The 57,671-nt window shown below is 44.3% G+C and carries 52 protein-coding genes and 1 pseudogene (1 of these 53 running past the window's edge); 21 read left to right on the top strand and 32 right to left on the bottom strand.

The features are described 5' to 3' along the window. Nucleotides 1–1,385 carry the 3' portion of a nucleobase:cation symporter-2 family protein gene (locus tag JFC07_RS07715; RefSeq protein ID WP_198328774.1) on the top strand. 49 nt of this gene lie to the left of the window's left edge, so 1,385 of the gene's 1,434 nt are visible here — the last part of the coding sequence; its start codon lies beyond the left edge, outside the window; its stop codon occupies nt 1,383–1,385. A gap of 45 nt (nt 1,386–1,430) precedes the next feature. Here JFC07_RS07715 and JFC07_RS07710 read toward each other — a convergent pair whose 3' ends face one another. Then, nucleotides 1,431–2,096 (bottom strand): TetR/AcrR family transcriptional regulator, encoded by a 666-nt coding sequence (locus tag JFC07_RS07710; RefSeq protein ID WP_068407211.1) that lies wholly within the window; start codon nt 2,094–2,096, stop codon nt 1,431–1,433. 246 nt (nt 2,097–2,342) lie between these two features. On the opposite strand from JFC07_RS07710, the gene uraD reads away from it, so the two are divergent. The 9 genes from uraD to JFC07_RS07665 all read left to right on the top strand — a co-directional run bounded on the left by uraD (nt 2,343) and on the right by JFC07_RS07665 (nt 10,087). Further along, nucleotides 2,343–2,864: a 2-oxo-4-hydroxy-4-carboxy-5-ureidoimidazoline decarboxylase gene (gene uraD / locus JFC07_RS07705; RefSeq protein WP_068407214.1), complete on the top strand. Its 522-nt coding sequence runs from the start codon at nt 2,343–2,345 to the stop codon at nt 2,862–2,864. Between the two features lie 39 nt (nt 2,865–2,903). After that, nucleotides 2,904–3,272, top strand: coding sequence for a hydroxyisourate hydrolase (gene uraH, locus JFC07_RS07700; RefSeq protein WP_068407216.1), 369 nt, complete (start codon nt 2,904–2,906; stop codon nt 3,270–3,272). A gap of 112 nt (nt 3,273–3,384) precedes the next feature. Beyond that, nucleotides 3,385–4,725 carry a urate hydroxylase PuuD gene (locus tag JFC07_RS07695; protein ID WP_191690445.1) on the top strand — a complete coding sequence of 447 codons (1,341 nt, stop codon included), beginning with the start codon at nt 3,385–3,387 and terminating at the stop codon, nt 4,723–4,725. Nucleotides 4,726–4,826: 101 nt separating this feature from the next. Beyond that, the gene (gene puuE, locus JFC07_RS07690) at nt 4,827–5,819 is read left to right on the top strand and encodes an allantoinase PuuE (RefSeq protein WP_191690443.1); all 993 of its coding nucleotides are present in this window, start codon (nt 4,827–4,829) and stop codon (nt 5,817–5,819) included. Between the two features lie 59 nt (nt 5,820–5,878). After that, nucleotides 5,879–6,433, top strand: coding sequence for an ureidoglycolate lyase (locus tag JFC07_RS07685; protein ID WP_068407225.1), 555 nt, complete (start codon nt 5,879–5,881; stop codon nt 6,431–6,433). A 130-nt stretch (nt 6,434–6,563) separates the two neighbouring features. Beyond that, nucleotides 6,564–7,400: a bifunctional allantoicase/(S)-ureidoglycine aminohydrolase gene (locus JFC07_RS07680; RefSeq protein WP_068407228.1), complete on the top strand. Its 837-nt coding sequence runs from the start codon at nt 6,564–6,566 to the stop codon at nt 7,398–7,400. 211 nt (nt 7,401–7,611) lie between these two features. After that, nucleotides 7,612–7,902: a Trp family transcriptional regulator gene (locus JFC07_RS07675; RefSeq protein WP_068407232.1), complete on the top strand. Its 291-nt coding sequence runs from the start codon at nt 7,612–7,614 to the stop codon at nt 7,900–7,902. Between the two features lie 69 nt (nt 7,903–7,971). Next, nucleotides 7,972–9,390 carry an anthranilate synthase component I family protein gene (locus JFC07_RS07670; RefSeq protein ID WP_198328773.1) on the top strand — a complete coding sequence of 473 codons (1,419 nt, stop codon included), beginning with the start codon at nt 7,972–7,974 and terminating at the stop codon, nt 9,388–9,390. A 34-nt stretch (nt 9,391–9,424) separates the two neighbouring features. Continuing rightward, nucleotides 9,425–10,087 (top strand): anthranilate synthase component II, encoded by a 663-nt coding sequence (locus JFC07_RS07665; protein ID WP_191690439.1) that lies wholly within the window; start codon nt 9,425–9,427, stop codon nt 10,085–10,087. Between the two features lie 138 nt (nt 10,088–10,225). Here JFC07_RS07665 and JFC07_RS07660 read toward each other — a convergent pair whose 3' ends face one another. The 5 genes from JFC07_RS07660 to gdhA all read right to left on the bottom strand — a co-directional run bounded on the left by JFC07_RS07660 (nt 10,226) and on the right by gdhA (nt 15,300). Further along, nucleotides 10,226–10,969: an amino acid ABC transporter ATP-binding protein gene (locus tag JFC07_RS07660; protein WP_102077631.1), complete on the bottom strand. Its 744-nt coding sequence runs from the start codon at nt 10,967–10,969 to the stop codon at nt 10,226–10,228. Between the two features lie 73 nt (nt 10,970–11,042). Next, complete coding sequence (locus JFC07_RS07655; protein WP_068407243.1) at nt 11,043–11,780, bottom strand: amino acid ABC transporter permease; 738 nt, start codon at nt 11,778–11,780, stop codon at nt 11,043–11,045. Further along, nucleotides 11,780–12,616 (bottom strand): amino acid ABC transporter substrate-binding protein, encoded by an 837-nt coding sequence (locus tag JFC07_RS07650; protein ID WP_191690437.1) that lies wholly within the window; start codon nt 12,614–12,616, stop codon nt 11,780–11,782. Before JFC07_RS07650 ends, JFC07_RS07655 begins: the two co-directional genes overlap by 1 nt. A gap of 535 nt (nt 12,617–13,151) precedes the next feature. Next, nucleotides 13,152–13,736: a PepSY domain-containing protein gene (locus JFC07_RS07645; protein WP_191690436.1), complete on the bottom strand. Its 585-nt coding sequence runs from the start codon at nt 13,734–13,736 to the stop codon at nt 13,152–13,154. 217 nt (nt 13,737–13,953) lie between these two features. Next, complete coding sequence (gene gdhA / locus JFC07_RS07640) at nt 13,954–15,300, bottom strand: NADP-specific glutamate dehydrogenase (RefSeq protein WP_191690434.1); 1,347 nt, start codon at nt 15,298–15,300, stop codon at nt 13,954–13,956. 797 nt (nt 15,301–16,097) lie between these two features. Here gdhA and JFC07_RS07635 point away from each other — a divergent pair. The 6 genes from JFC07_RS07635 (at nt 16,098) to JFC07_RS07610 (ending at nt 20,505) form a co-directional block, all read left to right on the top strand. After that, on the top strand, nt 16,098–16,460 hold the full coding sequence (locus JFC07_RS07635; RefSeq protein WP_010201036.1) for a roadblock/LC7 domain-containing protein: 363 nt from the start codon (nt 16,098–16,100) through the stop codon (nt 16,458–16,460). 284 nt (nt 16,461–16,744) lie between these two features. Beyond that, entirely contained in the window at nt 16,745–17,239 is a 495-nt protein-coding gene (locus JFC07_RS07630; protein ID WP_082894364.1) for a PAS domain-containing protein, read from the top strand. A 3-nt stretch (nt 17,240–17,242) separates the two neighbouring features. Beyond that, nucleotides 17,243–17,992, top strand: coding sequence for a PhnD/SsuA/transferrin family substrate-binding protein (locus JFC07_RS07625; protein ID WP_191690431.1), 750 nt, complete (start codon nt 17,243–17,245; stop codon nt 17,990–17,992). Nucleotides 17,993–18,178: 186 nt separating this feature from the next. Continuing rightward, nucleotides 18,179–18,805: a hypothetical protein gene (locus JFC07_RS07620; protein WP_191690429.1), complete on the top strand. Its 627-nt coding sequence runs from the start codon at nt 18,179–18,181 to the stop codon at nt 18,803–18,805. Nucleotides 18,806–18,855: 50 nt separating this feature from the next. After that, nucleotides 18,856–19,470 carry a hypothetical protein gene (locus tag JFC07_RS07615; protein ID WP_198328772.1) on the top strand — a complete coding sequence of 205 codons (615 nt, stop codon included), beginning with the start codon at nt 18,856–18,858 and terminating at the stop codon, nt 19,468–19,470. 375 nt (nt 19,471–19,845) lie between these two features. Continuing rightward, a complete protein-coding gene (locus JFC07_RS07610; RefSeq protein WP_102077624.1) occupies nt 19,846–20,505 on the top strand; it encodes a class I SAM-dependent methyltransferase in 660 nt (219 codons plus the stop codon). Nucleotides 20,506–20,616: 111 nt separating this feature from the next. Here the strand turns inward: JFC07_RS07610 and JFC07_RS07605 are convergent, their stop codons facing one another. The 6 genes from JFC07_RS07605 to JFC07_RS07580 form a co-directional block, all read right to left on the bottom strand. Continuing rightward, the gene (locus JFC07_RS07605) at nt 20,617–21,138 is read right to left on the bottom strand and encodes an HdeD family acid-resistance protein (protein WP_068407267.1); all 522 of its coding nucleotides are present in this window, start codon (nt 21,136–21,138) and stop codon (nt 20,617–20,619) included. A gap of 187 nt (nt 21,139–21,325) precedes the next feature. Then, nucleotides 21,326–22,099 (bottom strand): NTP transferase domain-containing protein, encoded by a 774-nt coding sequence (locus JFC07_RS07600; protein ID WP_198328771.1) that lies wholly within the window; start codon nt 22,097–22,099, stop codon nt 21,326–21,328. Next, entirely contained in the window at nt 22,096–23,346 is a 1,251-nt protein-coding gene (locus JFC07_RS07595; RefSeq protein ID WP_068403860.1) for an XdhC family protein, read from the bottom strand. The genes JFC07_RS07600 and JFC07_RS07595 overlap by 4 nt, the downstream gene beginning before the upstream one ends. A gap of 153 nt (nt 23,347–23,499) precedes the next feature. After that, nucleotides 23,500–25,920, bottom strand: coding sequence for a molybdopterin cofactor-binding domain-containing protein (locus tag JFC07_RS07590; RefSeq protein WP_068403862.1), 2,421 nt, complete (start codon nt 25,918–25,920; stop codon nt 23,500–23,502). Nucleotides 25,921–25,922: 2 nt separating this feature from the next. Continuing rightward, the gene (locus JFC07_RS07585) at nt 25,923–26,915 is read right to left on the bottom strand and encodes an FAD binding domain-containing protein (RefSeq protein ID WP_198328770.1); all 993 of its coding nucleotides are present in this window, start codon (nt 26,913–26,915) and stop codon (nt 25,923–25,925) included. Then, nucleotides 26,912–27,604: a 2Fe-2S iron-sulfur cluster-binding protein gene (locus tag JFC07_RS07580; protein ID WP_198328769.1), complete on the bottom strand. Its 693-nt coding sequence runs from the start codon at nt 27,602–27,604 to the stop codon at nt 26,912–26,914. The genes JFC07_RS07585 and JFC07_RS07580 overlap by 4 nt, the downstream gene beginning before the upstream one ends. 341 nt (nt 27,605–27,945) lie before the next feature. Here JFC07_RS07580 and JFC07_RS07575 point away from each other — a divergent pair, with 341 nt between their 5' ends. Both JFC07_RS07575 and JFC07_RS07570 read left to right on the top strand, forming a co-directional pair. Then, complete coding sequence (locus JFC07_RS07575) at nt 27,946–28,620, top strand: DsbA family oxidoreductase (protein ID WP_102077623.1); 675 nt, start codon at nt 27,946–27,948, stop codon at nt 28,618–28,620. A gap of 29 nt (nt 28,621–28,649) precedes the next feature. Then, a complete protein-coding gene (locus JFC07_RS07570) occupies nt 28,650–28,967 on the top strand; it encodes a DUF2164 domain-containing protein (protein ID WP_198328768.1) in 318 nt (105 codons plus the stop codon). A gap of 16 nt (nt 28,968–28,983) precedes the next feature. Here the strand turns inward: JFC07_RS07570 and JFC07_RS07565 are convergent, their stop codons facing one another. Next, on the bottom strand, nt 28,984–30,108 hold the full coding sequence (locus JFC07_RS07565) for an S-(hydroxymethyl)glutathione dehydrogenase/class III alcohol dehydrogenase (RefSeq protein ID WP_068403870.1): 1,125 nt from the start codon (nt 30,106–30,108) through the stop codon (nt 28,984–28,986). Nucleotides 30,109–30,318: 210 nt separating this feature from the next. Between JFC07_RS07565 and JFC07_RS07560 the strand changes: the two genes are divergently transcribed. Continuing rightward, nucleotides 30,319–31,197 carry a LysR family transcriptional regulator gene (locus JFC07_RS07560; protein WP_068403872.1) on the top strand — a complete coding sequence of 293 codons (879 nt, stop codon included), beginning with the start codon at nt 30,319–30,321 and terminating at the stop codon, nt 31,195–31,197. Nucleotides 31,198–31,258: 61 nt separating this feature from the next. Here the strand turns inward: JFC07_RS07560 and JFC07_RS07555 are convergent, their stop codons facing one another. The 8 genes and pseudogenes from JFC07_RS07555 to epmB all read right to left on the bottom strand — a co-directional run bounded on the left by JFC07_RS07555 (nt 31,259) and on the right by epmB (nt 40,551). Next, nucleotides 31,259–31,549 carry a DUF4031 domain-containing protein gene (locus JFC07_RS07555; RefSeq protein ID WP_198328767.1) on the bottom strand — a complete coding sequence of 97 codons (291 nt, stop codon included), beginning with the start codon at nt 31,547–31,549 and terminating at the stop codon, nt 31,259–31,261. 67 nt (nt 31,550–31,616) lie between these two features. Continuing rightward, nucleotides 31,617–33,857: a transglutaminase TgpA family protein gene (locus JFC07_RS07550; protein WP_198328766.1), complete on the bottom strand. Its 2,241-nt coding sequence runs from the start codon at nt 33,855–33,857 to the stop codon at nt 31,617–31,619. Beyond that, nucleotides 33,854–34,942 carry a hypothetical protein gene (locus JFC07_RS07545; protein WP_198328765.1) on the bottom strand — a complete coding sequence of 363 codons (1,089 nt, stop codon included), beginning with the start codon at nt 34,940–34,942 and terminating at the stop codon, nt 33,854–33,856. The genes JFC07_RS07550 and JFC07_RS07545 overlap by 4 nt, the downstream gene beginning before the upstream one ends. A gap of 35 nt (nt 34,943–34,977) precedes the next feature. Then, nucleotides 34,978–35,937 carry an AAA family ATPase gene (locus JFC07_RS07540; RefSeq protein WP_226928936.1) on the bottom strand — a complete coding sequence of 320 codons (960 nt, stop codon included), beginning with the start codon at nt 35,935–35,937 and terminating at the stop codon, nt 34,978–34,980. Nucleotides 35,938–36,021: 84 nt separating this feature from the next. Beyond that, a complete protein-coding gene (locus JFC07_RS07535; RefSeq protein WP_068403883.1) occupies nt 36,022–36,477 on the bottom strand; it encodes a c-type cytochrome in 456 nt (151 codons plus the stop codon). Between the two features lie 160 nt (nt 36,478–36,637). Continuing rightward, nucleotides 36,638–37,462 (bottom strand): annotated as a pseudogene (locus tag JFC07_RS07530) (EAL domain-containing protein). 266 nt (nt 37,463–37,728) lie between these two features. Continuing rightward, on the bottom strand, nt 37,729–39,264 hold the full coding sequence (locus JFC07_RS07525) for a cyclic-di-GMP receptor FimW-related protein (RefSeq protein WP_102077620.1): 1,536 nt from the start codon (nt 39,262–39,264) through the stop codon (nt 37,729–37,731). Nucleotides 39,265–39,543: 279 nt separating this feature from the next. Continuing rightward, nucleotides 39,544–40,551, bottom strand: coding sequence for an EF-P beta-lysylation protein EpmB (gene epmB / locus JFC07_RS07520; protein WP_068403886.1), 1,008 nt, complete (start codon nt 40,549–40,551; stop codon nt 39,544–39,546). Nucleotides 40,552–40,724: 173 nt separating this feature from the next. On the opposite strand from epmB, the gene efp reads away from it, so the two are divergent. Next, the gene (gene efp, locus JFC07_RS07515; protein ID WP_068403887.1) at nt 40,725–41,297 is read left to right on the top strand and encodes an elongation factor P; all 573 of its coding nucleotides are present in this window, start codon (nt 40,725–40,727) and stop codon (nt 41,295–41,297) included. An 83-nt stretch (nt 41,298–41,380) separates the two neighbouring features. On the opposite strand, the gene JFC07_RS07510 is transcribed toward efp, so the two are convergent. From JFC07_RS07510 to JFC07_RS07465, 10 genes are all read right to left on the bottom strand, one after another. Continuing rightward, entirely contained in the window at nt 41,381–43,195 is a 1,815-nt protein-coding gene (locus JFC07_RS07510) for a GAF domain-containing hybrid sensor histidine kinase/response regulator (protein WP_227678274.1), read from the bottom strand. A gap of 21 nt (nt 43,196–43,216) precedes the next feature. Continuing rightward, entirely contained in the window at nt 43,217–44,023 is an 807-nt protein-coding gene (locus JFC07_RS07505) for a tRNA threonylcarbamoyladenosine dehydratase (RefSeq protein WP_390625428.1), read from the bottom strand. A 160-nt stretch (nt 44,024–44,183) separates the two neighbouring features. Continuing rightward, nucleotides 44,184–45,176, bottom strand: a complete 993-nt coding sequence (locus JFC07_RS07500; protein ID WP_191690413.1) for a TatD family hydrolase — start codon at nt 45,174–45,176, stop codon at nt 44,184–44,186. A gap of 51 nt (nt 45,177–45,227) precedes the next feature. Further along, entirely contained in the window at nt 45,228–45,407 is a 180-nt protein-coding gene (locus JFC07_RS07495; protein WP_068403893.1) for a hypothetical protein, read from the bottom strand. A gap of 304 nt (nt 45,408–45,711) precedes the next feature. Continuing rightward, complete coding sequence (gspD, locus tag JFC07_RS07490; RefSeq protein ID WP_193032232.1) at nt 45,712–47,976, bottom strand: type II secretion system secretin GspD; 2,265 nt, start codon at nt 47,974–47,976, stop codon at nt 45,712–45,714. Nucleotides 47,977–48,087: 111 nt separating this feature from the next. After that, a complete protein-coding gene (locus tag JFC07_RS07485) occupies nt 48,088–49,020 on the bottom strand; it encodes a type II secretion system protein N (protein ID WP_068403897.1) in 933 nt (310 codons plus the stop codon). Next, entirely contained in the window at nt 49,021–49,845 is an 825-nt protein-coding gene (gene gspN, locus JFC07_RS07480; protein ID WP_068403900.1) for a type II secretion system protein N, read from the bottom strand. A gap of 210 nt (nt 49,846–50,055) precedes the next feature. Next, nucleotides 50,056–50,379: an H-NS histone family protein gene (locus JFC07_RS07475; RefSeq protein ID WP_068403902.1), complete on the bottom strand. Its 324-nt coding sequence runs from the start codon at nt 50,377–50,379 to the stop codon at nt 50,056–50,058. Nucleotides 50,380–50,778: 399 nt separating this feature from the next. Further along, nucleotides 50,779–51,405 carry a single-stranded DNA-binding protein gene (gene ssb / locus JFC07_RS07470; RefSeq protein WP_193031264.1) on the bottom strand — a complete coding sequence of 209 codons (627 nt, stop codon included), beginning with the start codon at nt 51,403–51,405 and terminating at the stop codon, nt 50,779–50,781. A 108-nt stretch (nt 51,406–51,513) separates the two neighbouring features. Beyond that, nucleotides 51,514–52,878, bottom strand: a complete 1,365-nt coding sequence (locus tag JFC07_RS07465; RefSeq protein WP_193031262.1) for an MFS transporter — start codon at nt 52,876–52,878, stop codon at nt 51,514–51,516. Between the two features lie 831 nt (nt 52,879–53,709). Between JFC07_RS07465 and uvrA the strand changes: the two genes are divergently transcribed. Further along, entirely contained in the window at nt 53,710–56,616 is a 2,907-nt protein-coding gene (gene uvrA, locus JFC07_RS07460) for an excinuclease ABC subunit UvrA (RefSeq protein WP_193031193.1), read from the top strand. A gap of 116 nt (nt 56,617–56,732) precedes the next feature. Here uvrA and JFC07_RS07455 read toward each other — a convergent pair whose 3' ends face one another. Next, the gene (locus JFC07_RS07455) at nt 56,733–57,629 is read right to left on the bottom strand and encodes an AbiH family protein (RefSeq protein WP_198328763.1); all 897 of its coding nucleotides are present in this window, start codon (nt 57,627–57,629) and stop codon (nt 56,733–56,735) included. Between the last annotated feature and the right edge of the window lie 42 nt (nt 57,630–57,671).

Here is a 57,671-nt window from a genome sequence, read left to right as displayed (position 1 = left end):
ACCGCCCTGCTCCTGCAAAAGCTTTCTTAGGGGCGGTACAGCACGTACTTGCCGCTTTCGTTGGTATTATCACGCCCTCTTTAATCATTGGTGGCGCTTTGGGATTGGGAGAGCACATCCCCTATCTGATTAGCATGTCACTGATGGTATCAGGGGTCGCCACCTTTATTCAGACCCGTAAAGTAGGGCCCGTCGGCTCGGGGCTGATGGCATTACAGGGCACCAGTTTTGGCTTTTTGGCTGCCGTCCTTGCCGCAGGTTTTGTGGTAAAAAATAAAGGTGGTGGCCCAGAGGAGATTTTGTCGGTCATCTTTGGCGTGTCATTCTTCGGCGCATTTGTCGAGATATGCTTAAGCCAATTCGTCACCAAACTCAAATCTTTGATGAGCCCTATCGTCACTGGCTGCGTCATTGTCACCATTGGTTTGTCTTTAACCAAAACAGGTCTGACTGATTTGGCAGGCGGGGTTGGTGCCGAAAACTTTGGTAGTATGGAAAATTTACTACTGGGCAGCGGGGTGCTGGTCAGCGTGGTGCTGATTAGTATCGTCAATAATAAAGTGATTCGCTCAAGCGCTATTTTTATCGGTTTGATGCTTGGCTTATTTGCGGCGATGTTGATGGGGCGTATTGACTTCTCTTTAGTCTCTGAAGCGCCGTTACTTACCGTCCCTATTCCTTTTAAATACGGTTTGAGCTTTGATTGGCAAGCGTTTATTCCGATTGCCTTTATGTATATCATTACCAGTATCGAAACCTCAGGCGATTTGACCGCAACTTCAATGATTTCAGGCGAACCTATTCAAGGTCCTGTCTACGAAAAGCGTATCAAAGGCGGCGTGCTAGGTGATGGGGTCAATTCGTGGATTGCCGCGGTATTTAATACCTTTCCGGTCACTACCTTTAGCCAAAATAACGGCGTCATTCAAATGACTGGTATCGCCAGCCGCTATGTGGGTTTTTATGTGGCGGCGATTTTATTTACCATGGGGCTATTCCCTATCCTTGGCGCTATCTTTACGCAGCTGCCAAAGCCTGTGGTTGGCGGCGTGACGCTATTGATGTTCGCAACCGTTGCTACTGCGGGTATCCGCATCCTATCCACAGTGAATTTTACCCACCGTAATATCTTAATTATTGCGACTTCGCTTGGTTTATCGATGGGTATCGCGTTTGTTCCTGATGTCTTTGCGCAAACGCCGCAGCTGTTCCGCAATATCTTTGGCTCGGCAGTGACCATGTCAGGTATCGTCGCTATCACGTTGGATATGATTTTGCCAAAGAACTATGGCGTCGAGTTTGATACGTCTGATCAACATATAGAAGATGGTCTAAAACCTGTGCGCGTGTTGCCGAAAAGTGAGGTTGAAGGTCAGCCGTTATAACGGCAGCGGGCTTGGTTGAATAAATGGCGCGCTATGTAAAATCCGCTATTCAAGCCCGCAACCGCGCAGAATAAAGGGTATTAAGAAGTCAGCCGCGCGCGCTTCATCTTGCTTATCATAAGCGTCTTTTTGTAGCAGACCGACGATTTCTGTTTCAAATTCTGCATAACGCTGCGTCGTTGCCCAAATCAAAATCAACAGCTGCAATGGGTCAGCGATGCCAATTCTGCCTTGCTCATGCCAAGTTTTCATCACTTGTGATTTATCAAGCGCCCACTCTTTCATGGTTGTCGACATAAAGTCATGTAAATATGGGGCGCCGCCGATGACCTCTAACGCAAACAATTTATGACGGTTTGGATGCACAAACGCTTGGTGTAATTTGGTGCGTACAAACTTCTCTATCACGGCTTTTGGGTCGCTATCGACGGTCATTGTCACCAAACCATCGTTCCATTCTTCAATAATAGAGCGCAAAACCATTTTGTAGAGGTTTTTTTTATTTTTAAAGTAGTAATGGACATTGGCTTTTGGTAGTCCTGCCCGATCAGCAATGCCCTGCATCGTAGCGCCGCGATAGCTTTGTAATACAAACTCTTCTTCTGCAGCTGCCAAAATTACTGCTTGATTTTGGGCGCGGATATCTTGCTGATTACGATGAATAGGCGCCTCAGAATCGGACGCTTGAGATGTTTGATTAGGTTGGGTCATAAGATAAACCATTGGATAGGAGGATAAATAAGTAGCCATATTGCAACATACAACAGCACTGATAAGCCAATTTTATTTTTTATTTAGCGAAAATATAGCAGGGTTTTCGCCAGCGTATAAAAATAATTTGCATAAAACAGTTGACCAAATGGTCAGGTTTAAGCAGAATGGATGTTATTAAACCACTTATCACTCAATTAAACATAAGAATAAAGAGTTTTAAATTTAAATGAAAAGGATGTCACCGTGAGCTTAACACTAGCGCAATTTAATGCCCTCTCGCCAGACGAAGCACTCTCAAAACTATTGACCTGCTGCACTAGCAGCAAATGGGCGCATGACGTAGCAGGCGCTCGCCCTTTTGCAGATATAGACGACCTACTTGCCAGTAGCGACAAGGCTTGGCAGCAAGCGCAAACCCAAGAAGCCAATTTGCTTGAGGCCTTTGATGGTCATCCACAAATCGGCAACGTTGACTCATTAAAAGAAAAATACCGCAATACGCAAGACAGCGCGGCGCATGAGCAATCTGGTGCCAATAATGCTGACATGGATGTCATTGAAGCATTGGCAAAAGGCAATCAAGAGTATCTTGCTAAATTTGGCTTTATCTTTATCGTCTTTGCGACGGGCAAAAGCGCGCAAGAAATGCTGGATTTATTACTCACACGCCTGCCAAACGACCGCGCCACTGAGCTACTAAATGCGGCTACTGAGCAAAATAAAATTACCCGTTTGCGCTTACAAAAACTACTCGGCACTGCTTAAAGCAAATGTGCTTATTTTTACTATATAAAAGGAATGATCATGTCAGGCACTCTCTCTTCCCACATTTTAGATACCCATCTTGGCAAACCTGCCGCTGATATCGCAGTCACCCTCCACCGCGTGCCTGCAAACGGTGAGACCTATCTATTGGCAACAGGTGTCACCAACGCCGATGGTCGAGTTGCCGCTGACAGCTGGAAATTTGATACTAGTATCGATATCGCTAAATATCATTTAGATGTTGGCCGTTATACCTTGACGTTTGCGACCCAAGCCTATTTTGACGCGCAAAATCTCACGGCATTTTACCCGCAAGTAGTCATCGATTTTATGATCAGTGATGGCGGTCATTACCATGTACCGCTACTGCTCAGCGCACACGGCTATAGTACCTATCGCGGTTCATAAATGAATGGCTTAATGGATTTATAGCTATCTGTTTTACCGTTTTCAATTAACGACAGAACGCTGAACCAAACATTAAATAAAAAAGTATTGCAAAGAAAAGGACAATTCGCGCATGGGTGCATATCTTCTCGACTGGGTCGCTTTATTTTTCCGCTGGTTTCACGTCATCGCTGGCGTGGCGTGGATTGGCGCCTCCTTTTACTTTGTTTGGCTAGACATGAGTTTACGTAAGCCGCCACAGTGGAAGGCTGACAAGGGTATATCCGGTGACTTATGGGCGGTACATGGCGGCGGCTTTTATGAAATAGCCAAATATAAGCTTGAACCAGAAGAGATGCCAAAAACCCTGCATTGGTTTAAATGGGAAGCTTATACCACTTGGCTTACTGGCATGGCGATGCTGGCTATCGTTTATTATTTCAATGCGACTGCCTATCTGATTGATCCCAGTAAAGTCGCTTTTGGCAGCAGTATCGGCGCGATTTCGACCAGCTTATTGTTTTTATTTGGTAGCTACTTTCTGTATGAAGTGATTGTTCGTAGCCGTCTTGGTAAAAACTCGCTGATTTTTAGCAGTATTATCTTTATATTACTAGTGATCGCTTGCTGGGGCTCTTATCAGCTATTTAGTGATCGCGCTTCATTTATCCATATCGGTGCCATTTTAGGGACGGTAATGGCGGGGAACGTCTTCTTTGGTATTATGCCTGCTCAGCGCGCGTTGGTAGATTGTGTGCGTCGCGGTGTGAAGCCCGGCAAAGAAGTGGCGGATTTGGCGCTACAAGCAAAAAACCGCTCGCTGATGAATAACTACTTTACCCTGCCGCTTATCTTTACCATGATTAGCAACCACTATCCGATGATGTATTCACATGCGCACGGTTGGTTGGTGTTAGTATTTGTCGGTATCATCACAGCAACGGTACGTCATTATTTTAATCAAAAACACTTGGGGCATCACAAGCCAAAATTCCTCTGGATTCCGGCATTAGCAACAGTATTATTGATTATTTGGATGCGTCCTGCCCCTGTTGAGCCATTACCCGCTGCTAGTGCCTCTGTTTCTACAGCAAACGCTACACCAGACACTACATCGGACACTACGCCACCAGTTACTGCTGGTTCAGCCGATAACTCGGAAATGAGTGCTGCTACCGAAACTGGCGCTGCCAATGAAGCGGCTACCGAAGTCGTACCTGTGACTGCCTCAGCAGATGATGCCATTATGGATATCGTCCACACCCGTTGTACCACTTGCCACGCGGCGCAGCCAACCCAGCAAGGATTTGCCGCACCGCCAGCGGGCATCATTTTGCAGACGCCAGCAGATATGAAAATCCATCAAGACAAAATTGTCACAGCGGTACAAACTGGCTATATGCCACTGGGCAATCTCACTCAATTGACCGATGCAGAACGCCAACAACTCGTCGCTTACGCTTCAGGGCTATAGTTATTTAATGAGACAGTTATTTAATCAGATAATTAGTTAATGAGCCGACAGTAGAAATACTCACCTTTAATTTGCTTTATTGTATTTAGGATAGTTTAAAAATGAGTCAAAAAATAACCAGTGATTTTAATCACGACACCTACCTACGTGACTTAAAAGGCTATGCAGGCAATCCGCCAAATGCCAATTGGCCGGGCGGGGCAAAAATTGCGGTACAATTTGTACTAAACATTGAAGAAGGCGCAGAAAATAGCGTTATTCATGGCGATGGTCAATCGGAGCGCTTTTTATCGGATGTACTAGGTACGCCCGAATTTAACAACCGCCACCAATCTATCGAATCCGCCTTTGAATATGGTAGCCGAGTCGGCGTTTGGCGCGTGTTAGATACCTTTAAAGAGTATGGTTTACCCATCACCACTTTTACCTGCGCCACAGCAGCTGAAAAAACGCCGCATATTATCGAGCGCGTGCTAGAAGATGGTCACGAAATCGCCAGTCACGGGCTACGCTGGATTACTTATCAATATATGTATCGCGAAACGGAACGCGAACACGTGCGCCGCGCTACCGAAATCTTCGAGCGTATGCTTGGTCGTCAGCCGCTTGGTTGGTATACCGGCCGCGATAGTCCCAACACGCGTGAGCTGGTTGCCGAACAAGGCGGTTATATCTATGATTCAGACTCTTATGCCGACGAGCTGCCCTACTGGCTCAATGTCAAAGTAGAAGATGGGCAAAAAATCGCCCGCAAGCCGCATTTGGTCATTCCTTATAGTTTAGAGACCAATGATATGCGCTTTGCTTCAAGCCCTGGTTTTACCAATGCTGAGCCTTTTTATCAATACTTAAAGGACAGCTTTGATACCTTGTATGAAGAAGGGGATAAAAATGGTAAAAACGAACCCAAAATGCTGACCATCGGTTTGCACTGCCGCATCATTGGCCGTGCGGGCCGTATCACTGCTCTCAAAAAATTCTTGCAATACATTACTAGCAAACCCGATGTCTGGATATGCCGCCGCGATGACATTGCTAAACACTGGTATGAAAACCATCCAGCTACTGACGATAACATCGCCAACTGGATGTAATCATCTGGCGCTAGCTAAACTAAATACATAAAACTGCTCATTAAACAAAAGGTGACATCATGACTACCACAATTATCGCGAGGCCTTTAACCAAGGCCGAATTTGCACCTTATGGTACGGTGATTGAACCCTATGACAAAGAAGAGCAGACCTCTGAAAACTGCTTCTTTATTAATAAAGGTTATGCGTGTCGACATCATGCGATTACGCAGGCTACGCTTGACGGCGGCGATGTTGGCTTCAGTATCTTTCGTGCCAAAAAGCGCGAACTGCCTATCGCCTTATCGGTGATGGAGTATCATCCCTTTGGGTCGCAAGCGTTTTTTTCGATGAATGGTCAAGATTATATTGTCGTCGTCGCACAAGCTGGTGAACCACCACGTTCGGCCGCTGATTTATCAGTGTTTTATGCCAAATCGCATCAAGGCGTGCAATACGATGCCAATGTCTGGCATCATCCGCTGCTGGCACTTGGTCGCGACTCAGATTTTTTGGTCATTGACCGTATCAATGGTGAGGGTAATAACTGCTACGAGCTGGCCATTGATGATTGGCAAGTGAATATTGAAGTAGCAAATGAACAAGCCGAACCAAATACACAAATCGCAGACTAAGCTGAACTATTTAAGCTATTTTTAATGCCTTGCTTAAATGAAAATAAGACTTAAACAGCCGTACTCACCCTTTATCTCTTGAAGATAGACACTAATTTAACACAGCAAAACCCCCTAAGGATTATTAATAATGCCAATTAAAAGCACCTATTACGCCCCAACTGGCGGCTTACCGCCGCAAACGCAACTGTTATCTGACCGCGCTATTTTCACCGAAGCGTATGCGATTATCCCCAAACGGGTGCTCACCGATATTGTGATTAGCTACCTGCCGTTTTGGGAAGGTATGCGCATGTGGGTGATTGCGCGTCCTTTAAGCGGTTTTGCAGAAACTTTTTCACAGTACATCGTTGAAGTCGCCCCAAACGGCGGCTCCGACAAGCCTGAGCTCGACACTAATGCCGAAGCCGTGCTGTTTGTCGTTGAAGGTGAGATGGATATTACTATCGAAGGCGTAGCCCATCATCTTGAAGCCGGTGGTTATGCTTTCTTACCACCTGCCTGTCAATGGACGCTAAAAAATAATAGTAATGAGCCTGTTAAATTTCACTGGATTCGCAAAGCCTATCAGTTTGTAGAAGGACTTGATGCGCCAGAAGCCTTTGTCACCAGCGATCATGATGTTGAAGCAATTGAGATGCCAGAAACCAATGGTGTTTGGAAAACCACGAGATTTACCGAACAGTCTGATATGCGTCACGATATGCACGTCAATATCGTTACTTTTCAACCAGGCGGCGTGATTCCGTTTGATGAAACCCATGTCATGGAACATGGTTTATATGTGCTAGAAGGTAAAGCCGTCTATCACTTAAACGGTGAATGGGTCGAAGTTGAAGCAGGTGATTTTATGTGGCTACGCGCATTTTGCCCGCAATCTTGTTACGCCGGGGGCCCTGGTCCATTTAGGTATTTACTCTATAAAGACGTAAATAGACACATGCCGTTTATACGTCCACAGCGTTAATTTATCTAAAATTATAAATGACCTAAAAGCCAGCATATCACCATGCGCTGGCTATTATTTTTATTTTCAATTTAACCTTCAACATCAAGCGTTAAACAAATAACGCTAAACGTCCAAACACGTTACTTGTTTTTCTTGTACTACTGTACTAGAATACTGAAACGAAACAATATTTTGCTTATTATCCTTTCTCTTACTAAGATTATATATTATGAGCGCCAATCCTTATCACAGTCTATTAACTCATTTGGCCAGCTGTCACGATAGTAGCGCTATCGACGAGCTATTTACTGCGCTATTGACCGATAAAGAACAACAAGAAATCGCCAATCGCATCCGTATTTTTGATTTGTTAGAGCGCGGTATCACCCAGCGTGAGATATCTGAGCAGCTCGGCGTCGGTATCGCCACTGTCTCGCGCGGTGCGAAAGCCATGCAAAGTCACGATGTGAGCGCCCTACTTAAAACTCATAGAGAAAATACGCATAAAAAAGACGCTTAATTGGGCAAAAACATAATTTCATTCTGCCTTATTTTTTTGATAAATCATTGAACTATTTTGGACATCGTTATGACCGCTTCTCTCTCAACATTCAAGCAACCTGCTGCTATCGATATTCCTAGCAAACCACAGCGTATCAAACTCACGCAGGATATAGATTTTTTTGCGCTATTTAAGCGTATTGAGCACGCTTTTGAAACTTGTTATTTGCTTGAATCATTGGGCGAGGATGGACATATGGCGCGCCACCATGCCATTGGTTTTGACCCCGTTATGACCATTGCTGCTACTGACCGTACCACCTTAGCAATTACCGATAATAAAACCGCCGAAACCACACATTATCAAACTGACAATCCTTATCAGCTATTACGCAGCATCACCCCGCAGCACGTTATTGCGCGCGACCAAAGCGGCGGACTGGTTGGCTACTTGGGTTATGACAGTGTTAATTTCTTTGAGCCAAGTCTCAACGCCAAAGCCAGTGATGATTTTGAACCCTTTAAATTTGGCGTGTATTTAGATGGTTTAACGCTTGATAAGATGACCGGTGAGATTTTCTATTTCTACTATCCAACCGCGCAGCAAGAAAATCGCATCGAGCAAATCAAAGCCTTACTTGAAGCCCCCATCCCCAATTATGAACCACCCTCAGTAGAGTTTTTGGGGGATGGCATGAGTCAAGAGGAGCATGCCAAAGCGGTGCTGCAAGTCAAAGAAGACATCATCTCTGGGCGCATCTTTCAGTGCGAAGTTGGCTTTAAATCCAAATATCGCATTTTCGGCGACAAGATGCCAATTTACGAAAAGCTACGCGCGGTTAATCCGTCACCGCATATGTATTTTATGAAATTTGCTCAGCAATGCATTATTGGTGCCTCGCCTGAGCTACTGTTTCGCCTGCGCCAAGGTGAGATGGAAACCTACCCATTAGCGGGCACTGCTAAGCGCGGCGTCGATATCGCAGAAGACCGTAAGCTTGCCCGCGCGCTACTGAATGATGCCAAAGAGATTGCCGAGCACAATATGCTGGTCGATTTGCATCGCAACGATATCGGCCGTGTGGCACAATTTGGTACGGTAAAGGTGCGTAGCCTCATGGATATCAAACGCTTCTCACACGTGCAGCACATTTCTTCTGAAATCGTCGGAATTTTGCACCCCGATGAAGATATGTTTAGCGCCCTTGCCAGCAATTTCCCCGCCGGTACTTTATCAGGGGCGCCAAAAGTGGAAGCCATTAAAGTGATTAATGAGCTTGAGCCTGATGGCCGCGGTGCTTATGGCGGCGCGCTAGGCTCCTTTAATTTTAATGGTGATTGTATTTTTGCCATTCCTATTCGCAGTCTATTTATCAATGGTGAGTCGGCTTATGCGCAAACTTGCGGCGGCAATGTTTACGACTCCAATCCTGCTGATGAATACTTAGAAATCCAGCGTAAGCTGTCAGCGATGAAAGTGGTGTTAGACAGCTTTATGACAGCGTGAATCCATTGTACTTTTGCTAAAGAGCTTATGCCTTATGAATGTTTTAATTATCGACAACTACGACTCTTTTACCTTTAACCTTTATCAATATATTGGCGAGATTTTACAAACCATGGATGGTGATAAAGACGACGCTAAACAAGCGGCAAATGTCATCGTCAAACGTAATAACGAAATTACCTTGGCTGATGTGCAGGCGATGAATCTTGACCGCATTATCATCTCACCCGGCCCTGGTGCGCCTGACGACTCGGCCTATTTTGGTATTTGCGCCGAAGTGATTGAGGTTATGGGCAAGACGACGCCGCTATTGGGCGTTTGCTTGGGCATGCAGGGCATTGCGCATGTCTTTGGCGGCGAAGTGGTACGAGCCAGCGTACCAATGCATGGCAAAGTCTCAGCCATTCGCCATGATAATGCAGGTGTCTATCAAGGCTTGCCACAAGAGATAGAAATCATGCGCTATCATTCCTTGATGGTAAAGGCAGATACGTTACCAGATTGCTTAACTGTTACCGCCGTCGTGAGTAATGATGCCCATCATGACTTAAGACTGACAGATGCAGCGGTCGCAGGTGATGAGATTATGGGACTTGCGCACACTGACTACCCGATACAAGGTGTACAATTTCACCCAGAGTCGTTTGCGACTGAGGGGGCGAAGCGTTTATTAACGAATTTTTTATTGCAGGTGTAATGCAGGGTTTTAAAAGGCTAATGTTAAAAAGCATAAAGGTGTAGTCAAAATGTCCTAAAAACGCTACGGTATTGCTTTTCACTTACTATACAATAAAAAAGACTGGCTATTTAGAAGCCAGTCTTTTTTCAAAATGAACTACTGCTCGATACGCTGCAAAAACGCTTGCGTGCGTGGATGCGTTGAATCTTCAAATAGCTGCTTGGCGCTACCCTCTTCGACTATGTGACCGTCTTCAATCAAGACCACATGGTCAGCAACATCACGCGCAAAGTTAATCTCATGGGTCACCACCACCATCGTCCAGCCTTCAGAAGCCAACTGCTTCATCGTTCCAAGCACATCTTGTACCAACTCTGGGTCAAGCGCCGAAGTTGGCTCATCAAATAGCAACAATGACGGCTCAATCGCCAGCGCACGAGCAATACCAATACGCTGCTGCTGACCACCAGACAACTGAAACGGATACAAATCTGCTTTATCCGATAAGCCGACTTTATCAAGTAACGCCAACGCTTGCTCGCGCGCTTGCGCTTTACTTTGTCCTTGTACCACCGTCGGCCCAAGCATCAAATTCTCAATGGCTGACTTATGCGGAAATAAATTATAAGACTGAAATACCATGCCTGACTTGCGTTGCAAAGCGAGTAAGGTTTTCTTTTTTGGCTTGGTGGCAAAGTCGACGGTCAAGCTGCCATCATCAAATGCAATTACCCCTTGATCAGGAATCTCTAACGCATTCAGACAGCGCAAAAACGTGGTTTTACCCGACCCTGATGGACCCAAGATGACCACTACCTTGCCTTTTTCAATGGACAAGTCGATGCCTTTGAGCACTTGATTGCTACCAAAGGCTTTGTGGATATTAGTGACTTGAATCATAGAGGTTTCCGCTTACAAATGAAAAAACGCTGATGGTAAAAAACGACAAGATGGCTATATTTTTTAGCAAAAATTATTTCGCCACATAACGATCAAGCCTGGTTTCAAGTTTGCCCTGAATAAAGGTTAAAAACAGACAAATTGCCCAATAAATAAACGCCGCTTCGGTATAAACCAGCATAAACTCATAATTACGGGCGGTAATGATTTGCGCCTGTTTAAACAGCTCCGTCACCAGTACCAATGACGCCAAAGACGTGTCTTTTACCAAACTGATAAAGGTATTGGACAATGGCGGTACCGACACCCGCAGCGCTTGCGGCAAAATCACATGGCGAAAGGTTTGTAGATAGGTTAAACCAACTGTGGAGCCCGCTTCCCATTGACCTTTTGGAATAGACAGAATCGACGCACGCACCGTTTCCGACGCATAAGCGCCAATGTTCAACGAAAAGGCGATAATCGCTGACGGAAACGGGTCGAGCTTCACGCCAACACTTGGCAAGCCATAAAAGATAATAAATAGCTGCACCAACATCGGCGTACCGCGAATGGCAGACACATAGATACGAGCAAGCCGATAAAGTATCTCATGGAACCATCCTGCACGCGGCACGATGCGAATCAAAGCTACCGTCAGCGCAATCACCATTCCAATCGCAAATGATATCAATGCCAGCGGTATCGAATAATAAATACCGCCTTTGAGCATTGGCCAAAATGAGTTGATAACGATTTGGGCGCGTGCAGCATCCATAAAGGGCAATAGTGCCAATAAATCGCTTAATACTGAGGTTATAGACGCTAGCATTATTTTTGTTGACTTATATCAGCACCGAAGAATTCTTCGCTAAGTTTGGTTAGCGTGCCGTCAGCTTTTATCTCAGCCATGGCGCCATTGAGTTTTTCGACAACTGCGTCATCACCTTTCAGCAGCACCAAGCCCGAACCCGTCTGCTCACTGGCAGGCGCAACCAATTTAATCTCAAGATTGGCGTCTGGGAATTTTTTTAGATAGTCCAATACGGCAAGGTTGTCATTCATAGTAAAGTCAGCGCGGCCTTGTTTGACCAACTGAATCGCTTGCGCCATACCATCGACGGGAACGATTTCAGCTTCATAACGCTCTGCCAGCTCACCATAATTACTGCTAAGCGATTGCGCTGAACGCAGTCCTTTTAGCGCTTCCCACGAGCTATAACGATTGTCATCAGTCGGTGCCAACACTACAGCGCCTGACCAGCTATATTCAGTCGCTTTATCATATTTCGCTAAGCGCTCAGGCGTGGTCAAACCTACCTGATTGGCAACCATGTCAAAACGTTTTGAATCCAAACCTGCTAGCATGGCATCCCACTGGGTTTCTTTAAATTCAACATCCACCCCTAGTTTATCAGCAACCGCCCGCGTTACTTCGACATCATAACCGGTCAGCTTACCGCTCTCATCATGATAGGTGAACGGCGGATACGTACCTTCAGTACCGACATTAATAGTGCCGCCATTATTGATACGTTGGAGCAAATCAGAACCACCAGTCGCCGCACTATCGGCTGCATTGGTATCAGCATCAGTAGTAGGCGACTGATTACAAGCGGCAAGTAATACCGTACTGGCGGCAAAGGCTAAAAGCGTACGACGTTTCATAAGACGTCCTTATAAAGTAGGTGAATAAGGCAAAAAGTAGCAAACCAATAAATAGGGTGAAAGCATTACAAGCAGTCTTGACTAAAAATTGTGCCTATTGGCTGTCATGCTTGGCTTTGGCTTCCCGATTTGAGGATACTGCGGCTATTTTTCAATACTATTTTTCTATTATGTTGCATCAAATAGGCTAAGTGACGGTTAATATTCATAATATTTTTAACGGCAATCCTACTTATGCAACCATGACTTGCTCATATACTAGCGCAGTTGGGTAAGAATAAACGTACAAAAACAGTGAGTATGCGTAAGATTGTTAAGCTTTACTCATTTATAAGGCTTTATATAGCGGCTTTTTAGATGAAAATCCTTGATGAAGCTACTTATTCATAATAAGGGTAAGACGAGCTTACTTTGGTTATATTCATATTAAGCGTTTATTATATTGAGTGCTCGCATAGTAAATAAGCCGTTTTCAATAAAAAAGACATCAACCCTATGACTGATGTCTTTTATACTATTTTTATCAAAATAACTGCTACTTTTTGAACTTATTGGCAAATGTTTTACCGCTGTTAGCGTCGACATTAATACTAACAATCTTGTTACCTTTTAATAGGTCAGCTTTATAATACGCCGTATGATTGGCATAATCGCGATCATTCTCAAATTCAATTTCTAATATCTTACCACCCGTTTGTTTTTCAGCGATATTAATGGCCTTCATAATATCGGTTTTTGCTTTTTTCTGAATTTGGTAAACGTTGATATCATCGCCATCAAGACGATCCGTTTCCTTTTTTACAATTTTACCTGTATTGGCATCTACTTTGATTTCATAATTGACGCTATCGGTACTGAATTCTAATTCATAGACGCCACCTTTGCCAATGGCATCGCTATCATCCTCATCAAAATCGGCACTGATTAAAATACCAGAAGCTGATTTACTGGCGATAGTAATGGCTTGCTTTAAGCTAATTTTCGCAGCTTGCGCAGCGCGTACTTCGTCTACATTACTAGCGGCACTGGCGGCTGTAGTTATGACGCCCGTCGTCAAGGCTAATGTCAGACAAGCACCCAATGTTGTTAGCTTAAAACCTTTGAGAATTTTATTCATCATATCGTCTCCTGATTCATATTTTTATTTATTACTATCGATTTTGTTTACCGTATTTTTTATTCAACTCTACCGCTTTTCTTATCATAACGCTGATGAGATAGACCTGTGCAGCAAAAAAGTATCCTAATGTATCATCATTGTTTGCAGTCAAAAAAACCGCGCCTATCCTCTTAGATAAGCGCGGTTTATAAAAAACTGCTTTCGTATTAAGACAAGTTTAGTTCAAGATACCATAAGCACATAAGGCATCAGCAACGCGTTTAAAACCAACGATATTTGCCCCTGCCATATAGTCGATATAACCGTTATCGGTCTGGTTATATTTTTCTGAAGCGTCAGCGGCGCAGTCGTGGATATTTTTCATAATGCACTTTAAGCACTCATCGACTTCTTCAAAGGTTTTATATTGACGTACAGAGTTTTGTGACATCTCAAGACCCGATACCGCGACCCCGCCTGCGTTGGCCGCTTTACCTGGTGCATAGTGGACGCGGTGCAAACGCACATAGTCAATCGCATCAGCGGTCAGTGGCATGTTAGCGCCTTCGGCAATATATTTAATGCCGTTTTCAACCATTAATTTGGCATCTTCTTCATCAACTTCGTTTTGGGTCGCTGATGGAATGGCAATATCACCTTTGATATGCCAAGGTTTTTGCTTAGCCAACCATTCACCGCCGAATACATCGACATAATCACACAACGGCTTACTTTGGGCTTTTTGCTCTTTTAGCCAGTTGATTTTTTCTTGGTCCATACCGTTTGCATCGTGCAGCGTGCCTTGTGAATCAGATACGGTCAGTACTGTTGCACCCAGCATGTGGGCTTTTTCAGCGGCGTGGAGTGAGACGTTACCGGCACCTGATACCAACACTTTTTTGCCTTTGATGTTATCGTTTTGAGCGGCAAGCATGTTTTCTAAGAAGTAAACTGCGCCATAGCCGGTCGCTTCAGTACGCATTAAGCTACCACCAAAACCCACGCCTTTACCGGTCAAGACGCCGCCGTGCTCACGCGTTAGATTCTTATACATCGCAAACATATAGCTGACTTCACGTCCACCGACGCCGATATCGCCTGCCGGTACATCGATGTCTTTACTGACATATGGATGCAGCTCACGCATAAAGGCATAGCAAAAACGGCGGATTTCGCTGTCAGACTTACCTTTAGGATCAAAATCAGCGCCACCTTTACCGCCGCCCATCGGCAATCCAGTTAAGGCGTTTTTGAAAATTTGCTCAAAACCTAAGAACTTAAGGACCGATTGGTTGACGGTAGGATGAAAGCGGATGCCGCCTTTATAAGGACCTAAGGCGTTGCTGAATTGTACACGCCAGCCGCGGTTGACCTGCACTTCACCCTTATCGTTTTCCCAATTGATACGAAAAGCGATAACACGGTCAGGCTCGACAAGACGCTCAAATATTTTGAACGTATCATATTCCGGATGGGCGTCGTATAGCGGAGCAATGGTGATTGCAACTTCTTTTACCGCCTGAATAAACTCAGGTTGATGGGCGTAACGTGCTTCGACTTTTTCGATTGCCTGACTGATACTCATATAGGTTCCTTAGGGTAAAAATGGTCATCGTGCTGATTCACGCGGGTGTTTTATCGCTTAAATACAAACGATGGGATTTAAAACACCAATGTGAGATTGAAATCGTTTCTATACGCTAGTAAATATAGAAACTGGGGGATTAGAAGCCAACTGAATGTGTCTCTAAATCGTAAACCCAGAAGCACAAACAATTTTTATCTCATAACTATATAGCATTTTTTTGCTGTATAAGTCTAGTAAATATCACCATCATCAAAATTTATAAAGGATATTTATTTCATTGGTGGTGTTCTAAAAAGTATGCTGGCTATAAAAGTCAATAAAAAATCTATGCTAAGTTTACTGATTCTATAGGGCTTTCAAGGCTTTAAAAATTGTTCAAATTTTAATCAGCATACTTTTTGACACACCACCATTTCATTATAATCTATCAATAAACCCGCCGTGAAAACTCGTTAGTCAAAAAAATGACCGTGCTTATTTGAGTCATTTTCGGCAATGCTTTTTTTTACTTGCTACTTTGACTCTATAATAAAAACATCTTAATAGAAAATAAAAACACTAAATAACTTAAACTATGCCAACTTTTATTTATTAATCGCAATGAAATTGCGATAAACGGTAGTGAAATAGTATTGAGCGGTAAAAAAAACACCGAATATTAAGGCTTCAAACGTTGTTCAGCCATATCAATGGTGATAGTAAGGATTTATAATATCGCCCGCTAGTCGAAGACTAAAATCAGCAAATCCTCAATCCCAATTATCCCCTTATTTATTCGTCACAGAGAAATCGTTATGCGTACAGACTCATTCCAGCAAATCTTGGAAGACCTAAACAGCTCATCTGCCGATGTTGAAGCATCTGCCCTTATCTCGAACGACGGTCTTATGATTGCATCGGCGCTGCCTACAGGCGTTGATGAAGACCGCGTTGGCGCGATGTCTGCTGCTTTATTATCACTAGGTGACCGCGCAGGTCGTGAATTGGCTCGTGGTAGCATCGACCGTATTATGATCCAAGGCGAAAAAGGCTATGTGATTATGACCTCATCAGGTGATGAGGCGGTATTAACCATTATGGCAAAACCAAACGCCAAACTTGGCTTGATATTCTTAGATATTAAGCGCGCCTCAGAAGCCTTGGCAAAACTTATCTAATACTTATTTTTAAAGTTCTGTCATTAAGACTTTATGGGCTATCAGCGCTATAAACTACTTGATAAACAACACTTTAAATGAAAAATCATGCCTTGTCTTATAAAAATTATTTAAGGTATTGCATACCGTTTATATTGAATAAATCTAACAGTGCGGTTTAAAACCTGAGTTTAATTGTCAGTTTGCCATATAAATTTAAGTCATACGCTTAAACCAAATATTTTTTCAATAAGGTTTACGCTTTTTAATAATTATCACAACCATGATAAATGAAGGAGATTACAATGGGTTCTCCACTCCCCGACGCCATGAAGCCTGACATGCCAGCAGAAGAAGTCACTCTGACTTACCACGACGGCACTTCGCGCACTGTTTATGACACTGGTATCGAACGCCCTTATCCTGACGGTAAATTAATCGTCTCACGTACCGACTTAAACGGCGTTTTGACGCACGTGAATGATGCCTTTGTCGAGATTAGCGGCTATGATGTCGATGAATTAATCGGTAAGCAGCATTATATTTTACGCCATCCTGATATGCCAAAAGCGGCTTATAAAGACCTATGGTCGACCGCCGACGCTGGGCAAAAATGGCATGGCTATGTGAAAAACTTATGCAAAGATGGCAGTCACTATTGGGTTTACGCGACTGTCGTACCAAACGTGCGCCGCGGCGAAACGGTTGGTTATACTTCTGTGCGCCGTAAACCATCGCGCAGCAAGATTGATGCGGCAATCGCCCAATATGCCGAAATGAAACAAAATGAGGAAGGCTAAATCATGACGACACATAATATGTTAATCGCGCCTGATTTTTCGCCGGAGCGTTTTGCAGGCTGGCACATGTTTAATACTTTGATTCAAAAGCGTGCCAATCTCAACATGCACCTAAACATCCCTACCTCGCATGCTGAGCAAGAAACCGTTATCAGTGAAGGTGATATTCAAGTTATTTATGCCAACCCTTTTGATGCGGCTACCCTTATCCGTGAGCACGGTTACCATGCGGTTGCGCGCCCTATCGGCAAATCTGATGAGATGGTCATCGCCGCGGCGGCAAATAGCGATATCAATAGCTTAGACGACATCAAAGCTGGCGCTACTATAGCAATGGCTGATAACCACGATGTAAAATTGATTGGTTTACGCCTGCTTGAAGCGGTCGATATCGAAGATAATGACCTTAACTGGTCAGTGACTGAAACATATCAGGCAGCGGCGCGCCAAGTGATTAAGGGTGACGCGCAAGCAGCGTTCTTTTTGGCAGAGATTTTCCATAGCTTTTCACGCCTAACCAAAGCGCAGCTATCAGTGTTAATCGAAAGCGATTTGGCCGATATCAGCCACGTTTTGCTGATTAAAGACGGCTTTCCGGATACTGACATTTTGATGGATGCCATTTTGAATCTGCATAACGATGATGATGGTAAAGAAGCGTTGACTGAACTTGGTATGCCGCAAGGTTTTGAAGCTATGAACGAAGAAGACGCAGAATTTATGATTGATTTGATGCAAACGTTACTTGACTAGCAGGTTCATTGGCATCTTACTGCCGTCATAGCCTATTAGGCTACAATAATGCTAAGCAACCATCGCTATGGTCTATCACGTCATAGCGATTGAGCAAAGTGGTGGCCTAATAGCATTTTTATTAATACTTTTTGAATAACTTTTTAATCGCTTTTTGCATAGTGCTATGACTAACAGGACACGCTTATGTCTGCTTTAGATCTCATCAAAGAAAGTGAAATGGCAGCACGGCGCGTCTATCGTCTTTATTCGCGTAAAATATTTATCGCACCCAACAACCGCCATTTTCACGAACAACGTATCAATGCTGCCCTACTGTTAAACGAAAAAGAACCACTACAAGGCGCGGTAGCCGATTTTTTTTATGGCTGCTGGTATGACATCCCTTATGATGTCACCAATATGTTTACCCGTCTGCAAGGGCGCATGCTGCCGCCTATCGAGCAAGGCTTTCGTGATTGTATCGATAAAAAAAGCTATATCCAAAAAAACAGTATGCTGGCAACGCGCTGGAGCGTACTGGTCTCACCATCTTTAAATGAACAGACGCAGCGCCTGCGTATCAGTAGCGATGACGCCAAAGAAATCGCTAAAGACATCACCAACGATTTGATGCTCGCGCGTGACAATCAAGACTGGGATACCATAGAGCAAATCGAAAACGAGTTTTTTGCCCATTGTATCGCGCGTCACGACCGTCTGGCATTCTCCTTGGTTTGGTTTCGCTTGGGTAAAAGCGATTGGCAATTCGATGCGCGCTGGAATGACTGTCAGCAAAAACTTGAGCAAACCAAAGACACACAAGACGCTTAACGTGCTTATTTTTCATAGCATCATCAACATTCATCTAACGAGTAGCCGCTATGTCTTCTTATTTAAACGCTGATAAAACCTATCTGACCTTGACCCCAGCTGGCATTTTTGAGGCATTTTCGCAAAGTGAACCAACGCCTGAGCAGTTATCCTTGCAAGATTTATTGTCGCATAACGAGACGCTGCTGGCCGCTGACTGGCTCGAGCGCTATTCTGATGAATGGTTAGACAGCTTTTTAGAACATGGCTGGATTGAGAAGCTGTCGCTATTTTTGCCCGCGCCAAATTTGCCGCTTGATCAATTTTTACCGTATGTGGTTTCAAGCTTGTCGGGTAAACGCCGCGCGGCGATTGGTTCTGATGAAGGGTTTTGTCTGGCACGGATTGGCTATAGCCAAGAAGAAGCGGATATGCTCAGTGTGGCGGCGGCGGACTTTTCAGGCTTTATGCTACGCCAAAAACAACGCGGCTGGGCAGTAGAGAGCCAAGCGATTTCTTTCTTTCAGCAAGTTGATTTGCTGATTCCTGAAACCAGTTTTGTATTTTTATGGATTGATGGCTCAGGCTACGTGCTTATCATCGATGGCGAACCTTTAACCAACAACCGTGCCTTTGTTGAGTTGGTATGGGCGCTTAAAACGTCTGGGCTTAAATTTACTAATTAGACCGAATATTTAGCAAACTACACTTAATAAAACCAGTTGCTTCTTATAAATGCACTCTTTAACCATAAGCGGTGCATTTTTTGTATCTGTAACTTAAACTACTGAATATGATAATAAAAATTACCATTTATAATTTTATCGCGTAATAACAATACCCTTAGAATTAACAATAAAGGTTTAAACGTTAGATTATACTTATTATAAGCAACTGTTTACTTTTCCGTTAAATTTATAATTTTAATAAAAACCTCCATTGCTAGATTTTCCTCATCTTCACATTTCCAATGTTTTAAATCATCTTTATTAATAACTACATTCCCCGAACGTGGCAACTTTTGCCAAACCTTGCATTCTTGCTTATTTTTAGGACAGTTTATGGCTTCGCTAACCACTGTGCGCTTACGTTATCAAACGATTGAAATTGGCAATACTGACATTCATATCTGCACCCTACGCGACAATCAACAATTTAGTGACCCCGATAACGAGGCGCTGGACCTTGGTATTTGCTCGGCGTCGTGGCCGATGTTCGGCGTAATTTGGCCGTCAAGCTTGGTGCTGGCCAATCATATGCTTGATTATGATATTGCAGGCAAGCGTATCTTGGAAGTTGGCTGCGGTATGGCGTTATCAAGTCTACTACTGAACCATCGCCATGCCGATATTACTGCGACCGATTATCACCCGACGGTTGAGTATTTTTTGGATAGAAATACCACGTTGAACAATAATAAAGAAATTAACTTTGAACGCTTAGACTGGGCTGAAGACAATAGCCATCTTGGCAAGTTTGATATCATCATTGGTAGTGACTTGCTATATGAAGACCAGCATATTGATATCTTAGCGGAGTTTATCGAACGTCATGCGCTGCCAACTTGTGAGGTTATCGTCGTTGACCCTGGACGCGGGCGCAAAAACAAGCTGACCCATAAGATGGTTGAATTTGGCTTTAGCAGTCAGCACGTGAAACCTGAGGACACCACTTATCTTGAGCTACCTTTTAAAGGGCATATTTTGACGTTTTCGCGTTAATATTTAAAACAATCAAAACTTATAGAATAAAAAAAGACGCCATTTTACGGCGTCTTTTTTATGCATTTTATATCGCGATTTATTGCTAGTGTCATTTATAAGTTTATGTATTTACAAGCGTCGAACCAAAGGTGGTTGCACACGTGAATACATGATTAATGAGATACCATTAGATATCAGCTCAATGGCCAATAGGACGCCAAGAATATAAGTCGCTGACTGCGGATAGCTGGTGAATATCATGATAGCCAACGCAATCGAGATAAGCCCTGAGATTAATATTGGCACAAAAGCCACGGTTCGGCGTAAACCAAAAGCAACTATTACTCTGACAATACCCGTTGCCATAAATAAAATCGCAATCACCATGGTTAGGGTCAAAATACCTTGTAGCGGGTTTTGTAGTAGCTCAATACCAATAAATATGCCAAGTACACCGCCGATGGCCGCCAACACTTTACCCGTCGTGGTATAAGCACGGAACAGGGCAATAAACTGTAAAATACCAACCAAAAGAAAGACGAATCCAGCCAGTTGTTCGGCAGCGAAACTGGCGCTAAGCGGATTAAAAAAAGCAAAGATACCGCCAAGAATACTGATGATACCAACGACTAGCCACAGTGTACGACTCATAAGATCCCCTTACTTTATATTTATAATGCGCAAATGATATCGCAGGTTATTGGCAGCCTTGTATGACGGTAGTAATGTATTCAGGTAATCCTGTTACCATCGGTGCCTAGGCGTTGTACTATGCTTATAACCCTGCTAACGGTTTAGGCGTAATATACCTATCATCCAAACGATTCTTGGCGTCAAATTATTTATCAACCCAGCCCTGCTGTCGGGCATAGGCAAGTTGCTCGGGCGTATCGATATCATAGCTCAGCTGTTTATTGAAGACTGTACTGATTTCACTGGGCGAGAGCGCTCTGATTAAATGACGTAGGCCTTTGTCTCCACGTATATGAAACTGCCATTGTTTAAGTAGCTGATAATCGATAACTAACGGTAGACCAACGATGGGATTTTTCGTTTCATTTTTGACCTCGGCTTTACGCTCGATATGGTCGTCTTTTGATAACGTATCGAAAATCTGCCAATACTCATAAGCGCTAGCAGCCACTAGATGCTTACCGGCTAGCAATCCATTAACATGTTCCATATCCAATAAAACTTGGTCAACCCCCATAATCAACACTCGCTCAAGCGCTTCATGATTAAAATCTTTATCATTAACAAACTGAGTCAAGGCTTCAATAGCAGTATAAAGACTATGTCCCATACCAGTTTCGGGCGTTTGGTTAATGACAGTTTCGATATGTAGATGGGTGTCGCTTAGTTTTGCTATCTCACTAGCTATCGATGCCTTGTTTTTAGGAATAACAACAATAATAACTTGCGGATTTGTGCTTGCTGCCAGTCTTATCATATGGCTAATTAACGGAACACCATTTGTACAAAGCAGCTGCTTAGCTTGACCCAGACGACGACTGAGGCCACTGGCTAAAATAATGATGCCATGGTTGGTTTGCTGCTCAAGGTTTTGATTTGATATTGCGGCGCTATTTGACGTCGAGTCACTTTTCTTCATACATCGCTCAATATTTCAGATGTCGTATTATTGCTCGCTGAAAATTTGGCAGTCGCAGTTTGCTTATGCATAACGGCGCTTATTTGTGCCATGATGCCAAGTGCTAAAGCTTCAGGGCCATCACCGCCTAATTTATAACCAATCGGATAGTGGAGTTTTTTCACGCCCTCACTTAAACTTGCCGGATTGTCTTTGACAGCACGAATCTCATTTACCAAGCGCTCGGTTCGATAACTTGGGCCTAATTGCCCAAGATATTTATAATGAGTAGGATGCTCTAACAATAGTGAAAGACGGGCACGGTCTTGGGTCAAACTGTGCGACATCAACGCGACCGCCGCATGACGACTGAGCTTCAGCAGTTTCTCATTATCGTCCAATGCGACTGGCATCACGATATCCGCTTCGGGAAAACGCAGACGCGTGGCATAGTGAACGCGACTATCAATAACGCTGACATGCCAATCTTGTAATTTTGCCATGGTCACAAGCGGCATCACATCATTCCCTGCCCCGCAAATAAGCAAACGGTGTTGTGGTTGTAGACGCTGGATAAGCCATTCTGTGGTGATATCACCGTTTTTTAGGACAACGTATTCGGTATTTTTGTTAGAAACTTCATGCGTTGACAGTTTTTTAATGGTATCTCTAATCTCATGAGTAAAAATATTCGATTGCTCAATGAACCCTTTATTGCCCATACTAGCGCCACTGACAAAAGTTATTTTTTCGTTAGCAATATAGTCTTTCAAATCTAGCCGAAGCCCAATGGGTAAATGGTATTGATCATTTGCGCGAATTAACGTCGCTATCGTTGTAGGATTTTGGCTACGACGAACATGACGAATAACTTCTAAAAACGGCCTTGCGGCTGTCAAACGCTCAAACAGTACATGAACCTTGCCATTACAGCCCAAACCGAAATTTAGCTCATTTTCTAAATCGCCATTTCCATTGCCATTACTTTCACTATCATCATCTGCCTCGTCACTCTCATCACTACCCGTTTGATAAACCTGCACGTTTGCGCCATGACGCGTCAACCAAAAAGCACGTTTGATGATATGTGGTTCTAGGCAACCACCGCTAATCATCCCAACCGAGCGTCCATCAGCGCAGATAAGCATCATTGCCCCAGGCCGACGATAGGCCGAGCCTTCGGTACGTACTACCGTTGCTAACACCGCACCGATGTTTTGCTGCTGCGCCTCGCCTGCGAGCTTTAGAATATCAGCGACCTGATTCATAGTGCCTCTTATCTCTATTTATTTTTATTTTAGTTTCAGTTTTAATGATTAAAATTGCATTTCGCCTTATAAAAACCCGCTAGTGATGGCCGCTAGCGGGTTTTTATATCAAGCATCAGTTAGCCATTCGTTAATATCGACTATCAACAATAGTTATTCTGGCAACTCATAAAGCAGCTTATCAAGAGTGATTGGGAAATCGTAAACGCGCACACCGACCGCATTATAAATAGCATTAGCAATAGCCGCCGCTGCTCCAGAAATCGCGGTTTCGCCAATCCCTTTGATATGCATGGGATTGGTATAAGGGTCATCTTCTTCGACCAATATTACCTCCAGTTGCGGCACATCGGCATTGACCGGCACATGGTATTCAGCAAGATCATGATTGCATAGGCGACCATCACGCTTATCATGGATGATTTCCTCCATAAGCGCCGAACCAATACCGAAAACCATACCCCCGTAGCATTGTGAAGTGGCGGTTTTATGGTTAAGAATACGTCCGGCAGCAAAGGCGCCCGTCATGCGTTTAAGACGAATCTCGCCAGTCACTCTATGGACGGCGACTTCCGCGAAATTGACACCAAACGACGCTTGGCGATGGCTTTTGGCATTTTTTCCTGGTTTGATTTGACCTTTAGCGCTCATTTTTTTCTCATCGCATGCAGCGATAATATCTGCCAATGCATAAGACTGAAAATTGCTAAAATCGTATTTTTCTGCAGCAGACTCGGGTAAAGCTAAACCCGTTTTTTCAGTGACTGTATCTTTTAAATCTAGCGCTTTGTCTTTAAGCGTTTCAACCGCTGCTTCTGTTACGCTAGGGTCATGTTCACCTGCTCGTTTAATCTGACCTTTATCAAGCTGAATGGTGTCTGGATAAAGCCCGACTTTTTCTGCCAACATATCGCGTAGTTGCTCACAGGCAAGATAGATACCGCTCCCTGCACTTGCGGCGCCCACACTACCACCCGAACCTGAAGCCGGTGGCAACTCACTATCACCCAGCTTCATCTCGATATGGTCTATTGGTAAGCCTAGTAAATCAGCGGCAACCTGAGAAAATACCGTATAAGAGCCCGTACCGATATCGGTCATATCGGTTTCGATAATGGCTTTAATGCCAAGGGCTTTTGAATCGTCAACTTGCAGTGTCGCCCGCGCCTCTGACGGTTTTAATTGGTTACCACGAGCGGATGCCGCCATCCCCGTACCAATCCACCAATCTCCCTCTAACTGACTGACAGGTTTAGGATTGCGCTGCTCCCAACCGAATTGCGCCGCCCCTTGCTCCATACAAGCAAGTAGCTGCCGCGTCGAAAACGGAATGTCTTGGCTTGGGTCTTGCTCAGGCTCGTTACGACGTCGCAGCTCAAGCGGATCGATATTCAATTGCGTGGCCAATTCATCCATCGCACATTCAACCGCAATCATACCGACCGCTTCACCGGGTGCGCGCATAGAGCCAGAAAGCACGTAATTCATATCTACTTGTTTATAATTCACGCGGCGATTTTCACCGCGGTATAAATATTTAGTCGATAATGCTGTCGGCTCAAAAAATGCCTCACCCGGTAAATTACTGCCAACGGTATCGTGAATAAAGGTATTGATGATGCCGTCTTTATCACAGCCAATGGCGATACGCTGGCGAGTGTTTGAGCGTCTAACGGTCGCTTCCATCACTTGCGGACGCGTCATACTGATCAGCACCGGACGACCAAGCTCTTTTGCCGCAATCGCTGCTGCAATCGACTCAGGCGCGATACCCAATTTACTACCGAAACCGCCACCAACAAAATAAGAAATTAGTTGGACCTGATCTTTTTTTAGATCTAAAGCATCCATCACTTGCTGTTTGCAAGGTGCAATCATTTGGTTTGAGGTATACATGATGAGCTTATCGTCTTCCCAATAAGCCAGCGTCGCATGCGGCTCCATCGGCGAGTTGCTTTGACTTGGCGTATGGTAAAAGCGATCGAGAGTAATTTCCGCTTGCGCCAAGCCTTTTTCAGGGTCGCCTGTAACAGAATTTTTATCTGGGCCCTTTTGCTCATTGACATCATGAGCACTTGGCAGCTCTTGGGTAAAGTTTAATGCCGCTTGTTCGGTCTCATTTTTATAAGTGACTTTAAGGGCATTAGCGCCTTCGGTCGCCGCTTCAAAAGTCTCAGCAACCACTACCGCTATCGGCTGCCCGTGATAATAAATCTCGCTAGCGCCTTGGGTTGGTGCTTCGGTCTCACCGCCTTGCTGTGAGTTTCGCAAAAAATGCTTAGGATCGGTCACCACTTTGATGATGCCAGGAATATCTTCTAAAGCACTGCTATCGATATTTTCCACTTGTCCTTTGGCTATTTTCGCGCCAACTAAAACGCCGTAAACTTGATTTTCTCGATAAAACTCTGCTGAGTAAGGTGCTTGTCCGCTGACCTTTAACGAACCATCAACACGGTTAATCGGTTTGCCGACCAAATTGCTTGCTGTTTTGTCAAAAAGCGAATCGACAGGCTCATTCATCATCATTTTTTTGGTAGGTTCTGATGGCAATACTGAGTCCAATAATGACATGATTATGCTCCCTCGCCCGCTAAGGCGCGCTGAATAACTTGTTTAAGTAGGCGACGCGTCAATGGTATTTTAAAATCGTTTTGACCGTGACCTTTGGCCTCTTTTAATAATAAGTCTGCGGCTTGTGCGATCGTAGCGTCATCACCCGCCGTGCCCGTTAATAATGCTTCAACGTCTTCATTACGCCACGGCATCACCCCAATACCACCAAACGCCAAACGTACAGTCGCCAAATTACCCGTATCATCGCTCTCGATGACAGACGCACAAGACACTAAGGCAAAGGCGTAAGAAGCGCGGTCACGTACTTTGTCGTAGGTATGCATGCCTTTGATAGGCGATGGTAAAACAACATGAGTGATAAGCTCGCCACTCTCCAAGACATTTTCGATATGCGGCGTGTCTTTTGGCAGACAATAAAAGTCTTTGACTGGAATAGAACGGGTCGAACCATCTGCTTTCACCGTTTCAATGACAGCGTCAAGCAACCGCATTGCCACCGCCATATCAGAGGGATGTTGAGCAATACAGGCATCACTTGTACCTAAAACAGCTAGGGTACGGTGCTCGCCATTAATCGCTGGACAGCCACTACCGGGTTCACGTTTATTGCACGGACTGTCGGTCTGATAAAAATAATAACAACGCGTGCGCTGTAAAAAATTACCGCCAGTGGTGGCTTTATTACGCAGTTGACCCGTCGCGCCAGCTAAAATAGCGCGCGATAATACCGGATAATTGGCAATGACCTCCGGATGCGCCGCCAAATCACTGTTGGTGACCAGCGTACCGATACGTAATCCGCCATCAGCAGTCGTTTCGATTTGCTCAAGCTCAAGACGGGTGATATCGACCAATTTGGTTGGTGTTTCAATCTCAAACTTCATTAAATCTAAGAGATTGGTACCACCGCCGATAAATGACGCATCTTTTGAGCTGGCAGCAGTCGCTGCTTGCTCAGGAGCTTCGGCACGGACATAGTCAAAGCGTTTCATAAGTGAGCTCCTAATTGGGCGTTATGGTTTTTATTTTGTGACGCCTCATTTTGCGACGGCTTACTAAGCTGAGTTTCACTAGGCGGCGGCGACCAAATACCGGTAACGCTTGCAGCATCTGAGCCTTTTGTAGGTATAGTATTTTTTGTAGTTATAGTAGTAGAGACAGCTTTACCTGTTACGTTATTTTCCAAGACTTGCGAGATGGCATTAATAATGTTCGGATAAGCCGAACAGCGACAAATATTACCGCTCATGCGTTCGGCGATTTCTTGTACCAGCAAGCCATCAGGATTTTGCAAATCGGTAGTCACATAGCTTGGCCAGTTTTGCTTAATCTCTTCAATCAAAGCAGTGGCTGAACAAATTTGCCCCGGCGTACAGTAACCGCACTGAAACGCATCGTGGTCTTTAAACGCTTGCTGTAAGTCTGAGAGCGATTCAGGCATTCCAATGCCTTCAATCGTCGTAATCTCATCACCGTCGTGCATGATCGCAAGGGTCAGGCAAGAATTAACCCGTCGCCCATTAATGAGCATGGTACAAGCGCCGCATTGACCGTGGTCGCAGCCCTTTTTGGGTCCAGTAATTTGTAGATGCTGGCGGCAGACATCAAGCAATGTCGTGCGCGGATCAAGATTATCGAGCTGATAATCTTGCTGATTAATCATTAACGTCAAGGTAGACATGCTGGCTTCTCGCTGGCAGTTATTCATAAAAGGATAAGTGTGCACGCTCTTAAACAGCGTCAATCGTTTCATTATGGCGTATCAAAAACAGCGCTTTGTTTTTACTTTGTAGTCATTGCAGTGTAGTTTTTTTAAGCAAATAGTGAGGATAAAACTTTTTTGTCAACTTTTGAACCTACGATAACTCTCCTTTACAACTGCGGTTGGCTGCTTAACCTCGTTAGTAGAACCTGTAACTTAGCAACCATTGTAATCACGATTTCATTCTCTTAATATGGATTCAACTTTATAAAACCTTCTATAAATAAATCGAACATAATCAATAAAATAGGTATAAAAATATGGAAAACTCAAATCAACCGCTATCCGGAAAACCTCTGCGCATCGATATCGTCTCAGACGTGGTTTGCCCGTGGTGTATCATCGGTTATCGTCAATTGGCTGAGGCGCTCAAGCAAACCAATACCGAGCACGAAATACACTGGCATCCATTTGAGCTAAATCCTAATATGCCAAGCGCAGGACAAAATTTGCGCGAGCACATTATGAAAAAATACGGTTCGAGCAAGGAAGAATCAGACGCGAGCCGCCTTAGAATGACGCAAGCGGGCAATGAAGTTGGCTTTGAATTTAATTTCAACGATGACACGCGGATACACAATACTTTTAATCTGCATCAGCTGTTGTATTGGGCAGGTCAACAAGGACAAAAGCCGATGCATGACTTAAAGCAGGCGTTATTTGGCGCGCACTTTACCGATGGTCGCAACATCTCTGATAATACGGTGCTGGCTGATATTGCAGCGGAAGTTGGACTTAATCGTGAAGAGGCGCTGGCTGTGCTGGAGGATCAGCGTTTTGCCAAAGAGGTACGCGCAGAAGAGCGCCACTGGCAGCAGCAAGGTATCCAAAGCGTACCAGCAATGATTTTTAATGAGCGGCACTTGGTCAGCGGCGCGCAAGGCGTGGACAATTACGTCAATATTTTACAACAATTGGCTGCTATGCAAGAGTAAATAAAGCTTTGCTAATAGGACTATGATTAATGAGTAAAGAAAAATTACTGACGCTGTCAGACGAAGCAGAAGAAATTGTCTTGGATAAGCTTAGAGAGTATATGAGCGAGGAATTTGATGTTGATATTGGCAACCTGCCTGCTAAGTTTTTATTGGATTTTATAATCGAAACCTTGGGACCACTTCTCTACAATCAAGTGGTCGACGATATTGAACCTTGGTTATACGATAGATTTACAGGCGTTTTAGAAGATATGCACAGCTTTAAAAAGATTAAAAGGCATACAAAAAAACGCCGCCCCATTATAGGAGCGGCATTTTTATTTAATAGCGTTAAAAAAGCTTAGCTATCTAAGCATCATTCTAGAAATGCACCACAGAGCGAATACTCTCACCTTTATGCATCAAGTCAAAAGCTTCGTTGATATCTTCTAACGGCATGGTATGAGTAATAAAGTCTTGTAACGGAATTTCTCCTGCTAGGTAGCGCTCGACGTAGCCTGGCAACTCTGAGCGACCTTTGACACCACCAAAGGCTGAACCGCGCCAGACGCGACCTGTGACTAACTGGAATGGACGGGTTGATATTTCTTGCCCTGCGCCCGCGACACCGATGATGACTGACTCGCCCCAACCTTTATGGCAGCACTCTAACGCTGAGCGCATGACATCAACATTACCGATACATTCAAACGAATAATCAACGCCGCCATCGGTCAGCTCAACGATGACATCTTGGATTGGCTTATCGTAGTCTTTTGGATTGATGCAATCAGTCGCGCCCAATTTTTTGGCCAATTCAAACTTGCTTTCGTTAATATCAATGGCAATAATACGGCTGGCCTTGGCCATTTGTGCACCGATAACCGCTGATAGTCCGATACCGCCTAAACCAAAGATGGCAACCGTTGCACCTTCTTCGACTTTTGCAGTATTCATGACAGCGCCCATACCAGTGGTCACGCCGCAACCAAGTAAGCAAACTTCTTCTAGCGGCGCTTCTTTGTTCACTTTTGCCAATGAAATCTCTGGCAACACCGTATATTCAGAAAAGGTTGAGCAACCCATATAATGGTAAATTGGCTCGCCATCTTTATAAAAGCGCGTCGTACCGTCTGGCATTAAGCCTTTACCTTGGGTCTCACGTACCGCCGAGCACAGGTTGGTTTTACCTGAGCGGCACATTTTACAGACGCCGCACTCTGCAGTATATAAAGGAATGACATGGTCGCCGACTTGCACGCTGGTGACGCCTTCGCCGATTTGCTCAACGATACCGCCGCCTTCGTGGCCTAAAATTGCAGGAAACACACCTTCTGGGTCTTCACCAGATAAGGTGAACGCATCGGTATGACAAACACCACTGGCGACAATTTTCACCAGTACTTCGCCTTTTTTGGGCAGCATCACATCCACTTCTTCGATAGACAATGGCTCATTTGGCCCCCACGCAATGGCGGCTTTGGATTTGATAAAGTTATCTGACATAGTATTCTCTCTTTTTAATTAATTTTATCGTTTATTATCCGCAGACCAATTTAGCTTATAGCGCTTACTTGATAGAGGCAAGCGCTAGTTATAGCAGTTTATATTTGAGCTGTTTGTAAAGGATTCATTTTATGCTGTCCATTATAGTTGTTTCTGCTGTGATAACAATATGCTATATTTGCAAATATCTTTTACACAATGGTAATAATCATGCGCTGGGATGGCATTAGCGAGTTCGTCTATGTGGCGGAATACGAAAGCTTTACACGAGCAGCAAAAGAATTGGGTATTTCAACCGCGCAGGTCAGTCGGCAGATAAGCGCCTTAGAAAAACGCCTTAACATTAAATTGCTCTATCGTACGACGCGCAAGGTATCGCTGACTGAAGAAGGTCGGGTATTTTATCAGCATTGCCGCGGTGTGCTTGACGGCTTAGATGCGGCCGAACAAGCCGTAAGCAATTTACAAACCAAACCCCAAGGCAGAATTAAACTGACCGCCCCTGTCACCTATGGCGAACAGCAGTTATTGCCCCTTATCAATGATTTTATGGTGCAATACCGCGATATCGAAGTGACGGCTTTTTTAAGCAATCAAAAAATTGACTTAATTGAGGGTGGTTATGATTTGGCGATTCGTATTGGCAAATTAAGCGACTCAACGATGATGGCAAAAAAACTTAGTCATCGTACCAATTTTGTCTGTGCCGCGCCCGCTTATCTAGAAAAGTACGGCGTACCATATTCTCTAGTCGACTTAAGACAACATAATTGCTTACTTGGTACGCGGGATTATTGGCACTTTATAGAAAATGATAAAAACGCTGATAAGGAAATAAACTTACGCGTCTCTGGCAGCGTGCAATATAACAGCGGTCACAGCCTAGTCGATGCGGCACTAAAAAGCTTGGGTATCGTGCAGCTACCTGATTATTATGTACAAAAACACTTAGCGTCCGGTGCACTGGTTAGCGTGTTAGATGACTATAGAGAGCCTGAGGAAGGGATTTGGGCGATTTATCCGCACAATCGTCATTTATCGCCAAAAATCAGATTGCTGGTGGACTATTTAGCAGAGCGCTTATCTTAATAAAGCTTGAAAGTGGCGATTTAGGATTAAGGCTACTTATTGTTGTAAGTTAAGTAAAGTCTTATTTTGACGACTTAGCACGTGTTATTGGAGCGTTTAACTCTACTTTTAGCTTTTTTGCACATTCAATAATTTTCTTACGATCGGCCGCTATAGCGCCATATTCAAGCGCGGTTTTACGCATTTGCACCGTGACGTCATAATGCGGATAGCTGGCGTATTGATGAAATAAGCGCTTATCTACTTCAATCAGTGCGGCAAAATCGTGCAACTCTTGCAAGGTATCAGCCAGCATATGGCACCATTTATAGCCTTTAAATTCTATTTGCATAAAATCCACGTAAATTGCCATATGCCTGCACTCCTCTATTTTTACTAAAAATTTATCACGCTCTAAACAGCACCTTCAAAAACAGCCATTAAAACAATTCACTTGTCTCTTTCTTGAGCTGTTTAAGCACCGTTTGATATTCGCTATCGCTGGTTGTAAGGGTACTTAAACGGCCATAGCGTAGCTTGCGATAGTGTTGTTGAATCTGCTCAATTTTTACTTGGACAACTTTTGAATCACCACTAGCAGTTAGCTTACTGGCATTATTATGCTTACTACTATTTTGACCACTGTCATCATCGATTGCGCTTGCCAAACGCGCAAGCCAAGCCAACTGCCCTTCACTCTCTGAACGCGCTAACGATTTATCCGCTTTAGCGATGCGTTTTGAGAGTTGGGCAAGCGGCAGGTCTGCTGGGTGCCAACGTTTGCGGCGACGCTGCCAGATAACAAACACAAGCATTGCCATAACGCTAATGGCACTTACTGCCAACCAAGTGATTTGCTGCATGATTGAGCGAATATTAAACCATTTCAGTAGCGAATCCGCTTGCTTATCTTGATCGTAACCAACGACGTCCTTTTGCCAATAGTAGCTCGCTTGGTCTGACAGACGGCGTAAGGTTTGCAGCATTTGATACTGCTGATAGCTGATTTGTGCCCCAGCGCCCTCGCCAAACATTGCTGCTCCTCGCGCCTGTGTCAACGCATCCATGCCTTGCTCGACGCGCTCAGGGGCGACAAAAGCTGTCGGATCGACACGTACCCAGCCTTGACCGTCAAGCCAGACTTCCGTCCAAGCATGCGCGTCCATCTGCCGCACTTCCCAAACGTTACCGTTACGACTAGGCTCTCCGCCTTGATAGCCGGCGACAACGCGAGCAGGAATACCAGCGGCGCGCAGCATAAAAGTAAAGCTAGAAGAATAATGCTCACAAAACCCCGCTCTGGTGTCAAATAAAAACTCGTCAATACGGTTGGTATTTAAACGTGGCGGTGATAGCGTATAGCGAAAGTTCGTTTGATTTATCCAGCGCTCGATTGCCTGTATATAGCGCACGGGATCCGAGCCAGACTGGGCAAATAACTGCTGCGCCAGTAGGCGTGCTTGCGGATTACCGCTACTTGGTAGTGCAAGATTGAGACGGCGCGACGCCTCAGACAGCACAGGGTCGATACGCATCGGCGCAAACTGCAAGACATCGTAGCGCAGCTGCTGGGTAACTGGCTGATCTTTTCGTAAGGTAAAATTTGAGGTAATACTGATATCTTGCTGCTGAGCAAAAGGATAATCAAGGCCAAATAGCCAGTTTTGCTGCGTTGGCTCTAAGATAATTTGATAACGATTCGGGGTAATTTTCACCTCATCAGGAACGGTCGCTAAGGCATTCGCTATCCAATTTGGCATTTGCGGCGCGGGTTGCCATTCTCGTTGCTGCGGACTGGGACGCCATGTGACCCCGTCAAAATTACTAAAAACCAAACCACGCCAATAAAGCTGCTGCTGTGGCGGGCGCTTAACTGCAAACTCTACCCGAAAAGCCAGCTCAGTCGACTGGCCCAAATTTGCAAAGTCGCCGGGCGACATACTGTCAGAGACACCTGTAAACGCTTGCTGACCTGAGAGCTGTACTGACCATAGCGGCGGCAAGCGCGGAAAGAATAAAAACAGCACGACCAACAGCGGCAATGCGCCAATACCCAGCACACCCAAAGTACGCAGGCGACCATCACCGCGAGTATTGCCATCATCGTTAAGCGCTATAAACGCCAACAATACAATGACCGCACCGATGATTACCTCTAGTGTTGTCACAATGCCTTGATCCAACAAAAACAGTGAAGCAAGGACAAACAAAGATAAATTGAGCACCACATAGGCATCACGGCGCTTGTACAATTCCCACAGCTTACTGATAAGGCACAGTACTAAAAATGCCACACCCATATCCAGACCAAACGCCGTGTTATAAGTCACCCATAAGCCCACAAGCCCAAGTAAGAAGCCAAGCATTTGCATGCTTTGATAAACGCGCTTTAGATGCGTCAGTTTTTTAAACTTAGCTTTAATACGCGGTAGTTGGGCAATGATACTGACCAGCGCAAAACCTATAAGCCATAACGGCAAGTGCGCGGCATGCGGTAAAATAACAATAACTTGCGCAATTAATACCCAATAATACGCTGGCAAGGCAAATAGCTTGCGAGTCCATTTAGCATCGCTAGCCTGCTCAGTGTGAGAAGTGATATGTTGACCCAAAGCCAATTGTGCAAAGTTCGCAGGATTTATCTCTGTCTCATTTGCAGAGTAATTTTGAAAGTTGGTCATGGTGCTTTTGCCAACCTTAACAAGCATGCTCGTGCAAATGCCTCACCTTCACCCATCGGTGCATGAGAGGATTGATCAAAACGCATGTCATTCGGTAAGCGTATATTAAATGGGACGCCAAGTTCACCCAATGTCAGCACCCCATACGCCATTTGCGCCAGTTTTTGTTCATGCTGCGCCGCTGGCATATCAGCATAGTCTAAGGTTTGCTCATGGCCAACAGGATCAGCGAAATGCTTGGTAAACATCCCTTCGCCGCGCGCCACGTGACCCCAAGAAACGCGTGCTAACGACTCGCCTTCGATATAGTTATCAAGCCGCTCGAAGTCGTCTTGACCTTGGCGATATTGCCCGCCTATCGGCAAATCCTCCGGACTGGCAATGGCATATTGTGCTTGCCAGTCAAATACTTCAGGTTTTGGGTAAACCCACGCGCTACGGGCGAAATAGACATATGACCATGCGCGCATAATCCCTAAGGGGTAAACGGTTTTTATTTTTAATCTTGGTAGTTGCAACTGCCCACGACGATAAGTCTGCACCGGCAAACGAATGATTTGCTCGTCTTGTAGGCGCGTGACCAATACTGAGAGCTGACTATCAGCATTAATCTCATGTTGGTTATCGTTGTTTTTATTGGCTTTTCTATCGACCTTTTTATGAGGCTTTTGCTCAGTTTGCGCAGAGACAATTTGCTCAAAGGTAAATAATAACTGCCGTCTTGGTCGGCGGCTGTCATTACGCAGCTGCAACGTGACCCAAACAGGCGCGCCGGCTTCTGCCATGGTGATATCAAGCAGACGGACTTGCAGACCCGAGATATGGGCGAAGGTTACATGAAAGCTAATGAGCCAGACGCTGATGAGATAAAAGCACAGCCCCAATACCAAGTTATTACCATAGTTGATACCAGCGATAAAGGTGATGATTAATAAAACGGCAAACAGCAACCCTTCACGGCTAAAAAAGATATAGACGTTACGCAAATTCAGCGTCGCACTATCACTTTTGGGCGCACGCGAGGCAAACCAACGGCTTAACACTGAGCGAGCTGGTACGGTTAAGGCTTTTGGCAATATGCTCATGACTACCCTATCCTTACCATAAAAGATGCAAACAATTAAACAACGTCAGCCACATCTGCCAAAATGCGTTGGGCGATGGTTTGTGTCGCTTGTCCTCCCGTCACATGCGCAGGCACGAAACGCTGGCCAAGTCGATGGTCAGTGACCGCCGCAAACACCGCTTGAATATCTTCAGGCGTCACCTCCATATGTCCCGATACATAAGCATATGCTTGCGCCGCACGCTGTAGTGATAGCACACCACGCGGTGATAAACCATGATAATCAAAGCTTGCACGCGTTTTTGCGACCAGTCTTTGCAGATAATCCAACACCACATCGGCGACATATATTTGCTTGACCCCTTGCTGCGCTAATAATACAGCCTGCGTATCAAGCACTGCGGGCAGCTTTTTTAATAGCTCACGACGATTTTGTCCCTTTAACAGCTCGCGCTCAGCGGCAGGCGATGGATAACCAAGCGACAAACACAATAAAAAACGATCTAGCTGCGATTCAGGCAGCGGATAGACGCCCGCTTGCTGCAATGGGTTTTGGGTGGCTATGACAAAAAATGGCTGCGGCAATAGATAGGTTTGCCCATCTTGTGTCACTTGCCGCTCCTCCATCGCTTCTAATAACGCGCTTTGTGTCTTAGGGCTAGAGCGATTGATCTCGTCGGCGAGTAACAGCTGCGTAAAGATAGGGCCGGGACGAAACTCGAATTGCTGCTGACTTTGATCAAAAATACTCATACCCAAGATATCTGCTGGCAGCATATCATTGGTAAATTGCACGCGGCTAAAGCTTAACCCGAGCAATTGCGCCAAGCCTTGCGCCAACGTCGTTTTACCCATACCTGGCAGATCTTGCAACAACAAGTGCCCGCCTGCCAAAATACCACTGAGCGCCAGTTTAACCACCTCGGGTTTATCTAGCACTATTTGATTTAATTGCGCCATTAGCTGAGCAATTTTTTGCTGATTATGGCGATAGTCATTGGTGGCTTGGTTCATTATCGATTCTTGGCTCATTTTTTAATGAAATAGGTTTAAAAAAGAACACCTCTCTGTTAGGTATTTCTCAATCGAGCGTTGCTGCTATTTTGTTTCATCAACTGTTGGTACCGGTGCCCGCAGCGTTGATAAATAGGCAATCACATCGGCACGCTCCTTACTATCTGGCATCGGATCTGACAGCATTTTTGAATCGGGCATGGCTTTTTCAGCATCAGCGATATAAGTATCAAGCGTCTTAGCATCCCATACCCAACCTGATGCCGCAAGCCCTTCGCTATAGGTATAATCCTCTAGCTCGGCGGCTTTTGCGCCATAAATATTCATCAGCTGCGGCCCTTTTTTATTGAGCCCAGGGTTAAGCTGATGACACTGACCGCATGCGTCTTGGTATATCAGCGCACCGTTATCGGCATCACCCTCAGTATAAAGCGGCAGCGTGACCGGATCTCGATAATCAGGCGGTGTTTTTTCACAAGCGGTGAACAATAGCATAGCGGCACATACAGCGCCTAATGAGTATTTTTTGATAATAGACATGGTGGAATAATCTTAAATTGAGGAGCAGAGGCTATGTATGCGCCTACCTTCACCATAATACAAGGTAAAAAGGATAAACAAACATAACGCTGCGTAGAAGTATATATCGTTGCTAACCGTTAAACAGGGCTAATGTAACATGAAGTTTATTTACCCAAATTTAGCTCTCGCTTGCCACTTTTATGGTATTACTAGGTGCTTCTAAATAATAACTCTGTAAGTAGCGTGCGCCTACGCTCCACGCGACTGACATGGTCGCCGCATCTTCAATATATGGCATCAAGACATCAACGCTAATTTCATTGGTACGCATGATGAGCGACTTAACCGTTTCTAAATTCTCTGGGTTATCAAGGCTATCGACATAATTTCGGGCTAAGCGCACCATATCAGGCTGCACAAAATTGGCCAGCTCAACCGATTTAGCAGACGAGCCAAAATTATTAATACCCAGCTGACAGTTTACTTAGTTAAGCGCCGTAAATTGAGATTTCGCCACGGTTAAATGGTCAGCAATGTCTTTTTCATTAAACTGCAAGGTTAGCGCGCCCGCTCTGCCGCCAACTGCATTGATGAGTTGACTAGCAACGCTCGGTAGTTTTTTATCTATCAACGACGCATTGGTCAGTTGTACCAGTAACCTTGCATCTGGATGGGATTTACGCACATCATTGATTTTTTTACAGGCATTAATCAGTATCCAGCGATCAATTTTTTCAAGGAGCTTGTGCGCTTTAGCCACCGCCATAAACTGGTCAGGGGTCAGTACGGTATTGTTTGCATCGGCTAATGGCAGGCGTAGATACACCTCAAAGAAATCACTGCGATCATGATTGATATCATATATGGGCTGGAAAGACAACTCAAAGCGATTATTAGCAATAGCATCGACTAAAGACTCAGCAAGGGCATGATCATCACTATTGGCATGTTCGCTAGCGTCATATAAATGGTATTTATCACCATGATTGGAGGTTTCAATCATAATTTGATTGATAGCATCCAGAGCCCGTTCGAGCAACACTTTTGGCTCAGGCGTATTTTTTTCTATTTTTACGATCGCAATACTTGCCGTCGTACTTGTCGTCCGTTTATCCACTTCAATTAGCATATCACTAATGGTCGAGCCAATTTTCTTAGCCAATTTCTCAAGCGCAGCGGTATTTTGATTTTCTACCAAGATAGTAAAAGCGGTATCGCTAAAGCGACTCACATGGCTGTTTCCCTCTATCTCATTTGTCATTAGCTCATCTATTGATGAGGGCGACATAATAAGAACAGACTCATAATACGCAGTGATGGCGGTTCAATAGAATCTAGCAGGTCATTATTAGCAATCCTTGCTATATCTTTTATCGCTTTAGGGTCATAGTCTTTTTCGAGGGTATCATTTGTCTCTCTGCTTTTTATTGATGCCTCAGGGCCAAAAAATGAATGAACGTTTTTGCACGCCATATGCTCAGCCGTTGCTACTGGCTCTTTTGGTTTGGGCAATAGTCGCAAGGTACGAAAAACGGACAAATCGTCGTTATTGACAGCGCCACCATTAAATCTACCGTCAAATGTCTCTACCGCTAACCCTTTATCGGTGGCATGTTTTTTTGGCAAGGTATCGTAGCGGGGTTGCTGATAATCTGGTAACGCTTTGGCGACAATCAAACTTGATAAGCTTTGCTGGTTACTGACGCGGTAATGAATGTCATTGAATCCTGTGATGACGTGAGCCTCTTGTTTGGCACTTTGCTTGATGGGTAGTGTCAAGCGAGGCTGGATATAGCGATAGCTTAATGTCATGGCAACCGTGTTAAGCAAGCAATATTCAGCGCCTTCTCGACCATCCTTGATAAGTTTGTCCTTACGCGATTTCAAATAAGCGACCAGCGGTGCTAACTCGATAAATACACAATCATGATGGGCATCATAAGGATTAATCGCACAATGGGCGGTCAAATACGTCGGTGCGCTGTCACTATTTAAATTGACGAACACCTTTGTCTCCGTCTGCAGCTCTACCGTTATAATAAGGTGTTCACTCCACTCTAAGAGCAAACGCTGTACCATCAAGATATTGGCTCGGCGCATGGCACGCACGTTTAACAAGCTATGCAAACATAACTGAGCATATAGCTGATGGATAGTATCCGCACAGTGGGTGGTGATATAAGCACTGACATCAATATCAACTGTCCGCTGTTGGCAAGCCATATAGTAGAGCTGATTGATGTTAGACCATAAAGACGCTGTAGGCTTTTGGTAGCAAAGCGCTTCTTCAAACAGCAACTTTTGATACATCAACAGCGTCTGATAGGTCGCAATGGCCAAGGTAATTGACGAAGATTTGTCATTGGTAAAATAGCGCTGCCACAGATGGGTAGATGGTGATGGTTGATTATCTGCTAAAAAAGCAGTCTCTCGCTTTATAACACCGTCGTAACCCATAATCATTAAATAGTACAGCGATTTCACATGTGCTACATAGTCCAGCTGATAAGCGTTAAAAGCCTGCGTTTCATAGATATAATGCTGGCGCAGCAGCGCAATCAGCTGATTGGCCGCATCCAATACAATATTAAATAGCGTTAGGCGCTGGCGATCCTCTATATTTGCCGTACGCAGCTCTGTGAGCACTTGTTCTAACTGCTCTATTTGCTGCATCTCTGCCTGCAGAGGCAACAGCGCCGCCCATTTGCGTAAATGCTGCTCATCGCTATTAAACGATTTAGGCAATGGTTGCGATAAGGGCGCATCCGCTGTTAAATACTGCTGAAATGTCGATAAATTTACCATTACTATCCTTAGTAATTGCGTAGATTACCAATAGAAGTCGACCGCTATCTCTAGAGTTTACTTTTATAGACGACGACACTTAAGCACAAACCACTCGGGCACAAACTATTTAGGCATAGACTTCAAATTGACTGCTCAGTGACCGCTCTATGAGTTTGACTCAAATTGCTTTAACAGTGCCTATGTATGAAAATTTTTAAACTTATCACTAAAAACAACTGTAATAATCACTTAACCGTTATTTGTTTACTAAAATTTAGATGTATTATATTGCCTATTTTAAGATTCATTGTAAATATCAATCGGTACTTTAAAGGGTTTATTAGGCAGTTCGCGCACCAACTTTGGCACTAAATAACCAGGCAAAGCGGCGAGTAACGCCCAGTACAGCTGAATAGCTGCGCGCTCGTCACTATCAAAATGGGCAGCACCGTCTACTTTGTCCAAGACATGCAGATAATAAGGCAGAACGCCAGCGGCAAACAAGCGCTGACTCAATGCGGTTTGCACCGTCACGCTATCATTGATACCCTTTAACAGTACCGCTTGGTTTAATAAAGTGACGCCCGCCGCGCGCGTACGCTGCAAATACTCAGCGGTCAGCGCATCAATCTCATTGGCATGATTACAATGAATCACCATCACTATTTGGCAGCGACTTTGCGACAGTCTATCCAATAGCGCCTCATCTAAACGCGCTGGAATGACCAATGGCAAACGAGTATGCAGCCTGATGGTGGTCAGTTGCGGAATCGCTTCTAAGGTATCGAGCCAAGAAAATAAGCGTCTGTTGGTGACATTTAACGGGTCACCGCCGCTTAAAATCACCTCGTTAATCTCAGGATGGGCGCTAATATAATTGATAATATGCTCTTTGGCATCGGCGGTTGGCATATTGGCGCTATAGTCAAAATGCTGGCGAAAGCAGTAACGACAATGGACGGCACAAGCACCGGTAATGGTTAATAAGACTCTTGATTGGTATTTATGCAATAAACCCTTTACTGGATTGTGCGTATTTTCGCTTAAAGGGTCTGCCACATAACCGGTCACAGCGATTTGTTCTTTTTTATTGGGCAATACTTGTTTAAGCAGAGGGTCATCAACGTCACCGACCGTCATTTTTGCTACAAAACCGCGCGGTACACGCAGCACAAAATGTTCAGGTATATAAACCTCTGAGCGCAATGATTCAAGCTTTAACAGCTCAAGCAACTCATCAATAGAGGTTATCGCTTCCGATAATTGCGTTTGCCAGTTTTTTTGTGTGATTAAATGGTTTATCATGACAACCTTATACCTGTGCCCAAAAGCCGCTATTATACGCTCTTAGTACGTCCGCTATCAAAGCGTACGAATTATTCTACAACCTTGTGCATCATAGGCAGCTTTAGCACAGCAAGGCGCAAACCCCACATCCAATTATTGATGACAATACTTACAACCCTTAGGAGTCTTCCGTGGCAAGTTTTTCTACTAACGAATTTAAAGCTGGTCTCAAAGTCATGCTCGATGGCAATCCGTATGCCATTCTTGAAAATGAGTTTGTCAAACCGGGTAAGGGGCAAGCCTTTAACCGTGTCAAAATGCGCAACTTACGCAGTGGTCGCGTGCTCGAGCAGACGTTTAAATCAGGCGATAGCTTGGAAGCGGCGGATGTCATCGATACAGAAATGAACTATCTTTATAACGATGGTGAATTTTGGCACTTTATGCACCCTGAGAGTTTTGAGCAATTACAAGCCGACAAAACCGCGATTGGTGATGCACTAAAATGGCTAAAAGAAAACAGTAACGCGCTTTGCACCATCACCCTATTCAATGGTGTGCCATTATCGGTCACGCCGCCTAACTTTGTTGAACTGCAAATTACTGAAACCGATCCAGGTGTGCGCGGAGATACGTCAGGTGGTGGCGGCAAACCTGCAACCCTAGAGACAGGTGCTGTGGTACGTGTGCCGTTATTTGTCCAGCAAGGTGAAGTGGTTCGTGTTGACACCCGTACCGGCGATTACCAAACGCGCGTTAACTAAGCGTCTTTATCTCGTTTAAAAAAAGCTTAACCGCTATTAGGGGTTAAGCTTTTTTAATGTCAAATGCTTTTTAGATGAGGAAATTATTCTTCCATCGATTGCTTATACATCAGCCAGTATTGCACCAAAGCATTAAGCTGCTCTTGTTTAAAGGGTTTGGTGCAATAATCCTGCATACCGACATCAAGATATTTTTTACGCTCACCATCCATCGCATTGGCGGTCAAGGCGATGATAGGCGGCAATGCTTGCGGGTCATAAAGCTCATGCAGTTTAATCGTCGCTTGTACACCATCCATAATCGGCATGTGATGATCCATCAAAATGACATCATACTGCTCAGGATTTAACGAAAAAACCTCTATGGCTTGTTGTCCATCCGTGACGTGAGTGACCGTATGACCGCTATTGTTCAGTGCTTTTTTAGCAATCATGGCATTGACGCTATCATCTTCGACCAGCAATATATGACCAATAAGCTCATGACTTGGTTCTGTCATACCAAAGTCGTTTGAGTCTTGCCAGCTCTCGTAATGCGCTTCATCGATAGGAGGTAGCGGCAATAATACGGTGAAAGTCGTACCAATACCGACGGCACTATCTACTTCGATATAGCCGCCCATCAGCTCTACCAAAGATTTACAAACTGACAGACCTAGACCTGTTCCACCATAAAGGCGATGAGTCGATTTATTGGCTTGATCATAAGCATCAAATATCGCCTCTAAAGATTCTGGCTTGATACCGACACCGGTATCTGTAACCTCAATACAAAGCGTCATGTCTTGATGATTAACCGAACCACTATCATCAGTATTATAATGAGAAGCTTGCTCTACTTGTAGCTCATGACTGCATATAGACTTATGATTACCGTATTTATCCTCACAAGGGTTGTTTTCCATGTGTTTAACGTCAATGGTCACCCGTCCGCCTTCACGGGTAAATTTAATGGCGTTATTGACCAAATTTACCATGATTTGTTTGATGCGTACCGGATCACCCTTGATATAAGGCGATAATGCCTCGGTATAATGATAATCTAACGTCAAACCTCGCTGACGGGCTTTGACCGCAAATAAACTCACCACTTCGTTACAAAGGCTCGATATATTCATCGGTATTGAATCGATGGTCATTTTGCCCGACTCAACCTTTGATAAATCTAAAATACCGTTAATAATCGCCAATAAGTGCTCGTTTGAGACTTTAATATTATCGACGTACTCTTGTTGTTCAGCGCTCAGCTTAGTCTCAGCGAGCATCTCAACCATACCAATGATGCCATTCATCGGCGTACGTATTTCGTGGCTCATGTTGGCCAGAAACTCTGACTTCATCTCATTAGCATGCTTGGCATGGCGCTGCTGGTCTTGAAGTTTCAAAGCATCGGCAGCCATCGCAGCAAACTGCGCCAATATATCTGCGTCATTATCGGTAAAATCGTGGTGCGCTTGCATATCCATCAAACATAAAGAACCCAAACTATAGGTCTTGCCATCTTCTTGCATAATAATCGGCGCGCCAGCATAAAAACGCAAATATGGCGCTTCTGTCACCAACGGGTTTTGACTAAAGCGACTGTCCTCTGTCAAATCTGGCAGTACCAAAACCTCATCCGACAGGACAGTATAATTACAAATAGCGACTTTGCGTGACGTTGTACAAATACCATCGAGCCCATGCAGCGATTTTAAATACTGGGTTTCCTCATCCATAAAGGTAATGGCTACGACTGGCATATTAAAAAACAATTTCGCAAGCTCGGTTAAACGCGCAAAAGCAGGTTCTTCATTATTGTTGAGTACCTGATATTTTTTGAGTTTACTAATACGCTCAGCGTCTTCCGCAGCGACAGGATAACGATAACCGATTTCTGACGAGTTAGATGTAGACAAAATGGACTCCGTTAATTCAGGTCAGACGCTTGGCTTGACCGCCGCCTGTTTGAGCAATAATTGTAATGCTTCACTAACCATCAGCATCGCGACCACTGAGGTGACGACGACCGCCGAACCATAGCCACCGCAGTGTAAACCGCCTGTTTGACAGCTTTTATCAACACGCGGTGGCTCTGTCGAATAGACACATTTGATGCCAAATCTCTCTTTAAGCGTACTATTAATCCCTTTTTCGTGGCGCAGTTTATTGCGTAGCTTTGCCAACAACGGATCTTGATAACTATCGCGTAAATCGCTTACACGAATTTGACTCGGGTCTATTTTACCACCTGCTCCGCCTGCACACACCAATTTTAGTTTGTTAAAACGGCAATGCAGGGCAATAGCAAGCTTAGCATTCATATCATCAACACAATCTAAAATAACAATTGGATTTTTTTGCATAGCCATTTTTGCTTGCTCGCGCGTGGGCAATAATGCTGCGACATTTTCAGGTGTTAAAAAATCATCTATCAGATTTATTTCAACTTCCGGATTAATCTCACGGATACGTGTTGCCATTGCCGCAATCTTACTTTGACCAAAGGTACTGTCTAACGCGGGTAGCTGACGATTGACATTTGACGCCACCAATATGTCCAAATCAATCAATGTAATCGTACCAACGGCGGTGCGAGCCAGCGCTTCTGCCGCCCAAGAACCCACCCCGCCAACGCCAATGACGTAAACATGCGCTGCGGCAAAGGTATCGACAGCAGAGGCACCATACAATGTTTGCGTGCCTTTAAAACGGCGTTCATACTGCTCGGACGATTCATCAATCACATCGACGCTGTCAGCAGCAAGTTGTTGCTCGCTGCGCGCAGTGACCTCTTTATTAACTAAAGTATCTGTTTGCTTTATAGTTTGCTGCAATTGTGTCTCTTCGGTCATAACAAATTAAAGCTCGATTAAAAGGTTGTTTATTATTAATAAGTATCTTGGACTACTCTTGAACTGGATAACGCCAATCGGTACGTAAAGCATTGCAACTGTTGTGCCAAAATTGCTCGGCAAGCGTCTCGGTTGGCACAGCAAGTAATTCACTTAAACTGCCTAATACATAAGGTAAGTTGGCTGGGACATTTCTATCATGAGCGGGTGCATCGCCCCATTCATCATCTGGGCTTTGGCCAAGTGCTGACTGACTACCGCTCGAAACTTGACACATTATCGGCGTCATATCTGGGCAATCTGTCTCGATGACCAAACATTCAATACCATAAGTATCGACCGCTGCTTGAATCGCACGGCGCAGCTTTTTGGCATTTGGATTGGTCACCTGACCGGTCACCCCAAGTTTAAAGCCCAGTTTTACAAAGGCTTTTGCTTCTTGTTCACCGCCACTAAAACTATGGGCAACGCCGCCAAGCTCATGAGCATCATAGTCATGCGCCTTTAACAACGCCAATGCTTCAGCATGCGCTTTACGGATATGTAGCATCACAGGTAACTGCTGGCTCACCGCCATATCCAATTGGGCTTTAAAAAAACGCGCTTGCTTGGCGACCATATCAGGCTGTTTCATCTCATCCGTAAAGGTATCAAAGCCGATTTCACCGATGGCCAAAGGACGTTTGTCATTTAACATCTGCGCCATGTTTTCTAAATGCTCATCCGTATGATTATCGATATAAAAAGGATGCAAGCCTAGGGCAATATGCGCATGCAGAGAGATTTCTTTTTGCTCAAATGTCTGTCCTGCAATAGCGTGCACCTGTTTATTAATAAATTCTTTAGTTGCGTATAAACGGTCAAAATGCCGTTGTAAATACCCTACCAATACCAAATGGCGCACGCCTCGCTGATACGCTTTTTGTATTTGCTCCTCTCTGTCGACATCAAACACGGGAGCGTCAAAATGGGTATGGGTATCAATGAGAGGAAAAATTGTAGGCAATTTCTCATTAGCGTTAAATGAGGCGTAAATCGCAGTCATCAATAGCCTCCAAATTTAATGGTTTTCATTATTTTTCTTAAATATAGACGTTTATTTTAAATTAGAGACTTTATTAGCTGCTTTTTCGTCAGGCACTTTATCATCGTTATTATGATTTGATAATTGGCTATCGGCCTTTTTACTACTACGCCGCGGAATCAGTAATAAAGCCATGGTAACCGCACTTAAGGCTAACCATTTCTTTTTCTTTTCATTATCAAGATTGCTCATTAGTGGCGCCTATAGGTTCTAGCTACTTTTACTATTAACTTAAAAATCACTAACTTAACCCAGTCTACTTAAAGGACAGTTATTTAAATAATTATCTTAAAAAATTGCTTATAAAAGCAATATGTTATTAGATTCACTCTAATTATACGCTCCTCTAAAATGTACTGTGTTTATCTGTGTTATGAATACGCAAGCTAATGTACGGCAGCGCTATCATGCCGTACATTTACTGATGAGATGGGCTGTATTCTAATCAAGAAGTTAGCGCCTGCGTTATCCATTCGCAAGCGCTCTATATTAGAATTTAGCGTTTTAAAGGATACGTGGTGATGCCACTACTACTTGGCGTATCTACTTTGGTAAACCCTTGTGAAGTGGTTTTTGGCGTTTGGTCACGCTTAGGTACCAGTGGATTGAGTGGCATCAATTCATAGTCTGCGCTGACATTGCCATTCCAGCCTTCTGTACCGCTAAGTGGCAGCTGTTTAATAGTGCCGTTTTTGTCGATAACCAACTGTAGGACGCGCATCTGATTGTATTTGCGCTCAGTCACACTAGCGACAGCGCCGCCGTCACGTAAGATGGTCGGCTGCAAAAATATGATTAAGTTACTCTTTTGCGTGCTGTCATTATCAGAACGGAACAGCCGTCCGATGACGGGTACACTGCCCAAACCGGGAACTTTTTGTTGGCGGGTAGTGGTGTTATCGCGCATTAAACCACCCAAGGCAATGGTTTGCTGATCGTCGGCTAGGATGGTGGTATTAATCAAGCTTTTATTGGTAATCAGGCCACTGGCATTGGCGGCACTGCCAGGTACTACCGACGAAACCTCTTGCGAAACCTCTAGACGTACGGTGCCATTGTCGCCGATATGAGGTATAACATTTAGATTAATACCAATATCTTGGCGATCAATGGTCTGGAATGGATTGGTTGATGAGTCACTGCCTGTGGTATAAGAGCCGGTGACAAAAGGCACGTTTTGACCGACCAAAATACTGGCCTTTTCATTATCCAAGGTTAGAATTGATGGCATCGACAGCAGATTGGCGCTGGTCGACGAATCAAGCGCTTGTAAGATTGCACCATAAAACTGAGTATTACCTTGGCTGTCTTTTTTACTATCACCGATGCCAATTAACGCCCCAGCAATAGAACCTGCTGCTGCACTAATATTTGCGCCACCTGATAACGCGGCGGCGGCAAGCGAGACGGCACTCGCGCCGACGTTATTAAAGTTGACCACGCCATAGCCACTATTGGCATTACCCAGCGCCCATTGTACGCCAAGTTGGGTAGCGTCATCGCCTGAAACCTCAACAATCGCCGCTTGAATCAAAACCTGGGCACGGCGGCTATCGAGCTGAGCGACGGCATCCTCAATCTCAAACATCAGCTCGGGCGCGGCATTGACGATAACAGCATTTTGCGTTTCATCCGCGATAATGCTAAAAGGTCGCCCGCCGATACCATTACCTGTGCCACCTGTACTTGCAGTAGATAACGCTGCTCCCGTAGCGCCAGTATTAGTATTCGTAGCACTGTTGGTAAGCGCATTAGTATTATTGTTAAGGGCCGAGCCTGTACTACTGGCGCCGTTTAGCGAAGCTGACTCTAAAGTTGAAGCCGCACCAGCGCTATTAATAGACTGACTGGCAAGCAAGCCGCGCAGCATCTCTGCAATGTGACCGGCACTAGCATATTTTAAGCGAAAGACGCGCAGACCACTTAAACGTCTCGAAGGCGTAGTGTCTAATTGATTGACCATTTCTTGAACTTTGGCAATCATCTCCGGACTGCCTTTGACGAGCAGCCTATCACTAGAGGTGTCAGCGATGACTTTTAGCTGATTACTGCCACCTTGTGCTTGCCCGCTACCTGCGCTTGCCACCAAGGCGCTAATCAACTCCATCATACGCTCAGCGTCGACATGACGCAGCGGTATGACTTGCAAACTGTCATTGACGTTGCTGTCTAAATCGCGGATAAGTGACGTGAGCTGATTAAGACTATCAGCACGGTCAGACAATACTAGCGCATTAACGCCCGGTACCGCTGCTGCATGGGCGGACTGCGGCATCAAGGGCCGAATGACACCAAGCACTTCTGCCGCTTGGGTATTGGTCAAATAAATCACCCGTGTCGCTAAGGCTTCACCGAAACTGTCCCCGCGTAAGTCCACCGCCACGCCAGATTGTTTGGCGACGTTATCTGGTACCAGCTTAATGGTCGTACCCGAATCGATAGCGGCAATACCATTGACCTGCATGACACTTAAAAACAGCTGAAAAATCTCGTCACGCGATAGCGCTTTATTAGAGATGACGGTGACGTTACCGTTGATACGCGGATCAAGGACAAAGTTTTGATTGGTAATGGTCGCCACTTCATTAATAAATGCTTTGATATCGGCATCTTGCAGATTAACTTTCCAGCTTTCTGCACTAACAAGCCCTGTACTCGCTGCCCATAGCGGAACGGCTAAACATAGCGGCCGACACAAACGCATCAAACGCTGCAAGATATGGTACAAAGGCGTGACCGAAAAATTTTGAGAACTGACCATATTGATAATTACCTACAGTGATGACGCGGATATACTGATTTTCGTGCTTGCTGAATAAAACTTTTGCTAAATATAATATGAACCAAATGTATTAACCGATGAACTTTTTAACTAAAACTGCTGGCGAATGGTGATAACTTGATCGCCGCGCTGTACTTCTATTTGCGCTTCGCCAGATTGTTTGACTTGCTGCAGTATACTGGCATCTTGGCCGGGATTGCTGCCAACGCTTTGACCATTAACAGTTAGTACCTTATCGCCCGGCTCTAGCCCTAAACGGTTACGCAGTTTGGCTGGCATGGCGGCGGTGACCTGATAGCTTTCTCCAGATGCCATCACTCCCATCCGACTTAAATAACTGGCTGGGTTTGACTGTAATTCGGTAACGGCTTCATCAATTGGCGACTGCGGCGCGCTTTGATCGGTTGCCTGACCATTTTCTTGGCCATTTTGCTCAGTTTCAGGATTGCCTTGCTCGGACATTGGCGCATTAGACAGGTTTGGCAACATACTATTATCGGGCAAACGCTGATTGCCCACCGCACCCGCCAGCATGGCACTTTGATCAAGCGGCATGGCTTCTGGCATTCTGATGACGACTTCTTTATCGTAAGCATCGGCGATAATGACTTCATTCCAATCGACGGCGACCAGCGTATAGTCACTGTCTTTTAAAGTGTCACCGATACGGTAATTTTTTACTTCGCCATTGACGTCCAGCATCGCCGAAGACAGACTCTCTGGTATGGCGATAAGTACACCTTTTAACAAAACATTGGGCGGCGGTTGTACGGGCGCAGCGGTAGGATCAGGGTCCGCAAAAATGGCAAATAAACCACTATGATCTGTACTGGTGTTCGCTGTACTCTGTAAAGGAGCAAGCGGTAAGGTAGGCGCTAATGGCGCAGCTAGCAGCAACCAGAGTAAACGCGCAGCACTCCAGCATAGCCAAATAATCGCTAATAGCAATAGTGCTGCTGCAAAGCGATTGAGGGTATTAATAACAGGTTTTAAACGGCTAGATACATCGGCAACATTCATCATCTAGCGCGCCCCTAAGCCACTAAGCAATGGCTGGCGCACACTGACCACAGGCGTGTCTTGCGGAGCTTGCCCTTTATATTCTGGCATATTTTCTAGTAAACGCTGGGTTAAGCTCACATCTAGCATATTATCGCCATCGATATACAAATCGCCCAAGCGCTTATCTTGATTGTTGATAAGATTGACATGCAGCAGATTTTTATTATTTTTTTGCTCGGCACTGAGCTCAGCTCGCAGCGCAGGCATGGTGAGATAAAAAACCTTACCACCGCTAGGATAACCGACTTCGCCACCAACCCACGTTAACTGACCACTGGCCTCACTAAAACCGGCGGCGTTTCTATCTGAATTGCCTGCTTCAGAATTTTTAGCAGATTGACGTTTTAATGAAACGTTATTGACCTGAATGGGGGTATTAGGCAGCTGCCAATCGACCACATTTGATAAAGTTTCAGGGGCAATCTTACCGCTCATGTTTTGAATTTGCCATGAGCTGGTGCCTACTTTCACCTGACCATTTAAGCGGGTCTGCTCTGAGCTGATATCGACCTCTGCGCCTAATTTGCCTAATAGTAGATGCCATGGCTGCCACGACCACTCAGCAGCACCGGTAAGCGGTGTTGCTGACACAGGTAGCTGCCAAATCGCTGAGCCCTGCCATAAGTTGCCAGACACATGTTGTACATACGGCGTATCAGGGGCATATTTTTCAAGCAGCCACGCGGCAGGCATTTGCAACACGGCAAATAGCGCAAATAATATAAAGCCAAGTAGCCACCAGAGCTTGCGGGGACGCTTGTGAGACGACGTGGAAACGTGAGGCACGGTTAGCTAACTCTTATAGAAGACAAAAACGTCATTATCATAGCAAACAATGGCGTACAGATGACAGAAAAAAAAGCCAGTATCTTTGCACCAAAATAGTGGCGATAAAGAGACTGGCTTTTATCTAGCAACTTATTTTATAAAACCATCATAATTAATAATACATGAAAGCAGAATAGAATAAGCCTTTAACCAAGAGTTTTTAAATGGCTAAATGGCAAAATCCTCAAGCTTGCGACCTGACGCTAGTGCATCTACCAACCAAGTCGGTTTGCGTCCGCGTCCAGTCCAAGTTTCTTCATTATTATCGGTATTGCGATATTTAATGCTGCGTTTTTTCTCCAGCTTCTCGCCCGCTTGTAGAATTTCTTCGATGCTGGCATCGCTTTCTTCAGCGATTTTTTCAAACTGCATATAGGCGTCATATAAACGCTGATGCTGTTTTTCTTCAATCAATTGCTGCGCATTTTCAGTAATCGCACGTAGCTCATCAACGTTTAAACTATTTAAATCTATGACGTTATTTTTGTTCATCGTAAACTCCACTTTTATATTAAGGTTATAACCGAGTTGGATTTTTACTAAAAACTTATGCGTAATAAAAATCGTAAGTAGCAGTAATATAAACAAAAATATAAACCGCTACAAGTATTGATTGATATTTAATAACGCCAATCTCAACTTATCGTAGGCTTTTGATTTTTATAGAATTTAAAATTCTAATTGTTTTAACTGAAATTTTAAAAACTAAGTAAACCAATACCTTAGAAAAATAAGTTGAGAGTGGGGTATTTAATAATAAATATCAGCAAGCAAATAATTATTTTTGAGAAAATAAACTTTTATATTAAATAGAATTTATCATATAAAAAAAAGAGCCTCTAAAAGTAAGCTCTTTTCTCTGATTCATTCAACATTATTAGATTACGTATCCTAAAAAGGAATATCGTCATCTACCGGACCGTCAGGCATTGCCGTCGGTTTTGTTTGAGCAGGTTTATTAAATTGGTTCTGCTGTGCAGGCACATTTTGATTATTAAAGCTGTTTTGGTTGCTACCCTGGGCGCCGCCTTGGTTATAACCACCTTGTTGGTTATTTCCCTGTTGGTTAAAGTTATTTTGGCCACTTTGGTTTTGGTTCTGACCAGCAAAACCGCTGCCCTGATTCTGATATTGATTCGAGCCTTGAGCACCACCAAAGCCGCCGCCATCATTACTACCGCCAGTCGCACCATCGAGCATTTGCATTTGCTCAGCACGAATCTCGGTAATATAACGGTCTTGGCCGTTAGGATCTTGGTATTTACGCGTACGCAAGCTACCTTCGATATAAACCTTACTGCCTTTGCGCAAATATTGTGCTGCGATTTCGCCTAGACGGTTAAACAATGAAATGCGATGCCATTCCGTCGCTTCTCTTTTTTCACCGCTTTGCTTGTCAGTCCACTGCTCTGAGGTGGCAACCGAAATGTTGGTCACGCTACCGCCATTACTAAATTGGCGAGCCTCGGGGTCTGCTCCAAGGTTACCAATGATGATAACTTTATTAACTCCGCGCATAATATCGTCCTTTTACTTATAAATAATTTGTTTGCCAGCTTTAATCGAGTATCTAATATAGAGTATGAATACTAGCAGTAATATGACTTCACTTTAACCATTTTTCTGTTAAATATCTAGGGGGCTTTGGGCTAAATGCGACAGCTCTTGTCGTGCAGAATCTGTCAATTGCGTTTTATCCAATTTTAAATAAGCGACCTGCTCTTTTGCCATCACGACCAGCTCATCAACGCCGTCTACCGCCAGCATTTGCCGTGACCAGTCTTGGATATTAATATCTTTGGGAATGGTCACCGTGGTGCTTGATAAATACGGTGGATCAGTAATCGGAATAATCAGCAGCAATGCCGCGCCCATAATAACGGCCAATATACCCCATGCCAACAGATTTGACTGGGTCAATAATAAACCGCCCATCGCCCCGCCAACAAAAGCACCAAAGAACTGACTTGATGAGTTTAGCCCCATCGCCGTTGCTTTATTGGCAACGGGCGCACGCTTCGATATCCATGAGGGAATGGTCGCTTCGAGTAAATTAAAGCCCATAAAGTACAGCAATAAGCCTAGAATAATACCAACCCCGACCTGACTACCAAGTGCTAATAATGCCAGAGCCGCGGTCATTAAGGCAATCGCTGCCAAAAATACTTGGCGCATTTTGCGTTTCTTTTCAGCAATAATAATAAAGGGTATCGCTACGGCAAAACCAATAAATAATAACGGTAAATAAACCAAACCCTGCTGACGTACCGATAAACCCAGTACTTCACTGAGTTGATGCGGCAAGATAACAAAGATAGCCGTCATGGTTAAATGCAGGGCAAAAATACCGATATGCAAACGATTTAAATCGCCAATTTTTAGCACATCAGCCAATTGCTGACCAATCGACTTGTTATCGAGATTGTGCTTAAGCACCCGTAGCGGCGTCGGTACTAACAATAATAGCAACATCGCTAAAACAGCAAAACCAGCGGTGAGCCAAAACAGCCCTGAGATACCAAGCGAGCCGACCAATAAAGGCCCAAAGGCAAAGGCCAGCATAATAGAGGTAGCAATGGTCAAACCCATGGTCGCCATCGCTTTGGTGCGCATCTCTTCACGCGTCACATCAGCAAGTAGTGCCATCAATACCGCCGATACCGCGCCACTGCCTGCCAGCGCTCGCCCAATAATAACCTCGTAGATATCAGTGGCATTGGCAGCGATGATACCGCCAATAGCAAATAATATCAGTCCCAAAAAGATAATTGGCTTACGCGGAAACTTATCCGCGGCAAGGCTCATTGGTATCTGAAAAATCGCTTGCCCGAGCCCATAAATACCGACCGCCAAACCAATCAGAAATGGCGTTGCGTGCGCATAATTATCACCATACACCGAAAACACGGGCACAATCATAAACAGGCCAATCATCCGTAAGGCGAAGATACCACCGACCCCAATAATTGCCCGTTTTTCTACGCTATTCATACTTGCCTCACTGGTTCATCATTGCTGGTTTATCACTGCGGCTTGCTGGTATTATCACGCCTTTATCAAGGCGTTAGCCTACAAATTAAGCCCACTAGTATAAGTCATTCGCCGTTTGCTTGCCGAAACTTTTATCTTACTGCCGCAGCCGCACGGTGAGCCTTTACTTGCGCTTTTTATGGAGGCGATAATTTTGTTACCAAGTGCATCTAATGGCTCATTACACCTTGAATAATGCCGCTGCCATGACAATAAAGTAAGACGTTGACAAGATACTTGCCTTGACCGTAGGGCTGTTCTTAGACTGATTTTAATGATAGATATATATAGCAAGTATAGTAACTTTTAAAGCAGCCAAGCTTTTAAGAAATACGATATTTAAAATAATAAAATCTAAAGTAGCATGACATAAACAACCAATACTTAAACAAGCAGTACTTACAACTAACAATATTCAAAACAGACATTTTTTCGCAAACTATGCGGAAAAACAAAACTAAAAAACAAAGCTGGATTCGATCTATAACAAAGCACTTATGTTAGTTAACAAACATTTCATTTAGATTATTTTATTGATTTTAAGGTTAAGACTTAAGTTAGCTTTGAACGTTACGCTTATATAAACCTTTATCACTGGCGCTTTATAAAAACTATTAGTTTGTAAAGAACCATTTTATAACTGTTGTTTTATTAAGAAAACTCCGTGATAACGACAGACTTTTATAAAGCCATAGCAACTTAACAACCAAATATGCTTTTAACAGCCCTTTCATTAACTATATTTAACGTTTAGATTTTATATACCATTAGCAAATAGGAAACCTATCAACGATGGCACATGACCATATTGCAATACGCGGCGCACGTACGCACAATCTAAAAAACATCGATTTAGACATTCCACGCGATAAATTCGTGGTAATTACCGGTTTATCAGGTTCTGGTAAGTCATCCTTGGCGTTTGATACGCTTTATGCCGAAGGCCAGCGCCGTTATGTCGAAAGCTTATCGGCGTATGCGCGTCAGTTCCTCTCACAGATGGAAAAGCCAGAAGTTGATAGTATCGAAGGCTTGTCGCCAGCGATTGCTATCGAGCAAAAATCGACCAACCATAACCCGCGCTCGACCGTTGGGACGATTACCGAGATTTATGACTATTTGCGCCTGCTTTATGCGCGTATCGGTACGCCGTTTTGTCCTGAGCATGGCGAGCCAATGGTTGCGCAGTCTGTGACCGAGATGGTTGATCAAGTCATGGCGTTGCCTGTTGACACCAAGCTTATGATACTGGCGCCGGTGATTCGTGAGCGTAAAGGCGAGCATACGGTATTGCTTGAGCAATTAATTGGGCAAGGCTTTGTCCGCGTTCGCGTCGACGGTGATGTTTATGATACCGATGAGCTACCAACGCTCGACAAAAAGAAAAAGCATACGATTGAAGTCGTCGTTGACCGCTTTAAAGTCCGTGATGACTTGGGTAACCGTGTCGCTGAAAGTTTAGAAACTGCCCTGCGTTTGGGTCAAGGTCTAGTCACGCTGCACTTTATGGATGGTAATCCAAAAGAAGGCGGTGACGAAAATCAAGTCATGTCAGCCAAGCATTCATGTCCGGTGTGTGATCGCGCGGTCTCTGAGCTTGAGCCGCGGATGTTTAGTTTTAACAACCCTTATGGTGCTTGCCCAAGTTGTGACGGTCTCGGTAAACGTCAGTACTTCTCTGCTGAAAAGCTGATTACCCATCATGAAAAATCGCTCAATCAAGGGGCGATTAATGGCTGGGATAAGCGGCACGCTTATTACTTTGGTTTGCTATCGACCGTTTGTCATCATTTCAAAATCGATATGGATGCGCCATGGCAAGATTTGCCAAAAACGCAGCAAGATATCATCATGCATGGCTCGGGTAAAGAAAAGCTGACCTTTAATTTTACTGATGAGCGCGGGCGTAAAACCAATAAAACTGTGCCGTTTGAAGGCGTACTGCCGTATTTAGAGCGTCGTTATGCCAAAACCCAAAGCAACTTAGTACGTGACGAGTTGGCGAAATATTTAGCAGATACCACGTGTAACGTCTGTGATGGCGCGCGTCTGAATGAAATCTCACGCAATGTTCGCGTTGACGATCAAACCATAGCCCAAGTTGTTAAGCTGTCTATCGGTGATGCTGCTGACTATTATAAAACGCTCAAGATTGGCGGTCATAAAGGTGAAGTCGCCGAAAAAATCTTTAAAGAGATTAATGAACGTCTTAACTTCCTTGTCAGTGTCGGGCTTGATTATCTTACCCTTGCCCGCTCTGCTGAAACGTTATCGGGCGGTGAAGCACAGCGTATTCGTCTTGCTAGCCAGATTGGTGCTGGTCTGATGGGTGTCATGTATGTGCTCGATGAGCCATCGATCGGTTTGCATCAACGCGACAATGATCGTTTATTAAAAACCTTAACGCGCTTACGCGATTTGGGCAATACCGTGCTGGTCGTCGAGCACGATGAAGATGCCATTCGCCAAGCGGATCACGTGATTGATATCGGTGTCGGCGCGGGCGTTCACGGTGGTCATATCATCGCCCAAGGGTCGGTCGATGACATTATGGCAACCAAAGGCTCGCTCACAGGGCAGTATATGTCTGGTGAGAAAAGAATCGAGATTCCAAGTATTCGTCATAAAGCCAAAACCATCGAAGTTGAAGCCAAAGGTAAAGCCAAACCAAAGCAAGTACCGATGTCGATTGAGCTAAAAGGCGCAACAGGCAATAACTTAAAAGATGTCGATTTAAGCTTACCGATTGGCATTATGACTTGTATTACAGGGGTTTCTGGTTCTGGTAAATCGACCTTGATTAACCGCACCTTAATGCCTATCGCTGCCACTCAATTAAATAATGCTTCAACGCTTATCGCTGATAAGCATGACAGCATTAGCGGTCTTGAGCATTTGGATAAAATGGTCGATATCGACCAAAGCCCGATTGGCCGAACGCCGCGCTCAAACCCTGCGACTTATACCGGTGTCTTTACGCCGGTTCGTGAGATGTTTGCGCAAACGCAAGAGGCGCGCGCTCGTGGTTATAAAGCCGGTCGCTTTAGCTTTAACGTCAAAGGCGGACGCTGTGAGATGTGTCAAGGCGATGGCCTTATCAAAGTTGAGATGCACTTTTTACCTGATATGTATGTGCCCTGCGATACCTGCCATGGTAAACGCTATAACCGCGAGACGCTAGAGATTCACTATAAAGGTAAAAACATCGCCGATGTGCTCGATATGACAGTTGAAGATGCGACTGAATTCTTCTCAGCGATTCCAGCGATTCATCGTCGCCTGCAAGCGCTGATGGACGTTGGTCTTAGCTATATTCGTTTGGGTCAATCAGCGCCAACGCTATCAGGCGGTGAAGCGCAACGCGTCAAACTGGCTCGTGAGCTTGCCAAACGTGATACCGGACAGACGCTATATATCTTGGATGAGCCAACCACTGGTCTGCACTTCCATGATATCGATAAGCTGCTGCATATCCTCCATACCTTGCGCGATAAAGGCAATACCATCGTGGTCATCGAGCACAATCTTGACGTTATCAAAACGGCGGATTGGGTGATTGACCTTGGCCCTGAAGGCGGTAAAGGTGGTGGACTGATCATCGCGGAAGGTACGCCTGAAGAAGTGGCAGAAGTGAAAGGCTCATATACTGGTGAGTTCTTGAAGCCAATGCTTAAGCAAGGTATGAAAGCAGTGAGTTAATAGAAAATCAGTTAATTATTGATGAAAGGCTACTCTTTAGGGAGTGGCCTTTTTTTGTAGTAACTTCCACTTTTAAAAGAAAAATCTTATATTTAAACTAAGCTTATAAACAGATTCTAAATATCTGAAAAAATTGATTTATCATTTTCCTGGCCAAAGAATTTTTGTGGTTTTTTCTCACTTTTTTTACTCAGTTTATCTTTATAGTCTTTATCTGTATTTAGTCGATAAATATCAGGGCTTTCTACGAACTCCAACCAACCTTCCTTCATCCACTTTTCTATTATATCTCTACCCATTATAGAAATTAAATTAGCAAGCTGTGCATGAGGAGAACCGAAATAATAGACAATTACATTAATAGAAGGTTTCGAACCTTGGTTGAACCCAAATATTTCCTCGATATAATCACTATCAGAAGAGTCTAGAGAATGTCCCCAAAGATATATTTCAATTATCTCGTTTTCACCTCTGACACCATCTTCAATTTTTTCTTTCTCTAAATCAGTTATATCAGGATTGCCTCTTAGAAATTGATAATCTGTACTATTAACCAGTTTTTGATAATACTTTACAAACCCATAGACTTTTTCTTCTACTAGAATTTTATTTTCTAAAGCAGATATACCTAAGACTATTGTATTTTTATACCCAGTCTTTCCATGTAAAAACTGGGTATTGGCATGATTATAGAGCCGTTCTACAGTAGAAGAATAATTAAAACTATAAATAGTACACTCATCTTTGGATAAGACTTTAGGTAAAGCTAATTTCTTTCTAGGTTTGAAAGTGTTGATGTACTCGATATATATAGAAAATATCTCAATAAAATCGTTCCAATGCTTAGTTAGATTTAAAAATATTTTATTCGTATCTAAATAAACAGCTTGATTATGATAATACTTAACGAATTCTCTGTTTAAGGTAAGCCTTTCTCTAACAAACTGTTTCTCCTCTATAATATTAAACTGCCATAATATTTTGGAAATAGCAGGATATTGGGAGTTTCCCAAACTCTGTGTAACTGCTTATAATCCACTAACAGGAGAATAAGC

It is taken from the genome of Psychrobacter faecalis, from assembly GCF_016107575.1.
GTDB lineage: Bacteria > Pseudomonadota > Gammaproteobacteria > Pseudomonadales > Moraxellaceae > Psychrobacter > Psychrobacter faecalis.
This window is presented reverse-complemented; position numbering and strand designations above follow the sequence as displayed.

Coding starts and splice junctions, on each gene's coding strand:
- JFC07_RS07695 (WP_191690445.1), top strand. CDS start 3,385: ATGGGTGCATATCTTCTCGACTGGGTCGCTTTATTTTTCCGCTGGTTT.
- JFC07_RS07665 (WP_191690439.1), top strand. CDS start 9,425: ATGAATGTTTTAATTATCGACAACTACGACTCTTTTACCTTTAACCTT.
- JFC07_RS07670 (WP_198328773.1), top strand. CDS start 7,972: ATGACCGCTTCTCTCTCAACATTCAAGCAACCTGCTGCTATCGATATT.
- gspD (WP_193032232.1), bottom strand. CDS start 47,976: ATGGTCAGTTCTCAAAATTTTTCGGTCACGCCTTTGTACCATATCTTG.
- JFC07_RS07550 (WP_198328766.1), bottom strand. CDS start 33,857: ATGACCAACTTTCAAAATTACTCTGCAAATGAGACAGAGATAAATCCT.
- JFC07_RS07495 (WP_068403893.1), bottom strand. CDS start 45,407: ATGAGCAATCTTGATAATGAAAAGAAAAAGAAATGGTTAGCCTTAAGT.
- JFC07_RS07475 (WP_068403902.1), bottom strand. CDS start 50,379: ATGAACAAAAATAACGTCATAGATTTAAATAGTTTAAACGTTGATGAG.
- uvrA (WP_193031193.1), top strand. CDS start 53,710: ATGGCACATGACCATATTGCAATACGCGGCGCACGTACGCACAATCTA.
- JFC07_RS07660 (WP_102077631.1), bottom strand. CDS start 10,969: ATGATTCAAGTCACTAATATCCACAAAGCCTTTGGTAGCAATCAAGTG.
- JFC07_RS07555 (WP_198328767.1), bottom strand. CDS start 31,549: ATGGCAATTTACGTGGATTTTATGCAAATAGAATTTAAAGGCTATAAA.
- JFC07_RS07635 (WP_010201036.1), top strand. CDS start 16,098: ATGCGTACAGACTCATTCCAGCAAATCTTGGAAGACCTAAACAGCTCA.
- puuE (WP_191690443.1), top strand. CDS start 4,827: ATGAGTCAAAAAATAACCAGTGATTTTAATCACGACACCTACCTACGT.
- JFC07_RS07630 (WP_082894364.1), top strand. CDS start 16,745: ATGGGTTCTCCACTCCCCGACGCCATGAAGCCTGACATGCCAGCAGAA.
- JFC07_RS07570 (WP_198328768.1), top strand. CDS start 28,650: ATGAGTAAAGAAAAATTACTGACGCTGTCAGACGAAGCAGAAGAAATT.
- JFC07_RS07600 (WP_198328771.1), bottom strand. CDS start 22,099: ATGAAGAAAAGTGACTCGACGTCAAATAGCGCCGCAATATCAAATCAA.
- epmB (WP_068403886.1), bottom strand. CDS start 40,551: ATGATAAACCATTTAATCACACAAAAAAACTGGCAAACGCAATTATCG.
- JFC07_RS07655 (WP_068407243.1), bottom strand. CDS start 11,780: ATGCTAGCGTCTATAACCTCAGTATTAAGCGATTTATTGGCACTATTG.
- JFC07_RS07575 (WP_102077623.1), top strand. CDS start 27,946: ATGGAAAACTCAAATCAACCGCTATCCGGAAAACCTCTGCGCATCGAT.
- JFC07_RS07595 (WP_068403860.1), bottom strand. CDS start 23,346: ATGAATCAGGTCGCTGATATTCTAAAGCTCGCAGGCGAGGCGCAGCAG.
- JFC07_RS07465 (WP_193031262.1), bottom strand. CDS start 52,878: ATGAATAGCGTAGAAAAACGGGCAATTATTGGGGTCGGTGGTATCTTC.
- JFC07_RS07560 (WP_068403872.1), top strand. CDS start 30,319: ATGCGCTGGGATGGCATTAGCGAGTTCGTCTATGTGGCGGAATACGAA.
- JFC07_RS07615 (WP_198328772.1), top strand. CDS start 18,856: ATGTCTTCTTATTTAAACGCTGATAAAACCTATCTGACCTTGACCCCA.
- JFC07_RS07620 (WP_191690429.1), top strand. CDS start 18,179: ATGTCTGCTTTAGATCTCATCAAAGAAAGTGAAATGGCAGCACGGCGC.
- JFC07_RS07625 (WP_191690431.1), top strand. CDS start 17,243: ATGACGACACATAATATGTTAATCGCGCCTGATTTTTCGCCGGAGCGT.
- JFC07_RS07535 (WP_068403883.1), bottom strand. CDS start 36,477: ATGTCTATTATCAAAAAATACTCATTAGGCGCTGTATGTGCCGCTATG.
- JFC07_RS07585 (WP_198328770.1), bottom strand. CDS start 26,915: ATGAAACGCTTTGACTATGTCCGTGCCGAAGCTCCTGAGCAAGCAGCG.
- JFC07_RS07680 (WP_068407228.1), top strand. CDS start 6,564: ATGCCAATTAAAAGCACCTATTACGCCCCAACTGGCGGCTTACCGCCG.
- JFC07_RS07610 (WP_102077624.1), top strand. CDS start 19,846: ATGGCTTCGCTAACCACTGTGCGCTTACGTTATCAAACGATTGAAATT.
- JFC07_RS07540 (WP_226928936.1), bottom strand. CDS start 35,937: ATGAACCAAGCCACCAATGACTATCGCCATAATCAGCAAAAAATTGCT.
- JFC07_RS07500 (WP_191690413.1), bottom strand. CDS start 45,176: ATGACTGCGATTTACGCCTCATTTAACGCTAATGAGAAATTGCCTACA.
- gdhA (WP_191690434.1), bottom strand. CDS start 15,300: ATGAGTATCAGTCAGGCAATCGAAAAAGTCGAAGCACGTTACGCCCAT.
- JFC07_RS07545 (WP_198328765.1), bottom strand. CDS start 34,942: ATGAGCATATTGCCAAAAGCCTTAACCGTACCAGCTCGCTCAGTGTTA.
- JFC07_RS07590 (WP_068403862.1), bottom strand. CDS start 25,920: ATGTCATTATTGGACTCAGTATTGCCATCAGAACCTACCAAAAAAATG.
- uraH (WP_068407216.1), top strand. CDS start 2,904: ATGTCAGGCACTCTCTCTTCCCACATTTTAGATACCCATCTTGGCAAA.
- JFC07_RS07565 (WP_068403870.1), bottom strand. CDS start 30,108: ATGTCAGATAACTTTATCAAATCCAAAGCCGCCATTGCGTGGGGGCCA.
- JFC07_RS07650 (WP_191690437.1), bottom strand. CDS start 12,616: ATGAAACGTCGTACGCTTTTAGCCTTTGCCGCCAGTACGGTATTACTT.
- JFC07_RS07525 (WP_102077620.1), bottom strand. CDS start 39,264: ATGGTAAATTTATCGACATTTCAGCAGTATTTAACAGCGGATGCGCCC.
- JFC07_RS07645 (WP_191690436.1), bottom strand. CDS start 13,736: ATGATGAATAAAATTCTCAAAGGTTTTAAGCTAACAACATTGGGTGCT.
- JFC07_RS07710 (WP_068407211.1), bottom strand. CDS start 2,096: ATGACCCAACCTAATCAAACATCTCAAGCGTCCGATTCTGAGGCGCCT.
- JFC07_RS07580 (WP_198328769.1), bottom strand. CDS start 27,604: ATGTCTACCTTGACGTTAATGATTAATCAGCAAGATTATCAGCTCGAT.
- ssb (WP_193031264.1), bottom strand. CDS start 51,405: ATGCGCGGAGTTAATAAAGTTATCATCATTGGTAACCTTGGAGCAGAC.
- JFC07_RS07685 (WP_068407225.1), top strand. CDS start 5,879: ATGACTACCACAATTATCGCGAGGCCTTTAACCAAGGCCGAATTTGCA.
- JFC07_RS07605 (WP_068407267.1), bottom strand. CDS start 21,138: ATGAGTCGTACACTGTGGCTAGTCGTTGGTATCATCAGTATTCTTGGC.
- JFC07_RS07485 (WP_068403897.1), bottom strand. CDS start 49,020: ATGATGAATGTTGCCGATGTATCTAGCCGTTTAAAACCTGTTATTAAT.
- JFC07_RS07675 (WP_068407232.1), top strand. CDS start 7,612: ATGAGCGCCAATCCTTATCACAGTCTATTAACTCATTTGGCCAGCTGT.